At 64.3% G+C, this 56,634-nt stretch carries 62 protein-coding genes and 1 pseudogene (1 of these 63 only partly in view); 9 read left to right on the top strand and 54 right to left on the bottom strand.

The window, feature by feature from the left end; translation table 11 throughout:
- Positions 1 to 919: hypothetical protein (locus VGH98_16255; GenBank protein ID HEY2377533.1), on the top strand; the 919-nt coding region annotated here is incomplete at its 5' end.
- Positions 920 to 2,296 carry a trypsin-like peptidase domain-containing protein gene (locus VGH98_16260; protein ID HEY2377534.1) on the top strand — a complete coding sequence of 459 codons (1,377 nt, stop codon included), beginning with the start codon at positions 920 to 922 and terminating at the stop codon, positions 2,294 to 2,296.
- Between the two features lie 35 nt (positions 2,297 to 2,331).
- Here VGH98_16260 and VGH98_16265 read toward each other — a convergent pair whose 3' ends face one another.
- Together VGH98_16265 and murQ are read right to left on the bottom strand one after the other, a co-directional pair.
- A complete protein-coding gene (locus VGH98_16265; GenBank protein HEY2377535.1) occupies positions 2,332 to 3,498 on the bottom strand; it encodes an anhydro-N-acetylmuramic acid kinase in 1,167 nt (388 codons plus the stop codon).
- Positions 3,495 to 4,445 carry an N-acetylmuramic acid 6-phosphate etherase gene (gene murQ / locus VGH98_16270; GenBank protein ID HEY2377536.1) on the bottom strand — a complete coding sequence of 317 codons (951 nt, stop codon included), beginning with the start codon at positions 4,443 to 4,445 and terminating at the stop codon, positions 3,495 to 3,497. Before murQ ends, VGH98_16265 begins: the two co-directional genes overlap by 4 nt.
- A 133-nt stretch (positions 4,446 to 4,578) precedes the next feature.
- On the opposite strand from murQ, the gene ggt reads away from it, so the two are divergent.
- A complete protein-coding gene (gene ggt / locus VGH98_16275) occupies positions 4,579 to 6,405 on the top strand; it encodes a gamma-glutamyltransferase (protein ID HEY2377537.1) in 1,827 nt (608 codons plus the stop codon).
- Positions 6,406 to 6,553: 148 nt separating this feature from the next.
- Here ggt and VGH98_16280 read toward each other — a convergent pair whose 3' ends face one another.
- A complete protein-coding gene (locus VGH98_16280) occupies positions 6,554 to 7,441 on the bottom strand; it encodes a hypothetical protein (GenBank protein ID HEY2377538.1) in 888 nt (295 codons plus the stop codon).
- Positions 7,442 to 7,550: 109 nt separating this feature from the next.
- Here VGH98_16280 and VGH98_16285 point away from each other — a divergent pair, with 109 nt between their 5' ends.
- The 3 genes from VGH98_16285 to VGH98_16295 are packed head-to-tail and all read left to right on the top strand — an operon-like array spanning position 7,551 to position 10,583.
- Positions 7,551 to 9,380: an ABC transporter ATP-binding protein gene (locus VGH98_16285; protein HEY2377539.1), complete on the top strand. Its 1,830-nt coding sequence runs from the start codon at positions 7,551 to 7,553 to the stop codon at positions 9,378 to 9,380.
- Entirely contained in the window at positions 9,377 to 10,216 is an 840-nt protein-coding gene (locus VGH98_16290; GenBank protein HEY2377540.1) for a HAMP domain-containing sensor histidine kinase, read from the top strand. Before VGH98_16285 ends, VGH98_16290 begins: the two co-directional genes overlap by 4 nt.
- Before the next feature lie 16 nt (positions 10,217 to 10,232).
- A complete protein-coding gene (locus VGH98_16295) occupies positions 10,233 to 10,583 on the top strand; it encodes a response regulator (GenBank protein ID HEY2377541.1) in 351 nt (116 codons plus the stop codon).
- A gap of 77 nt (positions 10,584 to 10,660) precedes the next feature.
- Here VGH98_16295 and VGH98_16300 read toward each other — a convergent pair whose 3' ends face one another.
- Positions 10,661 to 11,386 (bottom strand): cytochrome c biogenesis protein CcdA, encoded by a 726-nt coding sequence (locus tag VGH98_16300; protein HEY2377542.1) that lies wholly within the window; start codon positions 11,384 to 11,386, stop codon positions 10,661 to 10,663.
- Between VGH98_16300 and VGH98_16305 the strand changes: the two genes are divergently transcribed.
- On the top strand, positions 11,349 to 13,151 hold the full coding sequence (locus VGH98_16305) for an alkaline phosphatase family protein (GenBank protein ID HEY2377543.1): 1,803 nt from the start codon (positions 11,349 to 11,351) through the stop codon (positions 13,149 to 13,151). The two genes, VGH98_16300 and VGH98_16305, sit on opposite strands and share 38 nt — an antisense overlap.
- Here the strand turns inward: VGH98_16305 and VGH98_16310 are convergent.
- The 24 genes from VGH98_16310 to trpS form a co-directional block, all read right to left on the bottom strand.
- Positions 13,148 to 13,606: a hypothetical protein gene (locus VGH98_16310; GenBank protein ID HEY2377544.1), complete on the bottom strand. Its 459-nt coding sequence runs from the start codon at positions 13,604 to 13,606 to the stop codon at positions 13,148 to 13,150. The two genes, VGH98_16305 and VGH98_16310, sit on opposite strands and share 4 nt — an antisense overlap.
- Complete coding sequence (locus tag VGH98_16315) at positions 13,603 to 14,733, bottom strand: hypothetical protein (protein HEY2377545.1); 1,131 nt, start codon at positions 14,731 to 14,733, stop codon at positions 13,603 to 13,605. Before VGH98_16315 ends, VGH98_16310 begins: the two co-directional genes overlap by 4 nt.
- 38 nt (positions 14,734 to 14,771) lie before the next feature.
- Positions 14,772 to 17,018, bottom strand: coding sequence for a primosomal protein N' (priA, locus tag VGH98_16320; GenBank protein HEY2377546.1), 2,247 nt, complete (start codon positions 17,016 to 17,018; stop codon positions 14,772 to 14,774).
- 61 nt (positions 17,019 to 17,079) lie between these two features.
- Positions 17,080 to 18,132: a dipeptide epimerase gene (locus VGH98_16325; GenBank protein ID HEY2377547.1), complete on the bottom strand. Its 1,053-nt coding sequence runs from the start codon at positions 18,130 to 18,132 to the stop codon at positions 17,080 to 17,082.
- A 148-nt stretch (positions 18,133 to 18,280) separates the two neighbouring features.
- Positions 18,281 to 19,210, bottom strand: coding sequence for a serine/threonine-protein kinase (locus VGH98_16330; GenBank protein HEY2377548.1), 930 nt, complete (start codon positions 19,208 to 19,210; stop codon positions 18,281 to 18,283).
- 87 nt (positions 19,211 to 19,297) lie between these two features.
- On the bottom strand, positions 19,298 to 19,918 hold the full coding sequence (locus VGH98_16335; GenBank protein HEY2377549.1) for a GvpL/GvpF family gas vesicle protein: 621 nt from the start codon (positions 19,916 to 19,918) through the stop codon (positions 19,298 to 19,300).
- Positions 19,919 to 20,040: 122 nt separating this feature from the next.
- A complete protein-coding gene (locus VGH98_16340) occupies positions 20,041 to 20,976 on the bottom strand; it encodes a histone deacetylase (protein HEY2377550.1) in 936 nt (311 codons plus the stop codon).
- A gap of 57 nt (positions 20,977 to 21,033) precedes the next feature.
- Positions 21,034 to 21,360, bottom strand: a complete 327-nt coding sequence (locus VGH98_16345; protein HEY2377551.1) for a hypothetical protein — start codon at positions 21,358 to 21,360, stop codon at positions 21,034 to 21,036.
- On the bottom strand, positions 21,357 to 21,638 hold the full coding sequence (locus VGH98_16350; GenBank protein ID HEY2377552.1) for a hypothetical protein: 282 nt from the start codon (positions 21,636 to 21,638) through the stop codon (positions 21,357 to 21,359). The genes VGH98_16345 and VGH98_16350 overlap by 4 nt, the downstream gene beginning before the upstream one ends.
- 23 nt (positions 21,639 to 21,661) lie before the next feature.
- The gene (locus VGH98_16355; GenBank protein ID HEY2377553.1) at positions 21,662 to 23,035 is read right to left on the bottom strand and encodes a GAF domain-containing sensor histidine kinase; all 1,374 of its coding nucleotides are present in this window, start codon (positions 23,033 to 23,035) and stop codon (positions 21,662 to 21,664) included.
- Positions 23,036 to 23,131: 96 nt separating this feature from the next.
- Positions 23,132 to 24,154: an HD domain-containing phosphohydrolase gene (locus VGH98_16360; protein HEY2377554.1), complete on the bottom strand. Its 1,023-nt coding sequence runs from the start codon at positions 24,152 to 24,154 to the stop codon at positions 23,132 to 23,134.
- A 24-nt stretch (positions 24,155 to 24,178) separates the two neighbouring features.
- Complete coding sequence (locus tag VGH98_16365) at positions 24,179 to 25,633, bottom strand: sigma-54 dependent transcriptional regulator (GenBank protein ID HEY2377555.1); 1,455 nt, start codon at positions 25,631 to 25,633, stop codon at positions 24,179 to 24,181.
- 241 nt (positions 25,634 to 25,874) lie between these two features.
- On the bottom strand, positions 25,875 to 27,407 hold the full coding sequence (locus VGH98_16370) for a hypothetical protein (GenBank protein HEY2377556.1): 1,533 nt from the start codon (positions 27,405 to 27,407) through the stop codon (positions 25,875 to 25,877).
- A gap of 27 nt (positions 27,408 to 27,434) precedes the next feature.
- On the bottom strand, positions 27,435 to 28,793 hold the full coding sequence (locus VGH98_16375) for a glycine--tRNA ligase (GenBank protein HEY2377557.1): 1,359 nt from the start codon (positions 28,791 to 28,793) through the stop codon (positions 27,435 to 27,437).
- A gap of 137 nt (positions 28,794 to 28,930) precedes the next feature.
- The gene (locus VGH98_16380; protein HEY2377558.1) at positions 28,931 to 29,956 is read right to left on the bottom strand and encodes a YpdA family putative bacillithiol disulfide reductase; all 1,026 of its coding nucleotides are present in this window, start codon (positions 29,954 to 29,956) and stop codon (positions 28,931 to 28,933) included.
- Positions 29,957 to 30,073: 117 nt separating this feature from the next.
- Positions 30,074 to 31,360 carry an adenylosuccinate synthase gene (locus tag VGH98_16385; GenBank protein HEY2377559.1) on the bottom strand — a complete coding sequence of 429 codons (1,287 nt, stop codon included), beginning with the start codon at positions 31,358 to 31,360 and terminating at the stop codon, positions 30,074 to 30,076.
- Between the two features lie 10 nt (positions 31,361 to 31,370).
- Positions 31,371 to 31,871, bottom strand: coding sequence for a DUF456 domain-containing protein (locus VGH98_16390; protein HEY2377560.1), 501 nt, complete (start codon positions 31,869 to 31,871; stop codon positions 31,371 to 31,373).
- Positions 31,871 to 32,923, bottom strand: coding sequence for a M28 family peptidase (locus tag VGH98_16395; protein HEY2377561.1), 1,053 nt, complete (start codon positions 32,921 to 32,923; stop codon positions 31,871 to 31,873). The genes VGH98_16390 and VGH98_16395 overlap by 1 nt, the downstream gene beginning before the upstream one ends.
- A 24-nt stretch (positions 32,924 to 32,947) precedes the next feature.
- Positions 32,948 to 33,820 carry a dihydrodipicolinate synthase family protein gene (locus VGH98_16400; GenBank protein ID HEY2377562.1) on the bottom strand — a complete coding sequence of 291 codons (873 nt, stop codon included), beginning with the start codon at positions 33,818 to 33,820 and terminating at the stop codon, positions 32,948 to 32,950.
- Between the two features lies 1 nt (position 33,821).
- The gene (locus VGH98_16405) at positions 33,822 to 34,853 is read right to left on the bottom strand and encodes a D-2-hydroxyacid dehydrogenase (protein HEY2377563.1); all 1,032 of its coding nucleotides are present in this window, start codon (positions 34,851 to 34,853) and stop codon (positions 33,822 to 33,824) included.
- 4 nt (positions 34,854 to 34,857) lie between these two features.
- Positions 34,858 to 35,604: an MgtC/SapB family protein gene (locus tag VGH98_16410; GenBank protein ID HEY2377564.1), complete on the bottom strand. Its 747-nt coding sequence runs from the start codon at positions 35,602 to 35,604 to the stop codon at positions 34,858 to 34,860.
- Between the two features lie 24 nt (positions 35,605 to 35,628).
- The gene (locus VGH98_16415) at positions 35,629 to 35,889 is read right to left on the bottom strand and encodes a hypothetical protein (protein HEY2377565.1); all 261 of its coding nucleotides are present in this window, start codon (positions 35,887 to 35,889) and stop codon (positions 35,629 to 35,631) included.
- Positions 35,890 to 35,995: 106 nt separating this feature from the next.
- Positions 35,996 to 36,265: a hypothetical protein gene (locus VGH98_16420; GenBank protein HEY2377566.1), complete on the bottom strand. Its 270-nt coding sequence runs from the start codon at positions 36,263 to 36,265 to the stop codon at positions 35,996 to 35,998.
- Between the two features lie 88 nt (positions 36,266 to 36,353).
- Positions 36,354 to 37,334 carry a tryptophan--tRNA ligase gene (trpS, locus tag VGH98_16425; GenBank protein ID HEY2377567.1) on the bottom strand — a complete coding sequence of 327 codons (981 nt, stop codon included), beginning with the start codon at positions 37,332 to 37,334 and terminating at the stop codon, positions 36,354 to 36,356.
- Between the two features lie 11 nt (positions 37,335 to 37,345).
- Here trpS and VGH98_16430 point away from each other — a divergent pair, with 11 nt between their 5' ends.
- Both VGH98_16430 and ftcD read left to right on the top strand, forming a co-directional pair.
- Positions 37,346 to 38,158 carry an inositol monophosphatase family protein gene (locus VGH98_16430; protein HEY2377568.1) on the top strand — a complete coding sequence of 271 codons (813 nt, stop codon included), beginning with the start codon at positions 37,346 to 37,348 and terminating at the stop codon, positions 38,156 to 38,158.
- Between the two features lie 64 nt (positions 38,159 to 38,222).
- On the top strand, positions 38,223 to 39,743 hold the full coding sequence (ftcD, locus tag VGH98_16435; protein ID HEY2377569.1) for a glutamate formimidoyltransferase: 1,521 nt from the start codon (positions 38,223 to 38,225) through the stop codon (positions 39,741 to 39,743).
- A gap of 198 nt (positions 39,744 to 39,941) precedes the next feature.
- Here the strand turns inward: ftcD and VGH98_16440 are convergent, their stop codons facing one another.
- From VGH98_16440 to tuf, 26 genes and pseudogenes are all read right to left on the bottom strand, one after another.
- Entirely contained in the window at positions 39,942 to 42,836 is a 2,895-nt protein-coding gene (locus tag VGH98_16440; GenBank protein HEY2377570.1) for a M14 metallopeptidase family protein, read from the bottom strand.
- Between the two features lie 140 nt (positions 42,837 to 42,976).
- Positions 42,977 to 43,729: a type I methionyl aminopeptidase gene (gene map, locus VGH98_16445; protein ID HEY2377571.1), complete on the bottom strand. Its 753-nt coding sequence runs from the start codon at positions 43,727 to 43,729 to the stop codon at positions 42,977 to 42,979.
- On the bottom strand, positions 43,726 to 44,361 hold the full coding sequence (locus tag VGH98_16450) for an adenylate kinase (GenBank protein HEY2377572.1): 636 nt from the start codon (positions 44,359 to 44,361) through the stop codon (positions 43,726 to 43,728). The genes map and VGH98_16450 overlap by 4 nt, the downstream gene beginning before the upstream one ends.
- Positions 44,362 to 44,445: 84 nt before the next feature.
- Positions 44,446 to 45,786: a preprotein translocase subunit SecY gene (secY, locus tag VGH98_16455; protein HEY2377573.1), complete on the bottom strand. Its 1,341-nt coding sequence runs from the start codon at positions 45,784 to 45,786 to the stop codon at positions 44,446 to 44,448.
- 86 nt (positions 45,787 to 45,872) lie between these two features.
- The gene (rplO, locus tag VGH98_16460; GenBank protein ID HEY2377574.1) at positions 45,873 to 46,316 is read right to left on the bottom strand and encodes a 50S ribosomal protein L15; all 444 of its coding nucleotides are present in this window, start codon (positions 46,314 to 46,316) and stop codon (positions 45,873 to 45,875) included.
- A 47-nt stretch (positions 46,317 to 46,363) separates the two neighbouring features.
- Positions 46,364 to 46,618 carry a 50S ribosomal protein L30 gene (gene rpmD / locus VGH98_16465; GenBank protein HEY2377575.1) on the bottom strand — a complete coding sequence of 85 codons (255 nt, stop codon included), beginning with the start codon at positions 46,616 to 46,618 and terminating at the stop codon, positions 46,364 to 46,366.
- Entirely contained in the window at positions 46,618 to 47,115 is a 498-nt protein-coding gene (gene rpsE, locus VGH98_16470) for a 30S ribosomal protein S5 (protein ID HEY2377576.1), read from the bottom strand. Before rpsE ends, rpmD begins: the two co-directional genes overlap by 1 nt.
- 346 nt (positions 47,116 to 47,461) lie before the next feature.
- On the bottom strand, positions 47,462 to 47,818 hold the full coding sequence (gene rplR / locus VGH98_16475; protein HEY2377577.1) for a 50S ribosomal protein L18: 357 nt from the start codon (positions 47,816 to 47,818) through the stop codon (positions 47,462 to 47,464).
- Positions 47,818 to 48,357: a 50S ribosomal protein L6 gene (gene rplF, locus VGH98_16480; GenBank protein ID HEY2377578.1), complete on the bottom strand. Its 540-nt coding sequence runs from the start codon at positions 48,355 to 48,357 to the stop codon at positions 47,818 to 47,820. The genes rplR and rplF overlap by 1 nt, the downstream gene beginning before the upstream one ends.
- Positions 48,358 to 48,369: 12 nt before the next feature.
- The gene (rpsH, locus tag VGH98_16485) at positions 48,370 to 48,771 is read right to left on the bottom strand and encodes a 30S ribosomal protein S8 (protein HEY2377579.1); all 402 of its coding nucleotides are present in this window, start codon (positions 48,769 to 48,771) and stop codon (positions 48,370 to 48,372) included.
- Between the two features lie 146 nt (positions 48,772 to 48,917).
- A complete protein-coding gene (locus VGH98_16490) occupies positions 48,918 to 49,103 on the bottom strand; it encodes a type Z 30S ribosomal protein S14 (GenBank protein HEY2377580.1) in 186 nt (61 codons plus the stop codon).
- Between the two features lie 35 nt (positions 49,104 to 49,138).
- Positions 49,139 to 49,696, bottom strand: a complete 558-nt coding sequence (rplE, locus tag VGH98_16495; protein HEY2377581.1) for a 50S ribosomal protein L5 — start codon at positions 49,694 to 49,696, stop codon at positions 49,139 to 49,141.
- Between the two features lie 199 nt (positions 49,697 to 49,895).
- Positions 49,896 to 50,303: a 50S ribosomal protein L24 gene (gene rplX / locus VGH98_16500; GenBank protein HEY2377582.1), complete on the bottom strand. Its 408-nt coding sequence runs from the start codon at positions 50,301 to 50,303 to the stop codon at positions 49,896 to 49,898.
- A gap of 1 nt (position 50,304) precedes the next feature.
- Positions 50,305 to 50,673 carry a 50S ribosomal protein L14 gene (rplN, locus tag VGH98_16505; GenBank protein HEY2377583.1) on the bottom strand — a complete coding sequence of 123 codons (369 nt, stop codon included), beginning with the start codon at positions 50,671 to 50,673 and terminating at the stop codon, positions 50,305 to 50,307.
- 14 nt (positions 50,674 to 50,687) lie between these two features.
- Entirely contained in the window at positions 50,688 to 50,972 is a 285-nt protein-coding gene (gene rpsQ, locus VGH98_16510; GenBank protein HEY2377584.1) for a 30S ribosomal protein S17, read from the bottom strand.
- Between the two features lie 21 nt (positions 50,973 to 50,993).
- Positions 50,994 to 51,296 (bottom strand): 50S ribosomal protein L29, encoded by a 303-nt coding sequence (gene rpmC / locus VGH98_16515; GenBank protein HEY2377585.1) that lies wholly within the window; start codon positions 51,294 to 51,296, stop codon positions 50,994 to 50,996.
- Entirely contained in the window at positions 51,286 to 51,714 is a 429-nt protein-coding gene (gene rplP, locus VGH98_16520; protein HEY2377586.1) for a 50S ribosomal protein L16, read from the bottom strand. Before rplP ends, rpmC begins: the two co-directional genes overlap by 11 nt.
- A 13-nt stretch (positions 51,715 to 51,727) precedes the next feature.
- Positions 51,728 to 52,387 carry a 30S ribosomal protein S3 gene (gene rpsC, locus VGH98_16525; GenBank protein HEY2377587.1) on the bottom strand — a complete coding sequence of 220 codons (660 nt, stop codon included), beginning with the start codon at positions 52,385 to 52,387 and terminating at the stop codon, positions 51,728 to 51,730.
- Entirely contained in the window at positions 52,387 to 52,734 is a 348-nt protein-coding gene (rplV, locus tag VGH98_16530) for a 50S ribosomal protein L22 (GenBank protein ID HEY2377588.1), read from the bottom strand. The genes rpsC and rplV overlap by 1 nt, the downstream gene beginning before the upstream one ends.
- A gap of 306 nt (positions 52,735 to 53,040) precedes the next feature.
- A pseudogene (gene rpsS / locus VGH98_16535) lies at positions 53,041 to 53,295 on the bottom strand (30S ribosomal protein S19).
- An 81-nt stretch (positions 53,296 to 53,376) separates the two neighbouring features.
- A complete protein-coding gene (gene rplB, locus VGH98_16540; GenBank protein ID HEY2377589.1) occupies positions 53,377 to 54,207 on the bottom strand; it encodes a 50S ribosomal protein L2 in 831 nt (276 codons plus the stop codon).
- Between the two features lie 10 nt (positions 54,208 to 54,217).
- A complete protein-coding gene (locus VGH98_16545; protein HEY2377590.1) occupies positions 54,218 to 54,505 on the bottom strand; it encodes a 50S ribosomal protein L23 in 288 nt (95 codons plus the stop codon).
- Positions 54,506 to 54,508: 3 nt separating this feature from the next.
- The gene (rplD, locus tag VGH98_16550; protein ID HEY2377591.1) at positions 54,509 to 55,327 is read right to left on the bottom strand and encodes a 50S ribosomal protein L4; all 819 of its coding nucleotides are present in this window, start codon (positions 55,325 to 55,327) and stop codon (positions 54,509 to 54,511) included.
- Between the two features lie 12 nt (positions 55,328 to 55,339).
- On the bottom strand, positions 55,340 to 56,020 hold the full coding sequence (rplC, locus tag VGH98_16555; GenBank protein ID HEY2377592.1) for a 50S ribosomal protein L3: 681 nt from the start codon (positions 56,018 to 56,020) through the stop codon (positions 55,340 to 55,342).
- 93 nt (positions 56,021 to 56,113) lie between these two features.
- Positions 56,114 to 56,422, bottom strand: coding sequence for a 30S ribosomal protein S10 (rpsJ, locus tag VGH98_16560; GenBank protein ID HEY2377593.1), 309 nt, complete (start codon positions 56,420 to 56,422; stop codon positions 56,114 to 56,116).
- A 93-nt stretch (positions 56,423 to 56,515) separates the two neighbouring features.
- On the bottom strand, positions 56,516 to 56,634 hold the 3' portion of the coding sequence (gene tuf, locus VGH98_16565; protein ID HEY2377594.1) for an elongation factor Tu. The gene runs 1,084 nt beyond the window's last position; only the last 119 of its 1,203 coding nucleotides appear in the window; the start codon falls outside the window, past its right edge; the stop codon is at positions 56,516 to 56,518.

Raw genomic sequence — 56,634 nt, forward strand, 5'->3', positions numbered from 1 at the left:
CGCCTACGCGGTGGAGCACCCGGAATCGCGCGGGCTCGGCACGACCGCCACGATCGCCGGTCTGCTCGGCGACACACTGTATCTCGCGCAGGTGGGCGACAGTCGCGCGTATCTCGTGCGCAAGGGCGTGGCGCTGCAGATCACGAAGGACCAGTCGCTCATGCAGCGACTGATCGAGGCTGGCGAGCTCACCCCGGAGGAGGCGGAGCGCAGCGAGCGTCGCAACATCATTCTCCAGGCCCTCGGCCCCGAGCCCTCGGTGAAGATCGATCTCACCTACCAGAAAGTGCGGAAGGGCGACACGCTGGTGTTGTGCACGGACGGTCTCTCGGGACTCGTCCGAAAGGATGAAATCGCGGAGATTCTCCAGGAGAGCAACGATGACTTGCTCACGGCGTGCAGGGAGCTCATCGATCGCGCTAACGAGAACGGCGGGCCGGACAACATCACCGTGATCGCGGCGCGATTCGATGGTTCGCGCCTCAATCCACCGGGGACGGCGGACGAAGTCGGGCATCGTGTGTTCCCGCTGCCGGAGACGGGTCAAACCGCGGCGGTCACCGCGGAGGCCGTCTCTTCCGAACCGCCGCTGCGGCGCCTAACGGATGTGCCTTCGCTGGACGTCGAACCGGAAGTCCTGGAGCCCGTGCTCGCGCCGCCGATGGATGCGTTAGGCAGCCGATCGACGCCGAGCGAGGCGTACGATTTCTCGACGGCGACGACGCCAGTCGCGGGGTCGCCGACGGTGTCGCCGACGCGTCGTCAGACGGGCATGCTCATCGCCGTCGCGTTACTCGTGGCCCTCGTCGCAACGGCCGTCTGGTTCGTCGTCCGGACGGCGGAGCGCGTTTCGCCGGCCGCCGACAGTGGCCGGAGCATAACAACGCAGCCTGCTCCGGCGCCGACGCCGAGGGGTTAAATGTCCATCGAGCTGCGCATCCTCACCGGGGCGCGCGGCGGACACCGCGAGCGCTTCGACAAGCGCGTGATCGCGCTGGGCCGCCACCTGGACTCGGATCTTCGCTTCGATCCGAACGACGATCTCGACGTCTCGGCGCGACACGCCGAGATCAGCGCCAATGCTACGAGTGGCTATCGAATTCGGGACGTCCAAAGTACAAACGGCACATTCGTGAACGGCCGCCGCATCAGTGGCGAGGAGCTACTGCAGAGCGGCGACGTGATATGGCTTGGCGCCGAGGGGCCGCACGTCGAGTTCCACCTCGTCGGCGCGCCTGCCCCTGCCGTCGGCCGCGATGGCGTCAAGGAGACAGTCGTTAGGCCGTCGAAGCAGCGCGTCTCGACGGGCGAGCGCGTGAAGGTAGCGGTGCGACGTGAGACCGCAGGTATGCGTCGCCTGCTCTTGTTCGCTGTCGTGCTCCTCGTTGGCGGCACGGGCGCGGCCTACTGGGTGGGGCACCGTGAATCGCGATCGCAGGTGACGGAGCTCATGCAGCTCCTCGCGCAAAGCGACTCGACCGCCGGCCGGCTGCAGATCCAGCTGCGCGCCATCGGCGACACGACGTTCGCGAGCGCCGTGCGCCAGCAGAATGCGGCGCTTGCGGAGCGCGTTCGGTCCGCGGGGCCGACCGCGTCGCCGACGCAAATCGATTCCTTGAAGGACGAGCTGCGCAGACAACAAGCGATCCAGCAAGGCGTCGCGTTGCTGGATCTTTCAAAGATCAGTATCAGCAACGATGCGGCGGTCGCCTTCCTCGTCTCCGAGCTCGATGGCAAGCCCTACGGCGGCACTGCGTTTGGCGTCACGACGAGCGGTCTGCTCGTCACGAACAAGCACAATGTCCGCTCCCCGGTCACCGGCCGCACAGCGACGCGCCTCGGAGTGAAGTACGCGAACACCGACATCCTGCTGCACGCACACGTCGTCGCGGTTGCGCCAGACTCGGACGTCGATCTCGCGCTCGTCCAGGTGGAGGAGCCCGGGCACTACGCCATTGTCGCAGGCGTTGCGCGTACGCTGGCCGATCTGCACGCCGGCTCGCCGGTGATCGCCATCGGCTTCCCGCACGCACTCGACGTGCCGATGGAGGGGAATTTTGTGAAGACGAGTCTCACGGCCGGTACGGTGAGCAAACTCTTACCCGATCTCCTGCAGATCGATGCGTACGCGAGCCATGGCTCGAGCGGCAGCCCGATCTTCGATGCGAATGGCTGGGTGATCGGCGTGGTCTTTGGGGGCGATCCGCAGAGTCAGGGTAGGCTCACGTACGCGGTGCCGGCGTCGAAGCTCGAGGGAATGTTGAAAGGGGAAGCGCGTGCCGTGCTTCGGCCGTAGGGGGCGTTGGGAACGGCTCGAGAAGGGCGGACTCACTACGCGGGCGTGTATTTACCCAGAATCCGAGCCCCTCGCGCTCCCGTTGCCCTCGGCACATTGCCGGTTCGCCTCGTGACATGGAGATAGGCGAGTAGCGCGAACGCGACCGATTCCTTCGCCTCACCGTCGAAGAACTCGTCCGCGAACGCTCGCACGCGGACCGGAGCGATGAGCGTCCCGATCATGCCGACCAGTGTGGGATTTCGTGCGCCGCCGCCGGAGATGAGGACTTCCGTAATTGGCTCGGGAAGAAATCGGCGATACGCGTCAGCGATGCTGCGCGCCGTGAGCGCGGTCGCGGTCGCGACGACGTCCTCGGTCTTCGCGTCGGGACGCGCCGCGCGGCATCGCTCGATGAGCGTTTGCACATAACGGGCATCGAAGAGCTCCGGGCCCGTCGACTTGGGCGGAGGACTCGCGAAGTAAGGCGCGGCGAGCAGCTCGGTTGCGACGTCGTCGATTGGAGTGCCCGCGGCAGCGAGCCGGCCGTCCACGTCATACGGAAGGCCGGGCACGAGCGAGCGAACGACGCGGTCGATCACACTCGCGCCCGGTCCCGTGTCGAAGGCACGCACACCGTCGAATGCGCCGTCAGGCGGAACGACGGTCACGTTGCCGATGCCGCCGATATTCTGGAGCGCGCGCCAGCCCGGACCGGAGAAGATCAACGCGTCCGCCATCGAGACGAGCGGCGCCCCATGACCGCCGGCGGCGACGTCGCGCACACGGAAGTCGCTCACGACGTCGATGCCCGTGCGCTCGGCGATCACCGCCGCCTCACCGAATTGCCACGTCGAGTGTTGCGGCTCGTGCCAGAGCGACTGGCCGTGGGAGCCGATCGCGCGCACTTCGTTGCGGGCGACGCCCGCGTCGGCGAGCACGCCGACGACTGCCTCCGCGAGCCAGCCGCCGAGGTCGAAATTGAGGCGACAGTATTCCTGTGCCGTGCCGGCGCTCAACGCTTTCCGGAGTCGCGCGTGTTGCTCTTCGCTGTAGGGCGTCACGCGAAAGGCGAGCAACGTCGCCCGGCGTTCGTCGCTTGGCTTTGCCGTGCCGAGATTATCGGCGAAGCGCACGACCGCCGCCGAGATGCCGTCGAGCGAAGTGCCACTCATGACTCCGACGTAAACGCGCCCCTCGCTGCCGATGCCTAACGAGCTCATTGCCGGTGTCTCACGGCCGCGTCGTCACCAACGGGGGGCGGCTCCCGGCCAATCGCGCGACGAATCAGGCCGCCGGTTTGCGCAAGCGCCTGGTCGGCGTCCTCGAGCGACGAGTCGAGGAAGTGCATAACGATTGCCGTCTTCACCGTGCCGCCGGCGCGCTCGAGCAACGCCCGCGCGTCCTCGCGCGAAAGGTCGCAGACTTCGGCGATGATGCGCTCGCTCCGATCCTCGAGCTTCTTGTTGGTCGCCCGCAGGTCGACCATGAGATTGCCGAACGTCTTGCCGAGCCGGATCATCGCGCCGGTGGTGATGGTATTGAGGACCAGTTTCGTTGCGGTGCCGGCCTTCATGCGCGTCGAGCCGGTGACGACCTCCTCGCCGGTGATCGGCAGAATGAGAATGTCGACCAGCTGCCTCGTCTCGTCAGGCGGCGGCGAGCAGGCGACGAGCGCTGTCCGCGCACCGAGCTCGCGCGCACGGACGAGCGCGCGCCGAACATACGGTGTCGTGCCCGAGGCAGCGATGCCGATGACGAAGTCGCCGCTGCGCACGCCGTGCGCGGTCAGGTCTTCGACGGCCGACTCGAGTCGATCCTCGGCTCCTTCCTGCGATCGCGTGAGGGCTTTCTGACCGCCGGCGATGATCCCCTGGACCATCTCCGGATCGGTGCCATATGTCGGGGGCATTTCCGATGCGTCGAGCACGCCGAGTCGGCCCGACGTGCCAGCGCCGACATAGAAGAGGCGTCCGCCGCCGCGAAATGTTGCTTCCGCGGCCTCGATGGCGTGGGCAATTGGCTCGCGCTGAGAGCGCACCGCGTCAGGGACGCGCGCGTCCTCGGCGGCAATCAGATCGACGATCTCGATTGGCGACGCGAGATCGATGTTGGCCGTGCGCGGATTGCGCTTTTCAGTGATGCGAGGGTCGACGATGCGTGGCGGCACGGAGGAAAGATAAGGGAGAGGTGTGAGGGGCTAGGGGCTAAGGCTAGGCGCTGGGGACTAGGGACTAGGGACTAGTGGTGCTGACGCTAACTTTCTCAACGATTGGATTCGGAGAGGCTGAACCGTGATTGCGATGAAACGAACTGTTGTTCTTGTCGCCGCGACGACGGCGCTCCTGGTCGCGTGTCGTACGGCGCAGACGCCGCCGCGTTCCGCGACCGACATCGGCTCACCGAGTCGCGCGCCGGATCTCGGTCCGGCGATGTACTCGGGCGACCGACGGCCAGCGATTTTCCCGTCGGCCTGGCCGTACAAAGCGGGGCGTCGCTCGGTGTTCGGCGCGCACGCGATGGTGGCGAGCGACGCACCGCTGGCTGGACAAGCCGGGATCGAGATCATGCGCGCAGGGGGAAACGCCGTGGATGCGGCCGTCGCCGTCGGCTTCGCCCTCGCCGTGGTTTATCCGGAGGCCGGTAACATCGGCGGTGGTGGATACATGGTGATCCACATGGTCGATGGGCGCGCCGCGGCGCTCGATTATCGAGAGATCGCGCCACTCGCGGCGAACAGGAACATGTATCTCGACGCGCAGGGCAATCTCACCGACAAGAGCATCATTGGGCCATTGGCGTCGGGCGTGCCTGGTGCCGTTGCAGGCCTAACGAGCGCACTGGCCAAGTACGGTACGATGCCGCTTGCCACGGTGATGGCACCGGCAATTCGTTATGCGGAGCAGGGGTTCATCGTCGACAGCGCGTTCAGCCGGTCGTTGTCGTCCAACGGCAGGCTGATCGGGCAGTTCGCGGGCCAGAGTGCCTTCCTGGTTGACGGGAATGCTGTCGCGCCGGGAACGCGGCTGCGTCAGCCGGTTCTCGCGCGAACACTTCACCGCATCGCCGAGCAGGGCGCGCCGGGATTCTATCAGGGTGCGACGGCGCAGGCGATCGCCGACGAGATGCGGCGCGACAGTGGCATCATCACGACCGAAGACCTCGCCCGGTACCACGCCGTGTGGCGCGATCCCGTTGTCTCCTCGTATCGGGGCTACAAACTCTTCACGATGCCGCCGTCGTCGTCGGGCGGGGTCACGATTACGGAAACGCTGAACATCCTCGAAGGCTACGACTCGTTGTCGCCCTTTGGCAGCGCGCGTTATGTACATCTCCTCGGCTCCGCCTATCAGCGCGCGTTCGTCGATCGAAACTCGCAGCTCGCCGATCCGGCGTTCTATCAGGTGCCGATCGCGAAGTTGACGGACAAGCAGTACGCCGCGAGGCTGCGCGATGGCATCCCGCCCATGCACGCGACGCCGACGGCGGAGGTCGAGCGCGACATGGCGGCGCTGCGTCCCGTCGAGCCGGTGAAATCGGGACACGAAGGCACGGAGACGACTCACTATTCGGTCGTCGATCAAGCGGGTAACGCGGTCGCGACGACGACGACGCTCAACGCGCTGTTCGGCTCCGGTGTATACGTCCGCGACGCGGGGTTCTTCCTCAACGACGAGATGGACGACTTCGCAGCACAGCCGGGCAAGCCGAACATGTTCGGCCTCGTTCAGGGCGAGGCGAATGCCATTCAGCCAGGGAAGCGCATGCTGAGCGCGATGTCACCGACGATCGTGCTCGATCGCGATGGCTCTCTGTTGCTGGTGGTCGGGAGCCGCGGTGGGCCACGCATCATCACGAGCACGTCGCAGGTAATTCTGAATGTGCTCGATCATCACATGATTCTGTCCGACGCGATGGCCGCGCCGCGCCTGCATCATCAAGCGCTCCCAGACACGTTGCGTGTCGAGCGCAATGGACTCGAGCCGGCGGTGATGGATTCGCTCAGAGCGATGGGCTACGCGGTGGGCTGGACCGGCGGCATCGGCCTCGTGAATGCGATCATGAAGGTAAAGGGCGGGTACGAGGGGATGAGCGATCCACGATCGTCGGGAGAGCCGGTGGCGTGGTAGCTGAGGGTTGGGGCAGAGGGTGCTTGTCATCCTTGAGGAGCGAAGCGACGAAGGATCTACTTTCACGACCCCGAAAGTAGATCCTTCGCTTCGCTCAGGATGACAAGCACCCTCAACCCTCTGCGCTCAACCCTCCGCCCTCGACCCTCTAGGTCGCAACGCGGACTTGTGTCGGCGAGTTGAGCTTCACGACCATCGTGCTCGTGTTGTTGATGCAGCCCTCGTAATTCGCCGTCGCGGCAGCCGTGGCGGCGCCTGCTGCTGCACCGACTGCACCGCCGATCACGGTCGACTTCGTGTTCTTGCCAAGGATCTGACCGGCGATCGCTCCGATACCGGCGCCGATCGCCACCTTCTGGGCATCCTTGCTCTTCGGCTCGTTGCGAACCCGCGTGATGTTCGCGCTCTGGACACTCGCGTCGAGCGGATAGGTCTTGCCGCCGAAGGTGACCGAATTCACCGCGAACTCCATGATGATCTGGTCGTTGGCGTTCTCGCTGCGCTTGAGGTTCGTCACCGTTAGGCTGACGGTCGAGCCAGCAGGAATCGTCGCGCCATTCGAGCCGGTGACGGCGTTCTGCGTCGTCGCGGTGATACGGTCGCCGACCTTGTTCGTGTTTGTGCAAATGTTCGCGGTCGGCGTCAACGAGAGCGTCGTGCCCGCGGCGATCGAACCGACGGCACCCCCGCTGTTCGATGCACCCGAGGCCGGATGCGTGACGGTGTTGCCGCTCGGCGTCGTGTGCGCCGTCTCGCGCGGCGTCTCACGCGGTGTCTCGCGCGACGGACGCGACGTCGATCGCGGGGTGGTTCGCGCCGGTGCGGAAGTCGCCGGCGGACTCGCCGGAACGTCCTTCAGTTGTGGCTGAGCGGTGCTGTCGCTCCCGGCCAGCGCCAGGTCACGACCCAACGCGGATGTGTCGCGATTGAGAGCACTCGCGGTGTCTTGTTTCCCGCTGTCAGCCTTGCATGCGCCGAGCAAAACCAGCGCGCCGAGCGCGAGCGGCGCCATATTGCGGCCGATATATTTCGCCATCGATCCCCCCTCCTGGTACGAGTGCGACCTAACGTCGACAAAAAGGTTTCCAACTGTCGCAAGAACAACGACTTAGTCCTAGCGTATCTGGCTCCGGAATTCAAGCGGTATGCCTTCACTGAAGGCTCTCGTTAGACTGCTCCCCTATTACCGCCCTTACCGGTCGAATGTTGCCATAGGGCTGGGGCTGGTAATTGTCTCGTCCGCTCTGGCGAGTGTGGTGCCTCTGTTTCTGAGGCGCGCGCTCGATGGAATACGCGCCGAGGTCGCGCTCCGTAACATCTGGCTGCTCGCGCTGGCGATGGTCGCGATCTCGCTCTTTGCCGGCGCGCTGCGCTATTGGATGCGTGATCTGCTCAATGGCGTGAGCCGGTGGATCGAGTACGATTTACGAAACGCGCTCTACGCCGCGCTCGAGCTGCTCGATCCATCGTACTATGCGCGCACGCGGACTGGCGACATCATGGCGCGCCTGACGAATGATCTGAGCGCCGTGCGCATGGCCGTTGGGCCGGCGATCATGTACCTCACCAATACCGTTGCCGGCGGAGCGTTCGCGCTCTTCTTCATGCTACGCATCGACGCGCGCCTAACGGCCATCGCCGTCCTGCCGATGTTGCTGCTCCCCGTCATCGGCATCTGGATGGGGAAGCGCATTCACGAACGATTCGAGGCTGTCCAGGAGCACTTCGGCGAGCTGACGATCCTCGCGCAGGAGAATCTCGCGGGCGTACGCGTCGTTAGGGCCTACCGCCAGGAAGCCGCCGAGATACGCCGTTTCGATGCGATGAACGAGGAGTATCTCGTCAAGAACATGGGTCTCGCGCGACTCTATGGCGCGATGCATCCCGCCTTCGTCCTCCTCGCCGGCGCCGGTATGGTCGCAGTGCTCTGGATCGGGGGCGCGTTGACGATTCGCGGTACCATCAGCGTCGGGTCCTTCGTCGCCTTCGGTCTCTATCTCGGAATGTTGACCTGGCCGCTCATAGCGCTCGGATGGGTAATCAACCTGTTCCAGCGTGGGGCCGCCTCGATGGCACGTCTTCTCGATATCCTCGACGCGCGCTCGATGCTCGTCGAGCCCGCAACGTCCCGATCGCTGGGACCGCGAGGCAAAGGCACCGGCCGAACGATCGAGTTCCGGAACGTCGGCTTCTACTACCCGGGCACCGAGGCCAGCCACCACGGCCAGCCCCGCTGGGTGCTGAGGCATGTGTCTTTCACGGCGCCGGCCGGCGCCACGATCGGTATAGTGGGCTCAACGGGCAGCGGCAAGAGTGCGTTGATGGATCTGGTACCACGCTTCCATGATCCGCAGGAAGGAGAGATACTCATCGACGGTGTTCCGATTCGTGAGCTGGACCTGGTGACTTTGCGCACGGAAATCGGATATGTACCACAAGAAAGTTTTCTCTTCAGCGAAACCATTGCGAGCAACCTTGCCTATGGTGCATCGTCAGCCGATGCAGGACGCTGGGCGGCGGATGTGGCGCAGTTAACTCAGACAATTGAACAATTTCCCGGCGGGTTCGATACCATGTTGGGAGAGAGGGGTATCAACCTATCCGGCGGCCAGAAGCAACGGGCTGCGCTCGCTCGTGCGCTCGCACGCCGGCCGGGGATCGTCCTCCTCGACGATGCCTTGTCGGCGGTCGATACGCACACCGAAGCCGAGATTCTGCACGCGCTTCGGACGACGTTGGCAGGACGCACGGCACTCATCGCATCGCATCGCATCAGCGCGATACGTGACGCGAGCTGGATTGTCGTGCTCGAAGGTGGAGAAATTGTCGAGCAAGGGCAGCACGAGGAACTGCTCGCTGCCGGCGGACGGTACTGGGCGCTCCTCAACAGGCAGCAACTCGAGGACGCAATCGAGGACGACGACGAGGAGATCGAGTTGGCGCAGCCTGTGGCGGACGGCGGATCGAATCAATGACGCGCGTGGAAGCGAAGACACATCCGCTGTCTTCGACCGCGGGGGGAACCGCGTCGATGGGTGACGAACGCCTCTCCGCGCTGGAGCAGCAGCTGCGTGCGGCGCTCGAGGAGGTCGCCGACCTCCGGGCTCGCGACCAGCTCAAGACGCAGTTCCTCGCCAACATCTCGCATGATCTCCGCACGCCGCTCACCGCGGTCATCACGCATGCGGAAATTCTGCGCGATGGACTTCTTGGTCCGCTGTCCGATCGTCAGATGGAGAGCATCAACGGTATCATCAGCGGCGGCCGCCAATTGCTGTCGCAAGTGGGTGAGATTCTCACGTACGCCAAAGGGGCCGCGAATCAACTCACACTGATACCGGCCAGCTTCTCGATCGCTGACGTGTTACAGCAGGTGTATTCGCTCAACGAGTCGCTGCTCGCGCGCAAGAAAATTCAGTTCGAGTTCGACGTCGATCCGAGTACGCCGGTGATCGTCGCCGACCGCGAGAAGGTGACACACATCGTCGGCAACTTGTTCGGTAACGCCATCGACTTCACGCCCGCCGGTGGCAGCGTATGGCTCAAGGCGCAGCAACGACGTCGCGCCGAGGTGATTGAATTGCTCGTCGAAGTCGGCGACACGGGCGTTGGCATCGCGCCCGAACATCACGATCTGATCTTCCGTGAATTTGCCCAGGTCGATGCGACGCCCTCGCGTCCCCATCATGGCACGGGACTTGGATTAACGATCGCGAGAAAGCTCGTGGAGCTACATGGTGGACAGATCTGGGTCGAGAGCACCGTTGGGACAGGGAGCCGATTCTTCTTCACGATCCCCTATTCGGGGTGATGAGCACGCTGCACACGTGCTCATCGTCGAAGACAACGACCTCGTGAGTGGCGCGCTGCGCGTCCTGTTCGAACAGACGGGACGGCGCGTCTCGATTGCCGCGACCGTCGCCGACGCGGTGTCCATCGCGAGCGCGGATCAACCCGATCTGATGCTGATCGACCTCACGCTGCCGGATGGCAACGGGCTCGCCATCCTCGAGCAATTGCGAGGCATCAACCGTTCTCCCCGAGTCGCGGTCGCGCTCACCGGACACGACGAGCCAGGGATCGCCGAGCGATGCGCGGAGCTGGGATGCGCCGACGTGCTCCTGAAGCCGGTGCCGACTCGCGAGCTCCTGAAGCGAGCGGAGGCGTGGCTCGCCTAACGCGGCAGAGGATTGAGGGTCGAGGGTTGAGGACGGAGGGTAAAGAGCTGAGGGTAGAGGGGAGAGCGTGCTCGCCGTCAGAGCCGGTTTCGCAGGGCGGCTGGCGTTAGGCTTTGCAAGTAGCTTGTGAGCACAGACATGTAGTTCGTCATCATCAGAATGCCGACGATGATCAGCAATGCGCCGGCAATGCGATCCACCCAGACCAGCTTCGATCGGTACCGCTGAAAAACGGCGATGAAGCGCTCGACCGCCACCGCCGCGATGAGGAACGGGATCGCCAGACCCAGCGAGTACGCACCGAGCAGAAGAATGCCCCGCCGCAACTCGGCTTGCGTCGCGGTGTAGGTGAGGATGCCGCCGAGGATCGGACCGATGCAAGGACTCCAGCCGGCACCAAACGCAATGCCGACTAGCACCGAGCCGAGGTACCCGAGCGGCTTGTCGGCGATATGAATTCGGCGCTCTCGCGCAAGGAAGCGCATATTGAAGGCGCCGAGCAGATACAGGCCGAGCAGCACGACGAGGACACCGCCGATACGGCTGATCCAGCGGCGATTGAGCAACAAGAGACGGCCGACCGCGGTCGCGGTGGCTCCGAGCGCGAGGAAAATGAGAGAGAAACCGATGACGAACAACAGTGCGTGGACGAGCGCCGTCTTTCGCGAATGCTGAACATCCTCCAGACTCAGCCCGGTCACGAAGGTGACGTAGCTCGGAATAAGGGGCAACACGCAGGGTGACAGGAAGCTGAGCAGGCCGGCGGTGAACGCGATCAGCACACCTAACGAAACGGATTCCATTCCCCCTCTCGCGACGGATGGCGGCGCGGCAACGGCGGACGCGGGCAGCACGTCCAGGCGTCTTCGATTGCTCCGGTGGTATTACGGACTGAAATATCGCGTCTTTCGACGAGAGCGGCGACCGCGCGATGGACGGCGCGGGCTGATTGCGTTGCAGATCGACGCGCTTGCGTACGAAGAGCTGCGCCGCGCGATCGAGCTGGGATACTGTCCGGAGCTCACCACGATGGTTCGTGAGGAGGGCTATGTCCTGCGTCGCTGGTTCTGCGGCCTGCCATCAGCTACACCCTACTGTCAGGCAGGCATCTTCTACGGAGCGAACGACGGCATTCCCGCCTTTCGATTTTACGACAAAGCATCACGCTTCGTCGTCACGTGCAACAGTCCGCGCGGCGTCCAATACATTCGCGATCGCATTCACACGCCGGGTGCGCTCGCCGGTGGTTCCAGCTATGTGAATCTGCTCGACGGCGATGCGCAGACAGTCGCTTTCACGGTCGCAACCCGCCGACGGATGTCGGTCTATCGCCGACTCGGCGGTACGCGCATGGCGCTGCTCATCGCGCTTCATCCGATTCGCTCGGCGATCATCGTCGTGTACTCGGTGATCGAATGGCTGCGTGAAGAGTGGGAACGGACCGTCGGCGAGCTGTCGCGGCAACGGACGCATAGCGAGGGATTGTTTCCGTTCATTCGCATCCTGAGCAACGTCGTCGTACGGGAGCTGCAGACGATGGCGATCCTGCTCGACATCCATCTCGGTGTCCCGGTGATCTACAGCACGTACATGCAGTACGACGAGCTCGGACATCATTTCGGACCGGCGAGCTGGCAGGCGCTTCGCGACCTTCGCCGCACCGACTCACGCATCCGAAGCATTCGACGCATGATTCGCAGCGCCGCCGGACGTGAGTACGATCTGGTGATTCTCTCGGACCATGGGATGGCTCCCTCGGCGAGCTATCGTGTCCGATACGGTGAGTCGTTAGGTAGCACGGTCCAGCGGATTCTCGATGGCGACGCCGCGCGCCGTGGACGAATGAGCCTCAGCACGCACACGAGCGAAAATCCGATCAGCGAGTACGGCGACGTCGGCGCGAATCTGCTTGAGTCGATCGCGATGGAGACGCCGCCGCGGCGGCGTGCCGTGCGCCGCGTGCTTCGCCGGGTTGGCAATTGGATGCGTCGCCATTACGGCGTCCGGGAGCTCATTCTTCCGGAGAAGTACCGCGTCGACGATCGCCACGACGTCGTCGTGACGTACAGTTCGTCGCTCGCGCTCGTGTATTTTGCGGACGTCGCGGAGCGTCTCTCGTACGACGCCATCGCCCGGGACCGCCGTCGCGCGCAGCTGTACGCCCAGCTGCTCGCCCATCCTGGGATTGGCCTCATCGGCACGCTGGACGACGACTCCGTTCGCGTGGAGAACGCGAAGGGACGCGCTTTGATCCGCGACGGCGCGCTCGTCGACGTGCGTGGTGCCAACCCTCTCGAGCCGTACGGCACGGAGCCGCTTCTCGCGCGGGCCGTCGAGCGGCTCGTCAGGCAGGCGAACGCCGGCGATCTGGTGCTCTTCGGCGCATTCGACGGCTATGAGATCGTCTGCTTCGACGACCAGATCGGGGCGCACGGCTCGGCCGGCGGAAGCCAGCTCCATCCGTTCCTGATCGCGCCGCGATCGTTAGGTCTGGAGAGCGCCGTGCTCGAGGACGCGCGCGATCTGCACGGGGCCCTCATGACCAAGTACGCGGTCGAGACTGCCTAACGCGTGGCGGCGAGCAGATAGTCGCGGGCGTCGTCGCCGGACATGCGCTCCGGCTCTTCGGCATCGCCCGCGCGTCGCTGAACGCCGCGGACGACGGTCTCCACGGTCACGAGCGGCGCGTCCGCTTCCGCGACGACGCGACACTCCCACTTGCCGCGGTCGGGTCCTTTGAGCGCGAGCTTGTACTTGGCCGTGTAGACGGTGTAGCGCGCCGGCTTGGCTCCCTCTGCCTCTGGCATCCCGAGCAGTGGCACCGATGAAGGTTCAGGTGGCGCGTCGGCCATGATAACAGGCTCGACGCGTTCGGGATGCGCGGCGATCACGGCGACACCGCTCTCGACACCGCCCTGGCGAATTGGGGAGAAGAAATGCAGCTCGATGAATCGTTCGGCCGGAAGGTTCGCAGCGATGGCGACGAGAAAGCGCTCGCGCGTCGCTTCGAGAAATCGCGTCACGGCGTGCCCACCGCCGTCCGCGTGTCGCCCGCGCGGACGTTCGCGATGCCACGCGCCTCGAGCTCGCGCTCGACGTACAATCGCAAAATGTGCATGAAGTCCTGAGCGTTTGTCACGACGCCGAACGCCTGGTGGGTGCCACGATCCTTCAGCTTGGAGACAACGAACTCGGACGAGTCGACGCAAATCGTGGGCAGCTCGCGCATCGCGCCGTTAGGCTCGGTGACGAACGCCGGCAGCATGTTGCCGGTCGCGATCGCATGCAGTGCCGTCGCGATCAGTATCGCCATCGTCGCCTTCGTCGTGTGGCGCTTCATCGCGTCCTGGCCAGCGATCGAATCGGTGATGACGTCCGGCAACGGACCGTCGTCCCGGATCGATCCCGTGAGAACGTATGGCACGTCGTGAACGACACACGAATACATGATGCCGTCCTTGATGATGCCCTGCTTCACGGCGTTTGCAATGGAGCCCGCCGCGCGCACTTTGTTGATTGCCCGCATGTGCAGGCCATGGCCGCCCGTTGTCGCCTCACCAGTGTGCGTCATGCCGAGCGTCGTTCCGAAGATCGACGCCTCGATGTCGTGCACGGCGACGGCGTTCCCGGCGAGCAACGCGCCGACGAAGCCGTTCGCGATGAACCAGCTCATGTCGTTGCGCGCACGCGAATGCACGAGCGCGGGACCCGTTACCCAGATCGGATAGCCGTGGCGCTCGCGCTCGACGACGAGCAATTGTGCCATCAGCGCGTAATCGATCGGCTTCTCGCGCGAGACCTCGGAGGTCATGAACTTGAACTCGTCGGTGCCTTCGGCACCGACGAGTTCAGTTTGCACGTAGATTCCTTCCGATCCGTCCTCGGCCATGCCGACCGCGACGAGCTCACCCTTACGAATGCGCCGCGCCTCCTTCACCCACAGCGTTCCGTCTCGATCGAGGACGAGTGACGCGTCCATGCGGGGCTCGCGCGGCGTGCGCCACTCACCTTTGACGCGAGCGTAGGTCGGGAGATTCGTTGTCGAGAAGAACCCCTCGGGGAGCACGCCGTCCGCGGTCGCGGCGACGAACTTGGCGTCGGGAGCCGAGGCGAGCTCGGGGCGTTTGAAGTCCGGTTGGGAGAAAGGCACGGTCGAAAGATAAATCCTCGTGTCATGCCAGGCAGAGCTCAGAGCAGCGCGACCGGGTCCCGATCTATCGTCACCCGGAGATCCCCGCCCTTGGGCACTGGAAAGCGTTCCGCGAAGTACCGGGATACCTTCGTGAGCTCGCCGGGATTGTTGGCCTTGAGCAGGAGATGCCACCGCCAACGCCGCTTGATGCGATCGACCGCGCACGGAGCGGGGCCGACGATCTGCATCTCGCCGCCGGATTGCCTAACGAGCCTCTGCAACCAGGCAGCGGCGTTGAGCGCCAGCTGCGCCGTCGCTCCCTCCGTCGTTCCGCTGAAGACGACGTTGGCGAGACGAATGTATGGCGGATACACCGGACGCTCGCGTCCCCGCAACTCCTCGCGCACGAACGACGCGTAGTCATGAGCAACTGCGAATCGTACCGCGTGGTGCGCGGGCACGCGCGTCTGGATGATCACCTCTCCGCCCTTGGGCCCGCGCCCCGCGCGGCCCGCCACCTGACTCAAGAGCTGGAACGATCGCTCCGAGGCGCGGAAATCCGGCAGATTGATGCCGACATCTGCGTCGACGACGCCGACCAGCGTCACATTCGGAAAGTCGAGTCCCTTCGCGATCATCTGCGTGCCGAGAAGCACATCGACTTCGCGGCGCGCGACGCGATCGAGGATCTCCGCGTGTGCCCACTTGCCGCTGGTCGTGTCGACGTCCATGCGCGCGACACGCGCCGCGGGAAAGCGTTCGGCGATCAGCCGCTCGACCTGCTGGGTGCCGAGACCACGCTGCCGCAGCATGCTGCCGCCGCAGCGCGCGCACTTCGTTCGTGGCGGTTCGGCGTGTTGGCAGTAGTGACAGACGAGTCGTTCCGGCGTGCGATGGTACGTCAGGCTGATCGAGCAGTGGGGACAGGCGGCGACATCGCCGCAGTCGCCGCACTGGATGAACGCCGCATACCCGCGGCGATTGAGCAGGAGAATGCTCTGTTCGTGACGCTGGAGGCGGGTCGAGAGCGCGAGCTCGAGCAGCTCGCCGATGACGCGCCGAAAAGGATCGTTAGGCCCGGCACGATCCGTGACGGTTTTCTGGGTTTCGCGGATGTCGACGACGTCGATCGTCGGCAGCCGACCGCCGCCGACACGATCGGGAAGCGAGAGCAGCCTGTGCTTCCCCGCCGACGCGTTCACCCAGCTCTCGAGACTCGGTGTCGCGCTCCCAAGGACGACGACGGCGCCCTCGGTGCGGGCGCGCATGATCGCGACCTCGCGCGCGTGATAGCGCGGCGCCTCGCCCTGCTTGTAGCTCGACTCGTGCTCCTCGTCGACGATGATCGCGCCAAGGTTGGCGAGTGGCGCGAAGATCGCCGAGCGCGCGCCGACCGCGATTCGCTTCTCGCCGCGCCGCAGCGCAAGCCATGCGTCGTAGCGCTCGCCGTCGCTCAGCGCGCTGTGGAGGACGGCGACGCGATTGCCAAATGCCGCGCGAAAGCGATCTACGGTCTGGGGCGTGAGTGCGATCTCGGGCACGAGAACGATCGCGCTCTGGCCACGCTCGTCGACGATCGTGCGCAGCAGCTCGATGTACACGAGCGTCTTGCCGCTCCCGGTTATGCCGTGCAACAGGAACGTTTCGCCCTGACGGCCGGCACGTAAGGCCTGGATTGCTTGTTCCTGAGCAGGCGACGGCACGAGCGCGCGCGCTTCCGTGGGCCGGTCGGCAAACGGATCTCGCGCAACGACGTCCTCCTCGATTTCCACAACGCCGCGAGCAACGAGTCGCTTGAGCACGGATGGCGAGAAGGTCAGCCGCTCGACGAGATGCTCCACCGCAACGCGTCCGCCTAACGACTCGATGAGCTCGAACAGCGCGCGCTGCTGCGGCGCGCGCGCGAAGACGTTGTCTCGATGAAGCAGCGACGGCAGGTCACGGACGATCCGCGCCATGCGGCGACGCTTCTGCGAGGGCACCGGGTCATCGGCGCCGCTCAGGGCAGCGGGCAGCGCACAGCGTAATGCGACGCCGAGGGGAACGACGTAGTACTGCGAGATCCACCGGCACAGCGCGAGCATCGACGCATCGAGCACCGGTGCATCGTCCGGGATCGCAGCGACAGGCTTCGGCGTTATACCGTCGCGCGCGCTGCCCTCGCCAACGACGATCCCGATCTCCTTCCGATTACGAAAAGGAACGAGCACGCGCGTGCCCGCGTCGAGCGGCGTACCTCGGCCCTCTACCGCGTACGTGAACGTCCGAAAGAGCGGAAGCGGCAGGGCGACGTCGACGAGCATTGCCTAAGATAGCGTCCCTGTCATCCCGAGCGCAGCGACGGTAGATCCTTCGTCGCTGCGCTCAGGATGACAGGGATGCCATGGCTCGACGCGTCACACCAAGCCCCGGCGCATCAGGCACGCGAATCTCGCCGCGCTCGATCGTCGCGCCCTCGTACGGATCGTCAGCGAGGAGTGCAGCGCCGTCGAAGTCCGCGTGATCGAGCAGCGACGCGAAGTGCGCTGCCGCCGAGATGCCAAGGCTCGACTCGATCATGCAACCACACATCACGATCATGCCGTGCGCGCGCGCCGTCGCGATCATGCGCATCGCCTCACGAAGGCCGCCGCACTTCGAGAGCTTGATGTTGATCCCGTCGACGATGCCGGCGAGCTTCGCGACGTCGGTCGCGACGACGCACGACTCGTCGGCGATGACCGGGAGCGCGGAGCGCTCGCGCACGAAACGAAGCCCCTCAAGGTCGTGCGACGGAAGCGGCTGCTCGACGAATTCGACTCCCAGCTCGGCGAGGAGATCGATCATTCGAAGGGCGTACTTTGCCGTCCATGCCGCGTTCGCGTCGACTCGCAGAGTCTTCGTTGGCGCGGCACGACGAACGGCGCGAATGATCTCCTCGTCGCGATCGCTCCCGAGCTTGATCTTGAGCACGGGATATTGAATCGCTTCGTCGACGCGCGCCTCGAGCTCCTTCTCCGTCGCCGGAATTCCAATCGTGAAGCTCGATCGCGGCGCCTTCGATGGGTCGAGACCCCAGAGCTTGTACACCGGTATGTCGAGCTTCTTGCCGACGAGATCATGCGCGCCGGCGCTGATCGCCGACTTCATCGAACCGTTCAGTCGGATCGCCGCGTTCATTTCAGTCTCGAGGGTCTCGAGAGCGAAGGGGTCTTCCGAGAGAACGCGCTCGGCAATCGGAGCGAGCCTCCCGTATGCGGCAATCGCGCTTTCGGTTGTTTCGCCGTAAAAGCGATTCGGTGCAGCCTCGCCCCACCCCTCGGCGCCGTCTCGATCGACGAGACGAACGCGAATCAGCTTCCACTCGCTCGAGCCGCCTCGTGCGATGACAAATGGATGCTTCGTGTGAACGGTGTGGGTGTCGTAGGAGAGCTTCATTGGGCGAATTATAGAAGGTTGGGGGTAGAGGGTAGAGGGTAGAGGGTAGAGCGTAGGGCGTAGAGGGCGGAGGTTGAGCTATGCTCGACTCTCCGCCCTCCACAACCCACTGCCCTCTGCCCCAACCGTCTGCCCTCTGCGCTCTGCCCTATGCTCCCTTCGCCAATCTCGCCACGCGCGCGAGGCGAGTGTACTCCTTGGCATTCGGCGACGACGCGAGAAATGCGATGAGCGCATCCGCCAGCTCATACCCGCGCGCATAGCGATCTGCGGGATTCTTCTCGAGGCATCGCATCACGACCGAGGAGAGGACCGCCGGGACGCGCTTGTTCGCTTCGTCGAGGGGAACCGGTTTCTCGTGCACCTGCTTGTAGCCGACGGAGAACGAATCCGCGCCGTCGAAGGGCGGATATCCCGCGAGGGATTCGTAAAGCATGATGCCCATCGCGTAGACGTCGCTCCGGCCATCGATGAGCTTTCCCATCGCCTGTTCTGGCGACATGTAGTGTGGGGTCCCCATCGCACGTCCGCTCGCGGTCAGTCGCCCGTGAAAGCGCGCAGTGGCGATGCCGAAATCGGTGATGATCGCGTTGCCGTCCTCGTCGAAGAGCACGTTGTCCGGCTTCACGTCGCGATGAACGATGCCGTGACGATGCGCGTAGTCGAGGCCTGACGCGACCTGCGCCGACGCCGCGGCGACGAGAAGCGCGTCGACATTGCCCTGCTTTTGCACCTTGTCGGCGAGAGAGCCGCCATCGTAGTACGGCATCACCGTGAAAACGATGCCGTCGACTTCACCGTAGTCGAGGATCGGACAGATGTGCGGATGGCAGAGCTGGGCCGCGGATTCCGCCTCACGACGGAAGCGCTCGGCGATCTCCGGATCCTTCCCGAGGTGCGCGTGGAGTACCTTGATGACGACGCGTCGAGCGAGGAGCGCCTGTTCGGCAAAGTAGACGTCGGCCATGCCGCCGCCGCCGAGCCGGCGAATGACACGATAACGGCTCCCGGTTGCGCGACGAAGCTTCGAGATCTCCGCGTCCGGCTGCTCGAACGGCGCTGCGATGACCTCTGGCAAGGGGTCATTACATCGGGTACACGCCGCGGCCGACGCGCGGTTCCACGTCCCGCACTCAGGACAGAACATGCATCACCGGCATTCGCGTCAGCCCCCGAATTGCATGCGTACGAAATCGAACGGCGGCCACGGACCACTGAGGTCGAGAGCGAGGCGGGGGTTGCGGCGTCGCTGGTCGTCGACCGCGGCAATAAAATCATCCCAGAGCTCTCTGTCCACCAGGAACGCAGAGCTGAGAACGATGCCGGTGAGCTGCTCCGATTTGAGTGGAACGGCAACAACCGCGTGACGCCGCAGCAAGCGCAGCGACTCCGCTGCCGCTGCAGCGACGTCCGATCCCGTCTCCCGCTCGGCAGCTTTGCCGTCGACGCGACCGACATGAACTCGCGCAACCGCTCGGTCCTCGACAAACGACAGCGCTTCGGTGAGCGTGATGTAGTGCAGTTCGAGCCATCGAGTGAGCGTCTCGCGGGACCGGAATACCGTTCCCACGGGCGCGGGCAGAACGGGCGCTTTTCCGAAGACGTCGTCCACCACGCGCCGATATTGATCGATCATCTCACCGGTCGGTGGCGCCGAGGCATACTCCGCCGGACTGACGATGGCCGCGAGGTCGCGAAAGTGCAGCAGCTCGATATTCTCGGGCGGTTTCGCCTGCGCGTGATGCTCCACATCGGTAATGCCGAACAACCGAAGCGCGTTAGGCATTTGAACCGACTCTTATTGAGAGTCCCGAAGGGTTGGTTTTCATCGAATGCCTTAGCGCCAATTCCAAAATGGGAGCCTGCAAATAGGACGACCGCCGGGCCTGAAAATCAACAACCCTGGCCCTATTCCCCAGCCACCAACGCCGCCATCATGGTGACGCACGCCTCACCCAGCCGCTCCGGCACGTAGCCGCCCTCCAGGGCGCTCACGAGTCGCCCCTGGCACCAGCTTTCCGCCCGGGCTACCATCTCCCGTGTGAGCCGGTCGACGTCCGACATCTCGAGCGTAAATCCGCCTAACGGGTCACCGGCGAGCGAGTCGAAGCCTGCCGAGATGAAAACAAGATCGGGAATCCAACCGCGCGTCGCGTCGTCCACCGCGGCGAGAAAGGCCGAAACGTAGCGATCCGCGGGGAGACCAGGAGGCAGTGGCACATTCCAGACCGTTTCGTGAGGTCCGCGGTCTGCCGCGGCGCCTGTCCCCGGATACCAAGGCCACTGGTGCATCGACACGAAATGGACGTTCGGCTCCTCTTCGACGAGCGCCTGGGTTCCGTTTCCGTGATGTACGTCCCAATCCACGATCAACACGCGCTCGACGGCATGCCTGGACCGGGCATATCGCGCGCCGATGGCTACGTTGCCAAAGAGACAGAAGCCCATGGCCCGCGCGCGAAGCGCGTGGTGTCCCGGCGGCCGGACCGCGCAGAAGCTCCGCGAGGCGCGGCCGTCCATCGCCATGTCGACCCCATCGAGGACGCAACCTGCGGCCGCCGTTGCAGCGTCCCAGGATCCGGGGCTTGCGACCGTGTCGGGGTCGAGAGGCCCACCGCCCGCGTCGACGATTGCGTGCACGCGATCGACGTAGAGTGCGTCGTGCGCGAGCGACAGTTCGTCCCGTGTCGCGTGCCGTCCCTCGACGTGCATGAGAGCGTGGAAAAGCTCGGGGCGCTCTCGGAGCGCACGCGGGATCGCGCGCAGCCGGCCGACGTGCTCGGGATGGCCCCAGCCGGTGTCGTGCCGGCCGCAGTCTGCGTTGGAAATGAACGCGACCGGCACCAAGAGAAAGGGGCTAGGGGCTCGGGGCTAGGCGGTAGACTACGCCTAACGAGTCAATCACCGCACCGGTCGCCGTCGGCGGTGCGTGAGGAGCAGAATCGCACCGTCGCCGATTCCCAGATCCGAGAGCGGAGCTGCCTCGTCGAGAATGTCCCAGCCTCGGAACTTCATCACGAAGTCTCCGTGCATCTCCGCTTCTGGAAAGAGCGCCTCGAGTGCGCGCACCTTGAGCGTGAGCAGGGGCTCGCGCGGCGTCGCCACGATGCGCACCGCGTCCCACACCTCCGGCATCTCGACACGAATGGTGAGGCTCGTTGCGCTCGCCTGCGTCAGCTTGATCGTCGACGGCCGCGCGCGCAGCTGTGACACGAAGAGATCGGTCATGATGGTATCGCCGGCAGGGTCGAGAAGAAGCGCGCGAGCTGCATATCGAAGAGATACGTCGAGCCGGTGACGCGGGTCGCGCCGTCCGATGGCTCGACGCCAATGACGACCTCTTCCCCGCCCTGTCCGCGAAAGCTGCAGAAGGTCGGGCCTTCCTTGTCGAGGAAAGCGGCATAGAGCGGGTTGCGGTTGGCGAAAAAATCCTTCGCGCGCGCCAACACCTCGTTGGGCTGGAGCGTCGTTTGAAATTCCTGCAGCGTGCGTTGTGAAGGCGCCATTTCAAAAGTTCTAATTGCGGAGTTCAGTGGATATCGGGCGACGGCTCTTCGTTCGGCTCGTAGGCGAGCGGAATCTCGACGCGAAAGGTCGAACCGAACGCGGGCGTGGAAACCAGCACGATGTCGCCGCCCAGTAATCTCGCCAGGCGGCGAGCCAACGCGAGTCCCAGGCCAGAGCCGCCGTAGCGGCGCGTCATGGACCCGTCGACCTGGCGGAACTCGTCGAAGACAACGCGCTGTGCCTCGGGTGGGATCCCGATCCCGCTGTCCTGCACGCTGTAGATGACTCGATCCTCGAGCACCTCGAGCTCGACGCGCACCTCCCCTTCGTGCGTGAACTTGTACGCATTGCCGAGGAGACTCGCGAGGATCTTCGCGATCTTTTTCCGGTCGCTCCACATCACGCGAGCGGGGGGCGCGTGCTCTCCGTCGCCGGAGTCATCCCGCCGAGCCTCGATGACCCGCAGCTCCACGGACTCCGGCCGTCCGTGGGAGCTCGCGATTGCCATCTGTATCGGCTCTCTCGGATCGAAGCCGCTGACGATCACCTCGAGCCCACCACGCTTGAGCGTCGTCAGCTCGAGGAGGTCGCCGATGAGACCGAGGAGCTGCTCGCTCGCCGTCTTGACCTGACCGAGTGTTTTCTGCTGCTCGTCGTTGATAGGGCCTGCCAGCCCTTCCTGCATCAGAGATATGTAGCCGATCACGGCCGTCAGCGGAGTTCTCAGTTCATGCGAGATATTCGACAAAAACTCGTCCTTGATACGGCGCGCCTCGAGGAGTGCGACGTATTGCCGCTCGAGCTCCGAGTTGGACTCGATGAGCGCTCCATTCGCGCGCCGCAGTTCTTCGATGAGGCGTGCCTTCTCCGCGGTCGCCGCCATCTGGTCGGCCACCATCCGAAGGAGGCTGCGAGTCTCCGTCGTGAGCGCGTGCGGGTCGGCGAAGTAGAACGTGACGGCTCCGAGCACTGCCTGGCCGGTTTGCAGTGGAAGCGCGACGAGCGACCGAAAGCCAAGCTCCGCGGCGACCTCCTGCCAATCTTCGAGCGACGGATCGGCGAAGACGTCGGCCACCTCGATTGCGCGTCGCTCACTGGCCGCCTCGCCGCTCGGGCCGAAGCCGAGGCGGACACGCATCTCACCGAGGAAGGGTGAGAACTGCGCCGGCCAGTTGTGGACTGCACCGAGTCGCATCAACTCGGACGCGCCGTCGATGAGGTAGACGCACGCGAACGATGCGCCCACGAGGGGGCTCACGCGGTCGAGTGCGAATTGAAAGACGTCCTCAGGGCGGTCGGCGGTGAGAAAGGCGTGAACGATCTCACGGACAGCGATGAGCTCGCGGATCCCGAGGTCGACGTTCGCGCTGGTTTCGACGCGCTCGGACGTCGTCACGCCCCCACCATTTGCTCTGGACACGCGGGGCAATGTATAGCGGGCACGGGCGTCGGTCTAGGAATTAAACGCTTGTGTCGGCGCGGGTTGCGGGTCTCACTTCCGCATGACTCGCTCGAGTGCCTTGAACACGTCGGGGTCGATCAGCGTCCCGGAAAGCGCCGTCATGAACGTCGCGGCGCGCTCTGGAGTCAGGCGCTCGCGATACGGACGCTCCGACGTCAGCGCATTGAAGGCATCGGCCGCGGCGAGAATGCGGCCGCCGATCGAGATCTCGGGGCCGCGGAGGCCGCGCGGATAGCCCGCGCCATCCCAGCGCTCGTGGTGATCCCGCACGAACGTGATCACCGGCCCGAGGTGTGTCAACGGGGCGAGCATCTCGACGCTGATGAGTAAATGCTCACGAATGTGCTCGATCTCTGCGTCGGTGAGCGTGCCCACCTTGTTGAGCACGGCCTCGCGCACGCCGATGCGTCCCACGTCGCGGAGCCGGCCGGCGAGGCGCACCTGCTCGACGACATCGCCAGGCAGCACCATCTCGCGCGCGATCGCGGCCGCCAACTCGGCGACACGCGCCGACTGCCCGCGGTAGAAGGGCTCCTTCGCTTCCATGGCGGTGACGAGAGAGTCGACGATGCCCACCGACAGCTCCCGGAGCAGCGCCTTCTCCCGCTCGATCTCGATGGCCCGCTGCTCGACTTCGTCGCGGATCAATCGCTCCGTGCGGCGACGGTCGATCAGCAGATCGCGCTTGTGGAGTGCCCGATCGATGGCGCGTCCGAGCTCATCGAGCTCCATTGGCTTGAGCAAATACTCACTCGCTCCGGAGTGCAGCGCTCTCTTCGCGCTCGCCGCGTCGTTCACCGCCGTGAGCATCACGATCGCGAGATCGGCGTCGGCCGCCGCCGCGCGCCGGGCGACCTCGAACCCGTCGACGCCGGGCATGAGGATGTCACAGATGACGGCCGCAAATTGCCGTCCGTCGAGGGCGGCGAGCGCCTCGGCGCCGTCCGCGGCTTCATCGACGACGAAGCCGCGCCGGCGCAGATAGCGTGCAACGCTCTCACGCAGCGGACGTTCGTCGTCGACGACGAGGAGGTGTGCGGCGGGCGCCGTCACCGGTCGTGCGCCGACCGGATGGCGCTACGCAACCCGTCCACGGATTTCCGAGTCGCCGGCGTCGCCGCCGCCGCCATTCAGCTTGCGCCGCAAGGTGCGCACGTTGATGCCGAGCATCTGCGCGGCGCGCGTGCGGTTGCCCTTCGTCAGCGCCAGTGCCTGCTCGATCACGCGACGCTCCACTTCCATGAGATCCAGCGAAGGAAGGGCGAGGACGTGCGCGCCGTTGCTCGCAGGCGGAGCCTTCGCGCCATCGCCGTGCATCGAGGAGCTCGGGGCCGCCTCCTCGGTCGGCGCAGTCGCCTGGAGCGACGCGAAGAGATGGACGCGGAGCGTTTCGTCCGTGCTGAGAATGACCGCGCGCTCGACGGTGTTCTGGAGCTGCCTAACGTTGCCCGGCCACTCGTGGCCGCAGAGCAGCTCGAGCGCTTCCGCCTCGAACCCTTGAACTTCCTTCCCGGCTTCCGCGGCTGCGCGCGCGGCGAACCGCTGCGCGAGCACGGGTATGTCCTCACGGCGATCGCGCAGTGCCGGGATCGAAATCGGAAAGACGTTGAGGCGATAGTAGAGATCCTGACGGAACTGGCCCGCGCTCACCTCGGCCTCGAGGTCACGCGTCGTCGTCGCGATGATGCGGACATCGGCTTTGACCGGACCAGAACCGCCAATCCGTTCGAATTCGCGCTCCTGGAGAACGCGGAGCAGCTTTGGCTGAAGGTCCGCCGGCAGCTCGGCGATCTCGTCGAGCAGCAACGTACCGCCGCCCGCGCGCTCGAGCGCGCCAAGCGAGCGCTTGGGTGAACCCGTGAGCGCTCCCTTCTCGTGGCCAAAGAGTGTGCTCTCGATCTGGCCTTCCGGAAGCGCCGCACAGTTCATTCGAATGAACGGCCCTTCACGCCGATCGCTCTGCGCGTGAATCGCGCGAGCGAGAAGCTCCTTGCCCGTGCCCGGCTCGCCCTGGAGCAGCACGGTCGCGCGACTCGACGCCGCGGACGCAACACTGTCGAGCAGCTGGCGAATCGCTCGGCCGTCTCCGATGATCTCGTGCTCGCTGCGACGTCCCTGCAGCTCTCGCAACAGCGCGCGGTTCTCGTCTCGAAGCCGTGCCACCGCCAGCGCCTGCTCGACGGTGAGCTGGAGCTGTTCGTTCTGGAAGGGCTTCGCGAGATAATGCGTCGCGCCCGCGCGCATCGCCGACACCGCGTGCTCGATGGTGCCGAATTCGGTGAGCATGATGACGGGGACGTCACGATCCTCTTCGCGCAGGAGTCGCAGCAACTCGAGACCATCGAGCTGTCCCGCACTCGCCGCGGACATGTTCCAATCACATATGACGAGATCAATGTGATTGGCACCGAGCGCCTGCAATGCTTCGGCAGCATTGCTCGCGGTCAGTGCGTCGTGGCCGAAGCGGGCGAGCGCCTTGGTGAGCACGCCGCGAACGGACGGATCCTGGTCGACAAGAAGGACGGTGGCCATAGTCGTCGGTTTGACGATCGAGCTGGACCGTAGTTACGCGAGTCGACGATTCGCATTTCGCAAGGCGAGGAGAAGAGCGCGATGTTCGCTTTTCGGGCAGTGGGGAAGGAGGCGGACATTAGGCAGAGCGGTAAGAGCGGTACGGCTCTAAAAGTACGGCTCTAGAAGAGCGGCTCTAGAGACCGTCCTCTTAGATCCGGTCCTCTAGAGCCGCTCTTCTGCCTTTCGCCGAGTCACGCGCTCACTGCAGAAGCTTCGTGACTGCCCTCACGAGCGGATCGAACGTGAGCTTCTTGCCGGCCACTCGCTGCGCCTGTTCATCCGCGAGCTCGCGCTGGCCTTCGCTGAACAGTGCGGAGCAAATCCATGGGCCGGCGCGTGGATTCCTCCACCAATCGGCATCGAAGTGGTCGACCAGTGTCTCGGCGATCAGCGCCTGGAGCTGCCAGGCGCGGAGATACCGTGCCGCATAGAAGCGCGGGTCGACGTCGACGAATGCGTCGGCGGGGCTGTAGCGGAAGCTCGTCGCCCCCGTTAGGCGGTCCGTGTACAGCTCGGGAAGCGCGTCCCACGGCACCGAGCCTCCATAGAGCTCGATCTCGTAGCCCAGCTTGGCCGCGTAGCGTCGCAGGAAATGAAGCTCCTCGAAGCCGACGGCGCGCAGGAATTCGCGGACGTTCGCGGGACCGACTTCCGTATATCGCCTGAGCCACCCGGCATCCTGCATCAGGTGGTCGAAGAGCATCGCGTAGCCTTCGGTGATCGAATTGTCCCCCAGCCAGCGATACTCGTAGGACAGGTCGGGACGCATGTAGGCGAAGTGCAGCGCGTGCCCGAGCTCGTGGAGGAAGGTGTTCCAGTCCGTCTGTCCGCCGTGCGGGCGCATCACGAGATACACCTCGTTAGGCACACGAACGGGCGCGCAGAAGGCACGCGACCGCTTCCCCTCCCGGTCGCCGGTATCGAAGAGAACGCGTCCGCCCGCTGCCGGGTCGACCCCCATCTCGCGGACCTGTTTCCGGATCGATGATTCCATCGATGCCGGTGGGAAGAAGCGATCGAATTCCTTGGCGCGGAAAAGGGCCAACGCGTCGGCACGGGTCACCTCGGAGCGTGTCATGCCTAACCGGGAACGCAGAAATTGGGGGAGGACGTCGTCCCAAATCGCCTGCGTATCGCGGAGAAAGACATTGCACTGCTCGCTCAGAGCGGCGAGATCGAGGCCGCTCAGCAGCTCAAATGAGGCGTTGTATCCACTCGCGAGACCGATGTCTTCGGTGATGTCGCGCTCACGTTGAAAGCGCTCGCGACGCATCGGTGCCAGATCGCGTTCGACCAACCTCGCGCGCGCCTCGTCGATGGAGTGCCGCTCGCGGACATCGGAGGTGTTCGCGAGCTCGATCGCGACGCGCTGATATTCGATCTCGCGGTCGTCAGCGAGACGAACGATCGCTGTGGCTTCCCACGCAATGTCGCGCTCGTCGAGCGTCGCGAGTGCCCGCGCGCTCTGTGCTTCCACCAACCAGTCGGTGAGCAGCCGGAGCCCGCGCTGCTCCTCACTCCCGGGCGGCGCCGATCGAAACATCTCCAGTACCATCGCCAGCGCATCGGGACCGAGGATCGCTGCATGTTTTTCGTAGATCGGTTGCAGTTCCGCCGCCGCCTTCTGTCCCGAATGCGCCAGGTAGTACTCGCGAGACAACTCCTCCATGAACGCATCGCCCTCGCGACGCAGCCGATCTATCGAGAGCGAAGTTGTGTTCAGCAAAGGCATCTCACCCCCCTCCCCATGCCTAACGTCTTACGCGGTCAGTCGCTCGACGATCACATCGCGAACCTGGTCGGCGGCAACGCGCTCCTGCTGTAGCGTGTCGCGGTCACGAATCGTCACCGTGCCGTCCTGGATCGTCTGGCCGTCGACCGTGATGCAATACGGCGTTCCAATCTCATCCTGACGCCGATACCGCCGGCCGATCGCGCCGGATTCGTCGTAGAACACCGGGAACGCGCGCCGCAACTCTTTCGCCAGCTTCACAGCAAACTCCGGCATACCGTCCTTCTTCACGAGCGGAAAAACACCCGCCTTCACGGGGGCCAACGACGGCGTCAGACCAAGCACGGTTCGTCCCTCGTCCTCACCGGGCACCTGCTCCTCGCGATACGCGTTGACGAGTAGAGCCAGCGCCGTGCGGTCGGCTCCGACGGACGTCTCGACGACGTTGGGGACATATCGGCGATTGTTCGGCTGATCGAAGTACTCGAGCTTCTTGCCCGAGTGCTTCTGATGTTGTGTGAGATCGAAATCGCCACGGTTGTGCACGCCCTCGATCTCCTGGAAGCCGAGCGTTCCGCCGAAGTCGAACTGGATGTCGAACGCCGCGCGCGCGTAGTGCGCCAGCTCCTCCTTCGTGTGCTGATGGAACTGCAGCCGGTCCTCGGCGAGTCCGAGGCTGCGGTGCCATGTCATGCGCTGCTCTTTCCAATACTCGAACCATTGCATGTCGGTGCCCGGCTCGACGAAAAACTGCATCTCCATCTGCTCGAATTCACGAGTTCTAAAGATGAAATTGCCCGGTGTGATCTCGTTTCGGAAGGCCTTGCCGATCTGTGCGATGCCGAAGGGAACCTTCTGGCGCATCGCCTGCTGGACGTTGAGAAAGTTCACATAAATGCCCTGCGCCGTCTCCGGGCGCAGGAAGATCTCGGCCGCGGAGTCTTCCACTGGTCCCATGAACGTACGGAACATGAGATTGAAGAGTCGCGGCTCCGACAGTGTGCCCTTCATGCCGCAGACCGGGCACTGGGCGTCCGGCGTTCCTGGCGTTCCTTTGATTTTCGGATCGTCGGCCCGAAATCGCTTGCGGCAATTGCGACAGTCGACGAGTGGATCGGTGAAACCGGCGACGTGGCCGCTCGCCACCCAGACCTCGCGATTCATCAGGATGGCCGCGTCGAGGCCTTCGATGTCGTCCCGAGCCCGCACCATCGAGTACCACCAGCGGTCCTTGAGATTCTTCTTCAGCTCGACGCCGAGTGGACCATAGTCCCACACCGAGCCGGTGCCGCCATAGATCTCGGAAGACTGGAAGATGAATCCGCGCCGCTTGCACAGCGACACGAGGCGTTCGAAGACGTCGGGGCGGGCGGTTACGGTAGACACGGCATCAATCAGGTGCTAGGTGGTGGGTGCTACGAGGGGCTAGGGGCTCGGCGCTAGGCGCTAGGCGCTAGGCGCTAGACGAAAAGCTAATTCGCCATGGGGCGCTAAAGTGCAGAGCCCTAGCACCTAGCCCCTCTTCAGGTATCGAGTTCGGCGCTCAGCTTCGGCGGTGGCGGCGCTGCTGTTCCCAGGAGTCTCGCGACGATTCGGTCGCCATGATAGCGGCCGTTCTCGATGAAGACTTTGTTCGCGTCATAGCCAGCGATCACCACACCGGCGATGAAGAGCCCGGGGATCGTCGTCTCCAGCGTCTCCGGATCGTGTTCGGGGATTCCCGTCGTCGGATCGATGGGCACGCCGACCTGCTTCAACAGATCCGTGTTCGGCGCGAATCCGGTCATGATGTAGACGAGGCTGGCGGGCAACCGCTCGCTTCGCGATCCGTCGTCGATCGCATGGATACATACAGAATCGGGCTCGATAGTCGCGACACGGCTGTTCCAGCGAACGTGGATGCTTCCCTCCTTCACCCGATTCTGAAAATCAGGCAGCACCCACGGCTTGATTCGCTTGTCAAAGGTCGGCCCGAAATGCACGAGGGTGACGTGTGCTCCGGAGCGCCAGAGATCGAGTGAGGCTTCGGCGGCAGAGTTGCCGCCGCCCACGACGACGACACGCTGCTGAAATGCCTCGTGACCTTCGCGATAGACGTGAGTGACGTGTGGCAGATTTTCACCTGGCACGCCGAGGCGGTTGGGCGAGCCGAAGTAGCCCGTCGCAACGATTACCGCACCGGCATTCGTGCGACGTACATCTCCTCCGCGCGTCCGCGAGTGCACAATCAGCTCATCGTGACCACGTTCGATGGACGTGACGCGCTCGTACTGGCGCACGGGAATGCCGAAGTGCGTTACCGCCGCGCGATAGTACGCGAGCGCATCGCGACGCGTCGGCTTCTCGGTGGCGATGACGAATGGAAGATCACCGATCCCGAGCTTCTCCGCCGTCGAGAAGAATCGCACGTACGTCGGATAGTGCGCGATCGTGCCGACGACGACCTCGGACTCGAGAACGACCGTCCGCAGTCCGGCACGCTGCGCCGAGATCGACGCCGCCAACCCGCACGGCCCAGCGCCGACGATGAGCACATCTACGTCTGACAATCCGAACTCCCAGGTGCTAGGGCTAGGGGCTAGGGGCTAGAGGCTAGGTAGGGGGTAGCGGACGAGGGCCCTATAGCCCTAGCCCCTGTCACACCTAGCCCCTCTCACCTCTCCCTCTCACTTCTCACCTTCGATGATTTGGTCTCGCTTCGTCCCCACGCTCACGTACGTAATCGGCGTCTCGACCAACTCCTGCATGCGATCGAGATACCGCCGAGCAGCGTTGGGAAGCTCCTCGATGCGCCGGTAGTCTGCCGTGGACTCTCGCCAGCCATCCATCCATTCGTAGCGCGGAACCACGCGCTCCTGCGCGGTGAGGTCGGCTGGAAACTCCTCGTGAAGCTCCCCTTCGTACTCGTAGCCGACGCAAATGCCGATCTTCTCGAGCGTGTCGAGCACGTCGAGCTTCGTCACCGCAAGGTCGGTGAGGCCGTTGATGCGCGCCGCATAACGGACGACGACGGCGTCGAACCATCCGCAGCGCCGCGGCCGGCCAGTGGTCGCGCCGAACTCGTTGCCTAACGTGCGAACGTTGGTCGCGAGCGGCTCGTCCATCTCGGTCGGGAGCGGCCCTGCGCCCACGCGCGTCGTGTACGCCTTCACGACACCCAGCACGGCATCGATCTCCGTCGGCGCAATACCAGAGCCGACGGCAGCGCCGCCCGACGTCGTGTTGCTCGACGTCACGAACGGATACGTCCCGTGATCGATGTCGAGGAGCGAGCCCTGCGCTCCCTCGAGCAGAACTGCCGCGCCACTCCGCACCGCGCGATGCATTGCCAGTCCGACGTCTTCGGCGAGTGGCAGCAGTCGCTCGGCGAGACGCTCGAGCATCGCGATCGTCTCGCCACAATTGACGCGCTTGGAAGTGCCGAAGCGCGCGAGCTGTGCATCGGCGTGTGCTGCTCCTTGTTCGACGAGCTGACGCAAGCGCGCGCCGTGGCGGAGATCGAGCACTCGCACACCGCGCCGCGCTACCTTGTCTTCGTATGCGGGGCCGATACCGCGACCCGTCGTGCCAATCGCCTTGCTCGCCTCGCTCTCGGAATCGAGGAGTTTGTGATACGGGAGGACGAGGTGGGCCCGATCGCTGACGTACAATCGGCCTTCGACATCGACTCCATCGCGGACCAGGCCGTCGATCTCCGTGAAGAGCGTGTCGGGATCGAGCACGACGCCGTTGCCGATGGCGCAGCGCACGCCAGGGTGCAGGATGCCGCTCGGAATCTGGTGCAGTACGAACGACGTATCGCCGATGTGCACGGTGTGGCCGGCATTGGCGCCACCCTGATAGCGGACGACCCAGTCTGCGCGCTCGGCGAGGACGTCCACGAGCTTGCCCTTCCCCTCGTCGCCCCACTGTGCCCCGACCACGACGAGTGTCCGTGTGTTAGTGCTGAACATGCTTCACAATCTAGAGCACCTTGCTCAGCGCCGCGAAGAAGAGCCACACCGCCATCACGAGCCCGATCGCGACCTTGATCGCCGCCGCGGTCACGCGCCCGATGAGAGCGCCCCAGGCAACGCGCGTCGAGACTCCGCCACCGCTGCCGCGGCTCATCTCGAAAAGGAAAGCGCCAACGAATGCTCCGAGGAACGCTCCCACGATGGAGCCAACGATCGGGACCGGGACTCCCATGAAGGCGCCGACCATCCCGCCAATCACCGCGCCCCAGCCAGCGCGACGGGAACCGCCGTATTTCTTCGCGAAACGCGACGCCAACGTCCACTCGAGTCCTTCGGCGATGAGCATCAGGATGCCAACGACGACGACGGATGCCCAGCCGATCCCTCCGTTCGGGACGAGCAGCTTGTAGCAGAGCGCGGCGGCGAACATGACGAGCGTGCCCGGCATGCCGAATGGAATCATCAGCAGCGACAGCACCAGCACTGCCGTCAGAATGAGAACTTCCATCAACGTCGCTCAGTGAGGGTGACGACCGCCCGCGCCAACTCACGCGCGGCATGCGCGACGCCGATTCCTTTCATGTGTTCGAGGTCGTCCTCGCGAGTGTGAATCCGTCGAAGCGTGCCGAGTGTACCGCGACTCAAGGTGATTGCCTCCCAGCCAGCATCGGAGAAAGCCAAGCCATCGACGAGAACTCCCGGGACGAGCGGTATGACGCGCACTCCCGCTCCAAACGCCGACTCGAGCCGACGTGCGCGCGGTCGCGTCCACATGAGAGTAAGCGGTCCGGTATCGTCGACGCCATCGCAGTTCAGTACGACGCCAGGTACACGATTGCTGCACCAGGCGCGCGCTCCCGCGAGGCCGAGCTCCTCGGCGTCGGTGATGAGCACGCCAACCGGCAATTCGGACGGCAACAGTGACGCCGCGGTGAGGACCGTCGCGACGCCCGAGGCATTGTCTACCGCACCCGCCGAGCGGCGGCCTACAGTCGATGCGATTATCGGCAGGGAGCCAATGAGGCCAACGTAAAGCCACTCGGTGGTCCAGAGCAGCGCGCCAATCCACGCGACAGCCACGAGGAGGATTCCAGCCGCGCGCAGCAGTAGTGGAATCGGCTGCGACTTGGAGTCGATATGCGCGACGAGCCAGAGCGACGGATCAGAGGCCCCACGACGAGCCTCCAGGTTGACACCCTTCCGTCGGCGGAGCGGAAGACCGAGCACGCCGCGTTGGGCGAGCCACCGGCCGCCGATCGCGAGGAGCAATGCGCCACCAATCAGTACGAGCCGGCTCTGCGTGCCTAACGCGACGAGGCTCACGCAGAACGCGAGCACTCCCGCCACCGGCGTTCCATACTCGCCGACGGCGGCGCTATACTCGAAGTCTCGCTCGAGCATCTCGAATCCGAGCGCGGCGAGTACCCGTGCACAGTATTGCCGGCCCTGGGCCGCCTCTGGTCCGCCAGCCGGCCGCGGTTGTCGGGCGAGCCGTTGCAGGTGTTCGGCGGCGTGCGTCTCGACGCTTATGTCGTTAGGCGCCGAGCTCGAGCCAGTCACGCGCCGGGCTCTGTGGTCGCTATGTCACGCCGCGAGCGACAGCTCTGCCACACGCAGCAGCTCGGTCACCTGCGCCAGCTCGGCGGCGGCGAGCGGAGCGAGGGGTGGGCGCACCGGACCGCCAACCAGACCAACGCGATCGAGCGCTGCCTTGACACCGGCCACGCCCAACTCGCCAACGATCCGCGCCGAGAGCGGCGTTAGGCGGTCCTGGGCCGGCTCCGAACGCGTCTCGAAGACTTCGACCGACAGATTCGCCGCAATGAGCGCTACGGCGAGAATTCCACCGCGCGCGCCGAGCTCCAGCGCGCGCCTGAATGTCGAGCCGTTACCCGTGAGCACCGTGAACCCGTCGCTCTGCGCCTTGAGGTATCCCGCCAGCAGGTCGAGATCGCCAGAGCTGTCTTTGATTCCGATGATGTTCTCGTGCCGCGCGAGCTCGGCGACGAGCTGCGGCGAGAGAGCGAAGTGCATGTACTTCGGAATGCTGTAGAGGATGACGGGAACGGGACTCGCGTCGGCGATCGCGGTGTAGTGATCGCGTAGTGACACGGCCTTCTGCCCATAGTAATGCGGTCCGACGACGAGCACCGCGTCTGCGCCGCGCTCGGCGGCGAGGCGCGTCAGGCGCTGTGTCACGCGCGTCGACTCCGCGCCGGTGCCGACGAGGAGCCGGCGGTCGCTCGGAACGGCGTGGCGGGCAACCTCCACCAACCAAGACCGCTCCTTCTCGTCGAGAAGCGCTGCTTCGCCTGTTGAGCCGGTGACGACGATTCCACTCATCCCCGCGTCGAGGTGCGCGCGAATGTTCTCCGCGAATCCCGTCCGATTCAGCTCGCCGGATGACTCGAACGTCGTGACCACCGGTCCCAAAACACCCTGCAGCGTTAGGCTCACGTCAGTACCCTGCGCGCTTGTCGACGAGATTCCGCAGCGGCTCGCCGCGCGTGAATCGCCGCCAGTTGTCGAGAAAGAGATCGAGCTCGCGTGCCCAGAAGCGACCGGGCGACACGGGCGAGATGTGCGGCGTTACGAGCACCGATCGAAGCTGCCATAGGGGGCTGCCCGACGCCAGTGGTTCCTCCTGAAAGACGTCGAGCGCCGCGCCGCGAATGCGTCCGTCCGTCAAGTGGTCGATGAGCGCCGCCTCGTCGACGAGCGCTCCTCGCGCAACGTTGACGATGACAGCCGCCGGCCGCAGCATGTCGAGCCGCTGTGCGTTCAGAATGCCGCGTGTTTGCTCGGTGAGCGGCGCCGCGAGAACGACGACATCCGCCTTCTGCAGCTCGCCATCGATCGCCTCGAAGCCGATGACGCGCGCAAAACCGTCCGGCGTTCCGAGTGAGGCTCGTCTTCGCACACCAACGCAGTTCGCGCCGAGTGCGGTGAGCCGGCGCGCCGCTTCGGAGCCGATGCCGCCCGTTCCGACGACGAGCACGCACGCATGGCCAATTTCACGCAGTGGTGACTGCTCGCCGACAAATGGCGCCTTGTCCCACTCGCCGTGTCGTTGCTGCTTCACGGCGATGTCGAGACCGCGAAAAAAATAGAGCACGCCGGCGACGATGTACTCCGCGATTGGTATCGCGTGCACGCCGGCGGAATTCGTGAGGACGACGTCACCGTCGAGCATCTCGGGATACAGCGCGTTGCCGACGCCGGCTGCTGCGGAGTGCACCCAGCGCAATCGCTTGGCGGCGAGATAGAGCGGGCGCGGTATTCCGAATCCGAGGTAAACGTCGGCCTTGGGAATCTCGCGCATGACCTCCTCGCTCGAGCCGCGAGGTCCGTCGCCGTCGGAGCTCGTTTGCGCTTCCACGAAATAGACGTCCCAGCCCGGTGGCGCCTCGGCGCGAAGGCGTTGCTCCGCGGCTTTGGTCATGGTCCACGTGCGCGACACGGCGTTGCCATCGACAACGAGCAACGGCATTCGGTCAGTCCATCGAAAGGCTGATGACGTCCTCGCGCCGTTGCATCTCGTCGATCGCGGTGTCGATCTGCTTGGAGGTGCCGATGAGCTCGAGCTCGAAGGCGCGATCGGATTCGTGCTCGAACGTGCGACGCGAAACGATGTGCAGGCCGTTGCCGCGCAGAATGTCCTCGATGGTGTCGAAGCGGAGATCGCGACGGACGCGGATGGTCGCACTGATTTTGCGCCGGCGGAGAAGCATCCGCCGCTCGACAGGGCGTAGCCCAACGAGCACGAGGATGATGAGCACGGAGGTGCCGACGCCCTCAACGTACGCGCCGGCGCCGACCGCCGCGCCCACCGCGGCAACGACCCAGATCGTCGCCGCGGTCGTTAGGCCCACGACCGCGCCGTGCGCATGGAGAATCGCGCCCGCGCCGAGAAAGCCAATGCCCGACACGATCTGCGCCGCGATGCGCGTGGTGTCGCCGTATGGCCTTCCGTCAGGCGTGAAGCCGATCTCGGCGATGTGAATCGAGAGATGCGTGAAGAGCGCCGCGCCCACACAGATGAGGATGTTCGTACGCAAGCCGGCTGGCTTACCAGCGATCTCGCGCTCCATACCGATCGCGCCGCCAAGAGCGGAAGCGAGCAGGAGTTTTAGCAGCAGCGTAAAGCGCAGGGCGTCGAACCATGCATCGATCGACGACCCGGGCGCAGCGGCTTGTAACAGCAGAGGGAGCGAGTGCAGGGACAGGGGGACGAGAGAAATTACCGGGCTCCTTGCCGCGGGTGGTTAGCGCGAGTCGAGATCGCGCAGGTCGCCGGATGTCGTGTCGGGCGAGGAATCGCCATAGGAGATGCTGCGCGCTTGGTCCTCGAGTTGTGCGATCGAGGCCTCGTCGGGCTCCGTCGGTGTCGCGAAGTTCCGGAAAACTGTTCCGCCGCAGCGCTCACACGTTACCGTCGCAGGAACGGATTGCTCGTAAAACTTCTCGTTCCCACAGGTCAAGCAGACGAGAGTGAGAAGACCGCGAGGGCCGGTTTGGTCTGCCATTGGTCGTGGTGGGTTGGTGGTTGGTGGTGGTGGTTTCGTACGTGGTTGGTGGTGGGTGACTGCAGTGGTTTTTCACCAACAACCAGTGACCAACAACCAACCACCACTAAGAGAGGCGACTGCGTCGCTGTGCGCAATCCTCGCAGAGCGTCGCGCTGAACTCGAGGCGAGCACCGCAGCTTCCGCACAGACTGTAGACGCGAACGCCCGAAGCGGTCACCTCGCGGTGAATCGCGCTGTGGAGTGCTATCAGCGGGAGAACATCCGTCGACTTGATGCGCAGCGCGCGCCGCGCGGCGAACCATGCCTGGATCCGGGCGATGAACTGGCGGAATAGCTGCATCGGTCGCTTGGTTCCAGCCGCGCTCTTTGCCACGACCGCTCCGGCATGCGCGGCAATAGTAAAATACCGGTGCGATAACTGATGTTGTGGCAAGTAGCACGACACATGCCCAGCGGGGCGACTAGTCGAAACCCATCCGCTCGCGCACGCCACGCATTGTCTCCGACGCCAACTTACGGCAGTGCTCAGCGCCGGCGGCGAGCGCCGCGTCGACCTGCCCGCGATCCTCTCGCAGCTCCGCGGCACGCGTGCGAATCGGAACCAGCTCGCGCTCCATGTTCTCGAACAACACTCGCTTGCAGTCGATGCATCCCCACCCTGCCGTGGTGCACTGTGTCGCGACGTGCTCCACAGTAGCCGGAGGACTGAACGCTTTGTGAAGGTGGTAGATGTTACAAACCTCGGGCGTCCCGGGATCGGTTCGCTTGATTCGCTTGGGGTCGGTTACGGCCGGACGCAGCTTGTTCCAGACCTCGTCAGGCTTGTGGAGCAGGCCGACGGTGTTGTTCATCGACTTCGACATCTTGGCCTGTCCATCGAGACCCATGATGCGCCGTGAGGGAGTGAGCGCGGGTTGCGGCTCGGGGAAGAAATCCTCCCCGCCGCCGAACTGCGAGTTCCACCGGCGCGCAACGACGCGCGAGAGCTCGAGATGCTGCACCTGGTCCTCCCCCACAGGAACCAGATTCGCCTTGTAGAGCAGAATGTCCGCCGCCTGCAGAACGGGATAGTTGAGCAGCCCCGCGACGACGCTCTCCTGGCGCTGCGACTTGTCCTTGAACTGTGTCTGTCGCTCCAGCTCACCGAGGGGCGTGAGCGTGTTCAGAATCCATGCGAGCTCGGTGTGTTGCGGAACGTGCGATTGCACGAAGAGCGTGGCGACGTTCGGATCGATGCCCGACGCGAGGAGCGAGACCGCCATGTCGTAGCGCCGCGCGCGCAACAGCGCGGGATCGTACGCGCCAATGATCGCGTGATAGTCCACGATGCAGATGATCGTCTCATGCTCGTGCTGGAGCTTCACCCAATTCTTCACCGCCCCGAGATAGTTTCCGATATGCAACTCTCCGGACGGCTGTATCCCACTGAATATTCGAGACATTCGCGCAAGGTATGAACGACGATCGCCGCGCGCTACTCGCGACGTGCGTCGCCGCCGCCGTGAAGGGCGCGGACGCGGTTCGCTCGCACTCGCAGCATCTCGACACGCTCGCCTGGGAGGAGAAATCCCGCGCCGATTATGTGAGCGCCGCCGACCGGGATTCCGAGCATGCGATCCACGACATCATCTCGGCGCGCCATCGCGATGCGACGATCCTCGGTGAGGAGCTGTCGCCCGAGACGGCAGCCGCGACGTTGAAGACCGGCCTGTCGTTCGTCGTCGATCCACTCGACGGGACGACCAATTTCCTGCACGGATTCCCCTGGTACGCGGTGTCGATCGCGGCGATGGTCGACGGCGCGCTCGCAGCCGCCGCGATCCTGAACGCCGCGAATGGCGATCTATTCACGGCGGTCGCGGGCGGCGGCGCGAGACGCAACGGCCAGCCGATTCACATCTCGAAGATCACCGAGCCGATTCGCTCGCTGGTCGCGACGGGCTTTCCATTCAAGTTCACCGATCAGGTCGAGGCGTACCTTCGCGGGTTCGGCGAGGCGATGAAACAGACCGCCGGCGTGAGGCGCGTCGGCGCCGCGTCGCTCGATCTCGCCGACGTCGCCTGCGGACGCTATGAAGCGTTCTGGGAGCTGATGCTCGCGCCGTGGGACATTGCTGCCGGGATTCTCCTTGTGCGCGAGGCGGGCGGCGTCGTGACGGATCTCGATGGTTCACCAGCGAAGGTTGCGCACACGGGGATTGTGGCGGGGAATCCGGAGATGCAGGAATGGCTGATGGCGCTGTTGGGGCTAGGGTCCAGGGGGTAGGGCGTGTCGCGGGGCTATTTAGTATTCCCTAGCCCCTACGCCCAAGACCCTAGCCCCGTCGCTCGTGCGTCTCGTCGAGTGCGTCCCAAACTTCTCCGAAGGCCGCCGGCCAGAGATCATCTCCGCCATTCGGGATGCGATCGCTGCCGTCGCAGGTGTCGCGATTCTGGACTCATCCTCGGATCTCTCGCATAACCGCACCGTCGTCACCTTCGTCGCACCCGTCGAGCAAGCGGTCGACGCGGCCTTCGCGGGGATTCGCAAGGCGCGGGAGCTCATCGACCTGAATCATCACACGGGCGAGCATCCACGGATGGGAGCCGCCGACGTGGTGCCGTTCATTCCGCTCGAAGGGACGACGATGGAGGACTGCATCGTGCTCGCGCGCTCGTTAGGTGACCGCGTCGGGCGCGAGCTGCAGATTCCCGTGTTTCTCTACGAGCGCGCGGCGACCCGTCCCGATCGCGAGAATCTGGCGGACGTCCGCCGCGGCGAGTTCGAGGGACTTCGAGAGCAGATCGGCAAAGATCCTGCGCGCACGCCGGACTTCGGACCAGCTCATACCCACCCCACCGCGGGCGCGGTGGCAATCGGCGCCCGGCCCTTTCTCGTCGCATACAACGTCTACCTCGGCCCGGCGACGAATCTCCAGGTCGCGAAAGACGTCGCGAAGGCACTGCGCCATTCCACTGGCGGACTGCGCTACGTCAAGGCGTTGGGCCTCGAGGTGGATGGGCAAGCGCAGGTTTCGATGAACCTCGTCGACACGGAAAAGACGCCACTCTTCCGCGCTTTCGAGATGGTGAAACTGGAAGCTGCGACACAGGGTGTTTTGACGACATGGTCCGAGATCGTCGGCCTCGTACCGGAACGCGCGCTCCTCGAGACTGCGGCGCGGCACATCCAGTTGCGAAACTTCTCACCGGAGATGGTGCTCGAGCGCCGCGTCCGGGACGCGGTGCAGGGCGGGCAGTCGCTCAGCGGCTTCGTGAGCAGCGTTGCGTCGTCAGCGCCTGTTCCCGGTGGGGGAAGTGTCGCCGCCCACGTCGGCGCGTTGGCGGCGGCGCTCGTTCAGATGGTCGCCGGCCTGACCGCTGGAAAGAAGAAGTACGCGTCGGTGGACGCCGAGATGCGCGCGCTCTCCCTCGACGCGGCCGGCTTGGTGACGCAGCTCTCGGCGCTCGTGTCGCGCGACGCCGCGGCGTTCGCCGAGGTTGCCGCCGCGTATAAGATGCCTAACGAACCAGCCGATGCCGCGGCGCGGCGCGGCGAAGCCCTCACGAAGGCCCTCCTCGGCGCAGCTCAAGTGCCCCTCGAGACGGCGCGCGCGTGCGCCAAAGCCGCGGAGCTCGCCGTCGTCGTGGCAAGGAAGGGAAATACGAATGCCGCGTCCGACGCCGGCGTCGCCGCGCTCCTCGCCGAAGCGGGGTGCCGCGGCGCGGTGCTCAACGTGCGAATCAACGTCGTGTCGCTCGAGGACAAGTCGCTCGGCGCGGGCCTGTTAGAAGAGGCTAAACAACTGATCGCGCAGACGTCCGAAAGGGCGCGCGCGGCGATGAACGCGGTGGAAGAGGCAATAGCGTGAGGACACGGCAAAAAGAGCGCGTCGAGAGGGGCGCGTCGATAAGGGCGCGTCGAAAAGGGCGCGTCGAAAAATGAAACGGGCGCAGCGCCGCAGGCGCGCGCCCGATTTCCTTATTAACGCAGGTCTGGCGCCGTTCTCGACGCGCTCCTTTCGGCGCGCCCCTTTCGACGCGCCCTTTTCGACGCGCTCTTCTAAGCCTTACGGTGTTAAGCCCTGCTTGTCCCCGCCGCCATAAATCCCATTGAAGAGGAACTTGAACGTCCCATGCGGCTGCGCCCGGAACGTGATCTCGGGACCGAACAGATACAGATGCCCGCGGCCCACATTCGCTTCCGCGATCGCGACCGCGCCCTCGAGATAGTTCTGCCCCCACGCCCATCCGCTGCGCAGCGGATGGTCCGAGTCGAACCACGCGACCGGCCGCACACCCTTCAGTGCCGCATCGGGGCCGAGCCTGAAAGCCGGGCTGTTGTCGTAAAACACATCGAGACGCGCCGGCATACCAGCCGCCACGCCAGTGCTATTATCGACGGCGACGCTGAGAATCGAGCCCGGCACGTAGAACTTCTCCGCCGGAAGCGCGCGTTCCTCGCCCGTCGGTGAACGCTCGACGAGCGCGTTGTACACGGGCAGGCCGAGCATATCGCCTAACCGCGCCGACGTCCCGATGCTGACGACGTTGCCGCCCTGATCGAGGAAATCCTTGATCGCGGGAATCGAGCGCTGCTCGCTGAGACTGCCGAGCATGTGCTGGAATTCCGCGGGCACACTCGGACGACCGTTGCCCTCGCCGCCACGACCGCCGCCGCGGCTGCTCTGGCCTAACAATCCAGAAGGGATCACCAACGCGTCGAATTTGGTCTTCAAATTACCGGCATCGATGTCTTGCGGATAAACCAGGGTATACGGGAACTCGAACTGCTCGAGCAGCCATCGAATCTGGCCCGAGGGCATCGAGCCGCCATAGATGTCGGCCAGCGCGAGGCGCGGGGCGGCGAGCTTCGTCGCATCACCAGCAGGTCGCATCGCCGTCCCGTCGAAGCTGACACCGAGATCGGTCGCTGCCTTCTGGAGAATCGGCAAGGTGGTAGACTTTGCCGTGACATAGAATGAACCGCCGGGATACGACTTTCCATTCGCCGTCACCGGGCTCTTGAGCCAGTACACATCCTCGCCCGCCTTGAGCAGACGATTGATCGCCGTGAATGCGTCGTTCTGTTGATGAGAGAATACATAACCGGCGGCACCACTCGTCCCGGCAACCATGCCGGCCGGCACGGCGGCGAGTCCCTCCACCTTCTCGAAGGGGCCGTCGAATGCATCCAGCACGCGGTCGAATTGCACGCCCATCTGATACGCCAGTGTCCAGCCGGCGTTGTCGTACGGACGCTTCGGCGGGCCGCCCGGATAGGCGAAATCGTTCGGGTGGTCCTGCGGCTCGAACATGTCGAGCACATATGGACGGAACGCCTGCGCGGTCTTCACGACGAATGAGCCGGCGGGATACGACTTGCCGTTCACCGTGAATGGGCTCGTCGCGCGCATCACGGTGATGCCGACGTGACGCAGCGTATTGATGAACTTCGTAGCCGTTGGGAAATCCGGCTGGTTCGACGGCACGATGTAGCCGCGGGCATCACGCTTCGCCGGATCGCGGAGCACCGTGTTGAAGAACTTTATATCGGTCCCGCTGCCAAACGGTGCAACGGGATTGCCCACGGCGCCGGCGCCGGCCGGTGCCGTCGCGCGCGTCCGACCGCCTCGTCCGCCACGGCCGCCCGCGCCGCCTGACACGGCTTCGTCCCCACTCGCCTGCTCACCGGCGAGCTGCGCGCCGTTCGACTCCGCGATCTTGTTCTCGACGGCGACGATGTCGCTCGGCGTCGTCGTCCAGTTGTCGTGACTACCCTTCTCGATCGAGTTCTTGCCCATCCGGTAGATGTCGAACAAGAGCTCATCACGCTGTCGCGACGCGTAGTCGAGCACCGCGTAATTCGCCGTGACCGAGTAATCCACCGACTGACGGAAGTGCCACACCGGCTGCGGATCGATCGGATACATGAGATCCGCGCGGGGCAACTCCATCGTCGGAATGAAGGGAATGCGCTGCGGCGTCGGATTGCCGATCGTCTCGGTGAGGAGACCGATCATGTTGTGGAAGTACACCGTCGTGCGCAGACCGCCGTTCCACCACGTCGAATAGCTCGAGCCGGAGCGTATCGTCACGCCCGGCTTGTGCTCCATCGCGAATCGCGTCTGCATCGCCGCGCCGACCGCGTCGATCCCCATCGGGATTCCCGGGTCGAAGTTGTAGTTGAATGGATCGCGGAAGGGCGGCGCGAACATCACCGCGCCCGCGGGACCGGTCTGGTGGTGATTGTAGACGATCTGCGGGAACCACTCCCAGTACATCACATGATTGTCATTCTTCGTCTCGGCCTGATTCGACATGTAGAAATCGCGGTTGTCGTCGTGGCCCACGTACTTCTGGTAGAGACGCGGAATGCTCATGTTCCGCTTGAGCGAGTCCGCGTCCTTCATGTACCAGCTCGAGACGAGCTGCATCCCGTCCGGATTCACCTGCACGGCGAGAACGATGTCGTCGTTGAGGATCCGTTTCGTCTCCTCGTCGTTGCGACTCAAGAGTTGATAGACGGTCTCCATGAGCTGGGCAGGGCCTAACACTTCGGTGGCGTGCAAGCCGCCGTCGATCCAGACAACCGCCTTGCCATCCTTGGCGAGCGTATGCGCCTGATCGTCGGTCAGTCCCTCGGCGAGCGCGAGCCGGCGTGAGATGTCCTTGTAGCGATCGAGCTTCTTCATGTTCTCAGGCGACGAAATGATCGCCATGAGTTGCGGCCGCCCCTCGGCCGACTTGCCGATCTCGACCAGCTTCATGCGGTCAGATTCTTTGGAGAGCTTTTGCCAGTACGCCTGGAATTGATCGTAGGTCGCGAGCCAGTAGTCGTCGCCGATGTTATGGCCGAACTGCTCCTTTGGACTCGTGATGTGACTCTGGGCCTGCACGACCGTCGCCGAAAAGACGAGCGGAAGCGCAGCAGCTCGCCAGAGGCGGTGACTGCACGTACGCATCGAGAAACCTCCAGGTGGGACGCGGACGCAGCAAAGTGCCGCGATCGCGCTGGTTGAGCATATCAGCCAGTTTTACGCGTCGATAGGTCCTAGTGCTGAGAGGCACTTGCCCTAGCCCCTAACCTCTAGCCCTTTGCACGTCAGAGCGAGGTCAGCACTCGCGGCCCGGACTCTGTGATCGCCACCGTGTGCTCGAAGTGCGCCGAGCGAGATCCATCTATCGTCACGATGGTCCATTTGTCCGAGAGCGTTTTCGTCGCTGGCCCGCCCGCGTTCACCATCGGCTCGATCGCGATCGTGAGACCCGGAACGAGCTTCTCACGACGCTTCGGCTTTCCGTAATTCGGCACCTGCGGCTCCTCGTGGAAATCCGTCCCAATGCCGTGCCCAACGAGATCACGGACGATGCTGAACTTGGCCCGCTCGACAACGCCCTGTACGGCGGCGCCGATATCCCCAACGTGGTTGCCCGGCTGCGCAGCCGAAATCCCCGCCGCTAGCGCATCCTGAGTAACCGCGAGCAGACGTTTTGTCTCGGCGTCGACGTCGCCGACGGGAACGGTCACCGCGCTATCGGTGAAGTAGCCCTTGTAGCCGACGCCGACGTCGATGGACAAGACATCGCCGTCCTTCAGAACACGCTTGCGGGAAGGAATCCCGTGCACGACCTCGCTGTTGATGGACGTGCAGATGCTCCCCGGAAATCCATACAATCCCTTGAACGCGGGCGTCGCGCCGTCATGGCCGCGAATGAAATCTTCGGCGATCTGATCAAGCTCCCCGGTCGAGATCCCGGCGCGCACGGCGCCGCGAAGGTGCTCCACGGTCGCAGCGAGAATCTTCCCTCCCTGCGCCATGAGCTCGATCTCGCGGTTCGACTTGAGCTGGATCACCTGCCGAGCGCGTGCATAACGCGTTGAGTGACTTCGCCGACGGTACCATTGGCGTCGACGACGGCGATCCGCGCGCCGTTGCGCTTGTACCAATCGAACACGGGCGCCGTTTGCGCCGTGAAAACGCTGAGACGATTTCGCACCGCTTCCGGCTCATCGTCGCTGCGGCGCACAACGACGCCGCCGCAGTTAGGACATTTGGAGCCCGGCGGCAGATCGCTGTATGGCGTCTGACAGGTGGAACACACCGTTCGGGTCCCCATGCGGCGCACGATCTCCTCGTCAGGCACCTCGAGCGAGACGACGGCGTCCACTTTGCGGCCGAGCGTCTTGAACATCGCTGCGAGACCCTCTGCCTGTGGAACGGTGCGTACGACGCCGTCGAGAACGACGCCGCGCGCGTATTCCGGCTTCGTCAATTCCTCTCGCACGATGCCGAGAATCACCGAATCTGGCACGAGATCGCCGCGATCCATGAATCCCCTTGCCTCGCGGCCGAGCGCGGTGCCTTGCTTCACCGCTGCGCGAAGCACATTCCCCGTCGCCAGAGTCGGCACGCCGAGGGACTCCGCGATCTTTGGAGCTTGAGTGCCCTTTCCAGCGCCAGGCTTGCCGAACAGAACGATGTTCATGGAGAAGTACAGAAGGGACTAGGGGCTAGGTCTAAGGGGCCAGGGTTTGATAGCCCTAGCCCCCAAGACCCTAGCCCCTCTCTGTCAATATCCGCCGGTCGCTCCCTGACGGCCTCTGAATCGAACACGGCCCTTCTTCATGAAACCGTCGTACTTCCGGAGCAGGAGGTGCTGCTGCATCTGCGTCAGCGTGTCGAGCGCGACCCCGACGACGATGAGAAGCGACGTGCCGCCAAACGAGAACGGAACGTTGATGAGGCGGCTGATCCAGATCGGCAACAGCGCGATGATCGTCAGGAAGATCGCGCCAGGAAGTGTGATCTTCGAGACGACGTCTTCGATGTACTCCGCCGTCTTCGCGCCAGGCTTCACGCCCGGGACGAACCCGCCCTGCTTCTTCAGGTTCTCGGCGACGTCGATCGGGTTGAAGATGATCGCCGTGTAGAAGTACGTGAAGAAGAGGATCAGGACAGCCATCAACGCGTAGTACCAGAATGCGCCGGGCTGGAAGAATTCGGCGAGGTCTCGAAGCTTCTGAACGCTCGAGAATTGGGCCGCGGTGCCCGGGATGACGATCACCGATTGCGCAAAGACGATCGGCATCACGCCTGCGGCGTTTATGCGAAGCGGTATGAAGCTCCGCGAAGCCTCGCGCATTCGTCCCCGCGCCATGGTCCGCTGTGGGATCTGAATCAGGACGCGGCGCGCCGCTATGGTCACCGCAACGACAGACGCGACGACCGCCACCATCAACACGATGAGAACGAGCAGGTTGAAGGTCGGGATCGCGCCCGAGCCGATGAACTTGAAGGTCTCACTGATGCCGGGCCAGATGCGGTCGACGATCGAGAAGAAGATCATCAAGCTCGCGCCATTGCCCAGTCCGCGCTCGGTGATTTGCTCACCGAGCCACATCACGAACATCGCTCCCGTGGTGAGGAAGAAGGCCGTCTGGAGGCGGAAGGCGAAGCCTGGCGAGTCGACGACACCGGGCAGTGACTCGGTGAAGAGGGCGAAGCCCCAAGCCTGCACCCACGCGAGACCGATCGTCGCGTAACGCGTCCACTGGTTGACGCGTTTTCGGCCTTCCTCGTCCTTTTGCATCTTCTCAACTTGCGGAATGATCGCGCCGGCGATCTGCTGGAAGATGCTCGCCGAGATGTACGGCATGATCCCGAGCGCGAACACGGTCGCGCGCGAGAGCTGGCCGCCGGTGAAGAGGTCGTAGAGGCCGAGCAGCCCGCCACCATTGCTCTGAGTTTTGAAGAAGTCGATGAGCGCGGCGGGATTCACGCCGGGCGCGGTGACGTGCGCGCCGATGCGATAGATCACCAGGCACAGGAGCGTGAAGAGGATCTTCTCCTTCAGCTCGGTGGTGTTCCAGATGTTGCGCATCGCCGTCGCGGCGGCATTGCTCTGAGCCATAAGACGCTACCGGAAAAACGTAGTTGGTCGCTGGTGGCTGGTTATCGGTATTTCCGAAGAACCAACCACCAATCACCAATCACCAATCACTCTTCCACACTGCCCCCGGCCGCCACGATCTTCTCGCGCGCCGATGCACTCATTTTCACGCCGCGCACGGTGACGGGCTTCGGCACCTTGCCGTTCGCGAGCAGCTTGATCTTGCCGTGATTGCGCCTAACGAGTCCGGCCTCGGCAAGCGACTCCGGCGTCACGTCGCCACTCACCTTCGCGAGATCGTCGAGGCGGATCACCTCGGCATCCTCGCGGAAGGGATTGGTGAAGCCGCGCTTCGGCAAGCGACGCGTGATCGGCATCTGGCCGCCCTCGAAGGCCGGCTTTCCGCCGCCCGGACCGTGATGTCCCGAACGCGCCTTGATGCCCTTGTTGCCCTTGCCGGACGTCTTGCCCTTTCCGGAGCCCGGACCGCGACCGATGCGCTTCCGCTCGCGATGCGACCGGGGAGCCGCCACCAGATTGTGCAGCCCGATCTTCTCGACCTTCTCCGCCTTTTCTACAGTCTTAGCCACAGTTGCCCTCACTCTTCGACGACGGTCACCTGCACGAGGTGCCGCACTTGCTTGAGCTGCCCCACGAGTGCGGGGTGAATGTCCTTCACGACCTCATGCTGATGATGACGCAGCCCGATCGCCTCGAGCGTCGCGCGCATCCGCCAGGAATGACCGATGCCGCTGCGGACCTGCTTGACGCGAACCTGGCCCTTCTCCGGCAACCGAAGGCTCGGTGTCTTTTTTGGACCGCGCGTCCGGTGCCAAACGAATGTGCGCGGCATTAGACCGCCTCCTTTGACTTCGCACGCGAACGGTACTGAATACTCGACACCTCGATACCGCGCTCACGGGCCACCTGTTCCACCGTCGTCAGTTGACGAAGGCCGTCCATCGCCGCTCGTACCATGTTGTGCGGATTCGTGGAGCCCAGACTCTTGGTCAGAATGTCGGAGATCCCTGCGCACTCCATAATGGCGCGAACGGCGCCGCCGGCGATCACACCGGCACCTGGCGCCGCGGGCTTCATAAGGACGCGCCCCGCGCCATGCTGACCAATAATCTCGTGCGGGATCGTGTTCCCGGTGAGGGGAACCTCCGTGAGCTTCCGGCGCGCTGCCTCCACTGCCTTGCGGACGGCTTCGGAGACTTCGTTCGCCTTGCCTGACGCGAATCCGACGCGACCCTGACCGTCGCCGACGGCCACGAGGGCGTTGAAGGAGAAACGCCGGCCGCCCTTCACGACCTTCGCGACGCGGTTGATGGCGATGACGTTCTCGATGAGATCTCCACCCTCGCGCGAACGTTCCTCGCCACCGCGCCCGCCACGTCCTTCGCGACCACCGTGACCACCACGATCGCTGCCGCCCCGATCACCGCCGCCACCACCCGGGCCGCCGCGACCGCGACCGCCACCACCACCGGGACCACCACGGCCGCCACCGCCGCCGCCACGTCCGCCGCCTGGTCCGCCGCGTCCGCCGCCTGGCCCGCCGCGTCCGCGACCGCCACCGCCGCCGCCGCCGCCCCCGCGCCCACCACGGCCGCCACCTGGGCCACCGCCGACGGGGCGTGGACGCTCGGCGCGCTGCGGCTCGCCGCCTGTGCTGTGTGTTTCTGACATGTCTTTAGAACTCCAGCCCGCCCTCGCGGGCACCGTCGGCCAGCGCCTTCACGCGGCCATGATATCGATATCCCGCCCGATCGAACACGACTTTCGTGATACCCGCTTCCTTCGCGCGCGCGGCGATCCGCTTTCCGACTTCCGACGACTTCTCGGTCTTCTTCCCTTCGATGTCCTGGCTCGTGACCGTCATGAGCGTGCGGTTCGCCGCGTCGTCGACCAGCTGCGCGTAGATGTGCTTGAGCGAACGGCGAATGACGAGACGCGGGCGATCCTCGGTACCGCTGACCTTTTTCCGAACACGAAGATGGCGACGATATCGCCGTTCGACCTTCGTCTTCGGGGGACGCATCACCGGCATTACTTACCTCCTGCCTTGCCCGCCTTACGACGGATCTGTTCACCAGCGTACTTGATGCCCTTGCCCTTGTACGGCTCGGGTGGCCGAAGTTGGCGCAGCTCGGCCGCGACCTGTCCGACCATTTCCTTGTCTGCGCCGTCGATAAAGATCTGCGTCGGCTGCGGCGCGGTCAGCTTGATCCCCGACGGCGCCTTGTACTGCACCGGATGGGAGAAGCCCAGGGCGAGCTGCAGCCCGAATGGCCGGACCTCCGCCTTGTACCCAACGCCCGAGATCTCGAGCTGCTTCTGATATCCCTTCGTGACGCCCTCGACCATGTTGGCGATGAGCGTTCTCGTTAGGCCGTGGAGCGCCTTGTGGTTCGGCTCGTCCGACGGACGCGATACCTTGATGGTGTCGTTCTCGACCGCGACCGAAATATCCTGGGCGACCTTGCGCGTCAGCTCGCCTTTCGGACCCTTGACGCGAATCGTGTTCCCGTCAACGGCAACCGTGACCCCTTTGGGTATGCTGACCGGAAGCTTTCCAATACGTGACATCTCAATTCCTCCTTACCAAACGACGGCGACGAGCTCGCCGCCGGTGCGCGCCTGACGAGCTTCTCGATCGGACATCATCCCCTGCGACGTGCTGAGGATGGCGAGCCCGAGTCCGTTGCGGACGCGCGGGATCTGGTTGACGCCGACGTAACGCCGCAGTCCCGGCGTCGAGACGCGCTGGAGCGAACGAATCACCGGCTGGCCGGTGCCCGCGTACTTGAGCCGCACGCGCAGGAGGTGCTTGCCTTCGTCGCTGTCGATCATCTGATAATCCTGAATGAAGTTGTTCTCCTTCAGGATGCGAGCGATCTCGGTTTTCACTCTCGACACCGGGATGTCGACGCGACGATGCCGCGACGCCACCGCGTTGCGGATTCGTGTCAACATGTCGGCGATCGGATCGGTCATGCTCATGAATTCAGAACTCCTCTCGTATCCGGAGACGTGGGGGAGATTGGTGACTGGTGATTGGCGGTTGGTCGTTGGTGGGTTTCGGATTGGCCGGCGAGCTTCGCTCGCGGGCACTCCCTATTCACCAATCACCCGCGACCAGCCACCAATCACCATGAGGCCTTGCGTACGCCCGGGATCATCCCGGAAAGCGCCAGTTCACGGAAGCAGATTCGGCAGAGACCAAAGCGTCGCAGAAATGCGCGCGACCGGCCGCAGCGACTGCACCGGCTGTGTGCGCGCACTTTGAACTTGGGCTTGCGCTTCGACTTCTCGATCCAGGACTTCTTTGCCATGCGTGGTACCCGCTGAGGTGTTGGTGACAGCCGCGCTAGAGGAGCCGGCTGCCCTTCTTGTCGTCACCGCGGAATGGCATGCCTAACTCCTTCAGCAGCGCCAACGCGAGATCGTCGCGCTCGGCGCTCGTCACGAAGGTGATGTCCATGCCGTGGATTTGCTCGATGTCGTCGTAGTTGATCTCGGGGAAGATCATCTGCTCCTTGACGCCAAGCGAATAATTGCCTCTTCCATCGAAAGAGCGCGTGCCCAGCCCGCGAAAGTCGCGAATGCGTGGCACTGCCACCGAGATGAAGCGGTCGAGAAACTCCCACATGCGCGCGCCGCGGAGCGTCACTGCCGCCCCGATCTCTTGTCCTTGCCGGAGACCGAAGTTCGCGATCGACTTCTTTGCCTTTTTTCTCACCGGTTGCTGGCCGGTGATCGTCGCAAGCTCCTCGACGACCTTGTCGAGCGTCTTCGGTTGTTTGATCGCTTCGCCGACGCCGACGTTGAGCACGATCTTTTCGAGCGTCGGGACCTGGTGCGGATTCGTTAGGCCGAACTGCTGCATGAGCTTCGGCCGGACTTCGACCTGATACATCGCGCGCAGGCGCGGCGGTGGCACGGGAATGTGAGCGCCCGCGTGTGGTCCACGCGCATGCGCTTCACCGCCGCGCTTTTCTTTCCCTTTCTTGCCGCTCGGCTTACCGCCGGCCTGTTTTGGTGCGCCCTTCGCCGGCGTGCCGCCCTTTTGGTCTTTCGTTGCCATGAGTCCTTAGTCTCCAATCACCAACCACCAATCACAATCGTCAGCGCACCGGTTTCGGAATCGCGTCACCGCTCTTGACGCTGATGCGCTCCTTCGTGCCGTCCTCGTCGATGCGCATCTTCGTGCGCGTCGGCTTGCCGCTCTTCGGGTCGATGAGCATCACGTTCGACACGTGAATCGGCGCTTCCATCTCGATGATGCCGCTCTGCTCGTCGGCCGTGCGCGCCTTCCGGTGCCGCTTCACGATGTTCACACCCTTCACCGTGATGCGCCCTTTCTTCGGGTAAACGTGAATCACTTCGCCGCGCGCGCCCTTGTCGTTGCCGCGCATGATCAGCACCTGGTCGCCGCGCACGACGGGCATCTTGATGCGTGCCCGGTTGTCGGCGTGTCGCTTGCGATTGACCGCACGCGGCCGATCCGTCTTTCGATACTTGAGAATTCGCATATCAGATGACCTCGGGCGCGAGCGACACGATCTTCATGTACTTCCGGTCGCGCAACTCGCGCGCGACGGGGCCGAAGATGCGCGTCGCGCGCGGCTCGCCCTGCTCGTTGATGATCACGACCGCGTTCTCGTCGAAGCGGATATAGCTGCCATCCTTGCGGCGCGTCTCCTTTGCCGTGCGAACGACGACCGCCCGAGCGACCTCCGACTTCTTCACCGTACCGTTAGGCAAGGCGTCTTTGACCGCCACGATCACGACGTCGCCCAAGCCCGCATAGCGACGGCGCGTGCCGCCGAGCACGCGGATCACGAGCGCGCGTTTCGCGCCCGAATTGTCCGCGACCTTGACCATCGATTCCTGCTGAATCATGGTGACTTCCTCCCTTAGCGCGCGCGCTCGATGATCTCGACCACGCGCCACCGCTTGTCCTTCGACAGCGGGCGGGTCTCCATGATGCGCACGGTGTCACCGCTCTTCGCGGCGTTCTCCTCATCGTGCGCTTTCACGCGCTTCGTGCGCGTCACCATCTTGTTGTAGACGGGGTGCTGGTAGCGACGTTCGATCGCCACCACCACCGTCTTCTGCATCTTGTCGCTCACGACGACGCCGAGCCGCGTCTTGCGCGTGCCGCGCGGCGTGCTCGTCTCGCGTGCGTTCGTTCTCGCCATATCAGCCATGCTCGTCCCCGGTTAGCGCGCTTTCGTCTTCGTCGCGCCCTTCTTCGCCGGGCGACGCGCTGTCTTCGTTGTCTTCTTGCCCTTCTTCGCGGCGGGCGACGACGACGCCGTAGCCTCGCGCACGATGCCTTGCTCGCGCTCGCTCGCGATCGTCTTCAGCCGCGCAATGTCCTTTCGAATCAGTCGCAGACGCAGCGGATCCTCGAGCGGCTCCGTCGCGCTTCGGAACTTGAGTCGGAAACGCTCCTCCTCCAGCTCGAGAACGCGCGCCGTGATGTCCTCCACGCCCAGTTCACGGATTTCGTCAGCTCGCATCGGTGTGCGCCTCCTCACGCGCAACGAACTTCGTACGCACCGGCATCTTGGCGGCCGCGAGCGCCATCGCCTTGTCGGCGATCTCGCGCGTGACACCTTCCAACTCGAACAGCACTCGTCCCGGCTTTACGACTGCGACCCAACCCTCTGGAGATCCCTTTCCCTTCCCCATGCGGGTCTCGGCGGGCTTTTTCGTGATGGGTTTATCCGGAAAGATTCGAATCCACACTTTTCCGCCGCGCTTGATGTGCCTCGTGAGGGCAACGCGCGCCGCCTCGATCTGGCGGTTCGAGATCCAGCCCGGCTCGAGCGCCTGCAAACCATAGCTACCGAAGGCCACCGTGCTGCCACGCTTGGCGTGACCCTTCGTGCGGCCCTTGAACATCTTGCGAAATTTGACACGCTTCGGACTCAGCATCGTTCAGCCCCCCTCACATGCCTGACGAGTAGGTCGTACCGCGACGATCCTCGACCTTCTCGCCCTTGAAGATCCACACCTTGACGCCGATCGTCCCGTAGGTCGTCTTCGCCGTCGATGTTGCGTAGTCGATGTCCGCGCGCAGCGTATGCAGCGGCACGCGTCCCTCGTGATACCCCTCGACGCGCGCGATCTCGGCGCCGCCCAGACGGCCACCACACTTGATCTTGATACCCTGCGCGCCCATGCGCATTGCGCTCTGCACCGCGCGCTTCATGGCGCGACGAAACGAGATGCGCTGGGCGAGCTGGCTTGCGACGTTGTCGGCGACGAGTTGGGCGTCGAGCTCGGGCCGCTTGATCTCCTCGACGTTGATGCCGACTTCCTTGCCAGTGAGATGTGCGAGCTCGTCACGCAGCTTGTCCACTTCCGCGCCTTTCTTGCCAATAACGACTCCTGGTCGCCCCGTGTGTAGGGTGACGACGACCTTGCTCGGCTTACGCTCGATCACGATATCGGAGATCGCTGCGTGTCCGAGGCGCGCCTTGAGATACTTGCGCAGCAGCTCGTCTTCCTTGAGCAGCTTGGGCAGCTCCCGCCCCGCGTAGTATCGCGAGCGCCAGTCCTTCGAGATGCCGAGCCGGAAACCGACTGGATTAACCTTCTGTCCCATTAGCGAGCAACCCCCTGACGCGCCGCGACCACGATCTCGACGTGGCTCGTGCGCTTCTGAATTGGCGTGGCGCGACCCATCGCCGCCGGCGTGAACCGCTTCAGCTTCGGTCCTTCGTTCACAATTGCGTGCTTCACGAACAGCGTATCCACGTCCAAGGGCTCATTCTCGGCACGAGCATGTGATTCAGCATTTGCTACCGCGGAACGCAACGTTTTCTCGATCTGCTTCGCCGCGTGCTTCTTGGAGAAGGCGAGGTAGTTGAGCGCCGCGTTCACGTCCTTGCCGCGGATCTCGTCGATCACCAGGCGCATCTTGTAGGGCGACTGGCGCGTGGTGCGCTGGATCGCGCGTGCCTGACGAGGCGGAGTTGCCGTCGCGGGTTGCGCGGCGCGCGGCGTGCCGCCGCCGGTCCCGGCCCGCTTCGTCCCGCCGCGCTTCGCGCCGGCTTTCTTCGCGGCGCTCTTTTTCGCACCGCGCGTGCCGCGGCTCGCGCCCCGCTTCGCGGTCGTCTTCTTCGCTCCCGACTTACGTGCGGCCATGGCCTACCTACCTCCTCGTGGTGCGGGCGCTGCGGCTGGTGCGGTCGCTGCGGGCGCCGCTGGCGTACCGGCGGCGGGCGTCGGCGCCTTCTTGTCTGCTGCTTTTCCCGCTGCGGTGTGTCCACGGAACAAGCGCGTCGGCGCGAACTCGCCGAGCTTGTGGCCCACCATGTTCTCGGTGACGTACACGGGGATGAACTTGTTCCCGTTATGCACCGCGAACGTGTGACCCACGAACTCCGGCAGCACCGTGCTCGCGCGCGACCACGTCTTGATCACGCGCTTCTCGTTGCGCGTGTTCATCGCTTCGACGCGCTTCGTGAGCGCTTCCTGAACGTAAGGACCCTTTTTTACGCTGCGACCCATGATGTCGATTCCGGGTGGTTGGTGTCTGGTGGCTGGTAGTCGGTGATTCACGAATCACCAACCACCAATCACCAATCACGGTTACTGCGTTGCCTTTCCGCGTTTGCGACCCCTCACAATCAGCTTCTGCGACGCCTTCTTCTTGTTGCGCGTCTTCACGCCTTCCTTCTTGCCCCACGGACTCACGACATTGCGACCGCCGCGCGTGCGGCCACCGTGCGGGTGATCGACGGGGTTCATGACCTCGCCGCGGACCCGCGGACGGCGTCCCTTCCAGCGGGATTTGCCCGCCTTGCCCCACGAGAGCAGCTCGTGCTCCTCGTTGCCGACGACGCCGATCGTCGCCAGGCAGCGGCCGTGGATCATGCGCATCTCCGTCGACGGCATACGCACCGTCACGTACTCGCCCTCTTTCGCGACGACCTGTGCCGCCATTCCCGCCGACCGGCAGAGCTGGCCGCCCTTTGCGATCTTGAGCTCGATGTTGTGGACCGCCGTGCCTAACGGCACTTCCGCCAATGGCATCGTGTTGCCCAAACGGATGTCCGAGCCCGGGCCGCTGACCACCGTATCCCCGACCTTGAGCCCCTTCGGGTGGATGATGTAGCGGAGCTCGCCATCCGCGTACTCGACGAGCGCAATGCGCGCCGAGCGATTCGGATCGTACTCGATCTCCTTCACCGTCGCGGTCACGCCAAACTTGTCACGACGGAAATCGACGATGCGGTACTTCCGCTTGTGGCCACCGCCACGACGGCGCATCGCGATGTGCCCGTGGTTGTCGCGCCCACCGGTCTTCTTCAACGGCTCGACCAGCGACTTCTCCGGCTCCTCGCGCGTGATCTCCGAAAAATCCGCGACGGAACGGAAGCGTGAGCTCGCCGTGATCGGCCTGAACTGACGAATCGGCATTCTATCTACCTCAGCCTTCGAAGATCGGAATCGAGTCGCCCTGAGCGAGCTTGACGACGGCCTTCTTCCAGTTGGGACGGCGACCCGCACTCTTGCCAAGCCGCTTCATCTTGCCGCGATGGTTCGACGTCCACACGCCGACCACACGCACGCCGAACAGCTGCTCGATCGCACCGCGGATCTGCGGCTTCGAGGCCTTCGGGTGCACTTCGAACGTGTACTCGCCGCGATCCTGGTAGGCCGCGGAGCTCTTCTCCGTGATCAGTGGCCTAACGATCATCTCGTGGAGTGTCGGCATCGGTTACTTCCCCTTCTTCTTGGTCGACTTCGACGCGGACTTCTTCGCCGCAGATTTCTTCGCGGCCGGACGTTTGGCGGCCTTCTTGGCCGCGCCGCGCGTCGCCGCCTTCTTCGCGCCTGCCTTCGAGGCTGCCTTGCGCGCGCTCGCCGCCTTCTTTGGACGCGGCGTCTCCTCTTCACCCTCAGCCGGCTCGAGCTGAGAGCCGAGCGCGCCCGACTCGATGAGCACGACGTCGGACCAGAGGATGTGATACGTCGAGACGTCGCCATAGGGCATCACGTGGACCAGCGGCAGGTTGCGGCCGCTGAGGAACACGTTCTCCTTCGCCCCTTCGGTGAGGATGAGCACCTTTCGATCGGCGACTCCGAGACGCGTGATGAGATCCACGAGCTGCTTCGTCTTCGGCGACTCGAACGCGAATCCGTCGACGACGAAGATCGCGTTCTCGCGAGCGCGGGCGTTGAACGCGCTCTTGCGCGCCAACTGCCGCACCTGACGCGGCACGTACTGCGCGTAGCTGCGCGGAACCGGGCCGAACACCGTGCCGCCGCCGACCCACTGCGGCGCGCGAATCGAGCCCTGTCGCGCCCGACCAGTGCCCTTCTGCTTCCACGGTTTCTGATTGCCGCCCGATACGTATTTACGAATCTTCGTCGACGCGTTGCCCTGGCGTTGGTTGGCGAGATACGCCTTCACCGCCTGGTGCATCACCGGCATGTTCACGGTGCCGTCGAACAGCGCCCGTGGCAGCGTCACGCTCTCGCGCTCCGCACCTTGCGCCGTATATGCGGCTGCCTGGAATGTCGTGGTCTCAGCCATGCCTGTATTCCCTTACGCCTGCTTCTCGACGAGGACGATCCCGTTCGTTGGCCCCGCTACGGAGCCTCGGACGTAGATCAGGTTGCGCTCCGCGTCGATCTTCTCGACGCGCAGTCCGATTTGGGTGTGTCGCGCCGCGCCGTAGTGACCCGGCATTTTCTTGCCCTTGATGACGCGCGACGGATCCGTGCCCGGTCCGACCGAGCCGGGCTTCCGGTGCCGCGTGTTGCCGTGCGTGTTTGGTCCACCGTGGAAGCCGTGGCGCTTCACGACGCCCTGGAAACCGCGCCCCTTCGACGTGCCCATGACCTTCACGATCTCGCCGGCGGCGAATACGTCGACCTTCACGGAATCGCCGACGTTGTACGTCGGGATCTCGATCTTGGCGTTGCCTGGCTCGTCGAGGCGGAAGCTGCGCAGAACGCGCGGCGCGTAATCGAGTCCCGCTTTCTTCGCGTGGCCGATTTGCGCGCGTGGCGCGCGACGACCGCGGGGTGTGCGACCCTTGTCGCCTTCGCGCGCGCTCCGCTGCCGCTCGAAGCCGAGCTGCACGGCGGCGAAGCCAGCGGTCGCCTTGTCCGTCACGCCGAGCACCGGATTCGGCTCAGCGGAAATGACGGTGCATGGCACCTGTTCGCCGTTCTCGTTGAAGATCTGGGTCATGCCCAGTTTTCTACCGATTATGCCAATCATGACTAAAAAGGGGCTAGGGGTTAGGGGTTAGGGTCTAGGAGAATTCGGACTTGGGTTTGATCCCTAGCCCCTACTCCCAGAGCCCCTACCCCCTCACTCCACCTTGATTTCCACGTCCACGCCCGCCGGTAGATCCAGCTTCGTGAGGGCGTCGACCGTTTGCGCGCGCGAGTCGAGAATGTCGATCACGCGCTTGTGCGTCTTCAGCTCGAACTGCTCGCGGGATTTCTTGTCGACGTGTGGCGAGCGGAGCACCGTCCACCGCTGCGTCTTCGTCGGCAGCGGAATCGGACCGGAGACTTGCGCTCCCGTCTTTTCCGCCGTTCGCACGATGTCCGCCGATGCCTGATCGATCACCGCGTGATCGAACGCCTTCAAGCGAATCCGGATTCTGCCAGCCATTTGTGTTTCCGAGAAATGTGGTTGGTTGTTGGTGGTTGGTTGTTGGTGGTTGGTTGTTGGTGAAAGCACCAACCACCAACCACCAAGCACCCATCACTTTAGAATCTTCGTAACAACGCCCGCGCCGACCGTTCGTCCACCCTCGCGGATGGCGAAGCGGAGCTGCTCTTCCATGGCGATCGGGATGATCAGCTCGATCGTCATCTGGATGT

Source organism: Gemmatimonadaceae bacterium (assembly GCA_036496605.1).
Classification (GTDB): domain Bacteria; phylum Gemmatimonadota; class Gemmatimonadetes; order Gemmatimonadales; family Gemmatimonadaceae; genus AG2.

Excerpts from the sequence above, each read along its gene's own strand:
- VGH98_16260 (HEY2377534.1), top strand. The coding sequence starts at position 920 with ATGTCCATCGAGCTGCGCATCCTCACCGGGGCGCGCGGCGGACACCGC.
- VGH98_16265 (HEY2377535.1), bottom strand. The coding sequence starts at position 3,498 with ATGAGCTCGTTAGGCATCGGCAGCGAGGGGCGCGTTTACGTCGGAGTC.
- ggt (HEY2377537.1), top strand. The coding sequence starts at position 4,579 with ATGAAACGAACTGTTGTTCTTGTCGCCGCGACGACGGCGCTCCTGGTC.
- VGH98_16280 (HEY2377538.1), bottom strand. The coding sequence starts at position 7,441 with ATGGCGAAATATATCGGCCGCAATATGGCGCCGCTCGCGCTCGGCGCG.
- VGH98_16285 (HEY2377539.1), top strand. The coding sequence starts at position 7,551 with ATGCCTTCACTGAAGGCTCTCGTTAGACTGCTCCCCTATTACCGCCCT.
- VGH98_16290 (HEY2377540.1), top strand. The coding sequence starts at position 9,377 with ATGACGCGCGTGGAAGCGAAGACACATCCGCTGTCTTCGACCGCGGGG.
- VGH98_16300 (HEY2377542.1), bottom strand. The coding sequence starts at position 11,386 with ATGGAATCCGTTTCGTTAGGTGTGCTGATCGCGTTCACCGCCGGCCTG.
- priA (HEY2377546.1), bottom strand. The coding sequence starts at position 17,018 with ATGCTCGTCGACGTCGCCCTGCCGCTTCCGCTCTTTCGGACGTTCACG.
- VGH98_16325 (HEY2377547.1), bottom strand. The coding sequence starts at position 18,132 with ATGAAGCTCTCCTACGACACCCACACCGTTCACACGAAGCATCCATTT.
- VGH98_16335 (HEY2377549.1), bottom strand. The coding sequence starts at position 19,918 with ATGCCTAACGCGCTTCGGTTGTTCGGCATTACCGATGTGGAGCATCAC.
- VGH98_16345 (HEY2377551.1), bottom strand. The coding sequence starts at position 21,360 with ATGACCGATCTCTTCGTGTCACAGCTGCGCGCGCGGCCGTCGACGATC.
- VGH98_16350 (HEY2377552.1), bottom strand. The coding sequence starts at position 21,638 with ATGGCGCCTTCACAACGCACGCTGCAGGAATTTCAAACGACGCTCCAG.
- VGH98_16365 (HEY2377555.1), bottom strand. The coding sequence starts at position 25,633 with ATGGCCACCGTCCTTCTTGTCGACCAGGATCCGTCCGTTCGCGGCGTG.
- VGH98_16370 (HEY2377556.1), bottom strand. The coding sequence starts at position 27,407 with ATGCCTTTGCTGAACACAACTTCGCTCTCGATAGATCGGCTGCGTCGC.
- VGH98_16385 (HEY2377559.1), bottom strand. The coding sequence starts at position 31,360 with ATGTTCAGCACTAACACACGGACACTCGTCGTGGTCGGGGCACAGTGG.
- VGH98_16390 (HEY2377560.1), bottom strand. The coding sequence starts at position 31,871 with ATGGAAGTTCTCATTCTGACGGCAGTGCTGGTGCTGTCGCTGCTGATG.
- VGH98_16405 (HEY2377563.1), bottom strand. The coding sequence starts at position 34,853 with ATGCCGTTGCTCGTTGTCGATGGCAACGCCGTGTCGCGCACGTGGACC.
- VGH98_16415 (HEY2377565.1), bottom strand. The coding sequence starts at position 35,889 with ATGGCAGACCAAACCGGCCCTCGCGGTCTTCTCACTCTCGTCTGCTTG.
- trpS (HEY2377567.1), bottom strand. The coding sequence starts at position 37,334 with ATGTCTCGAATATTCAGTGGGATACAGCCGTCCGGAGAGTTGCATATC.
- VGH98_16430 (HEY2377568.1), top strand. The coding sequence starts at position 37,346 with ATGAACGACGATCGCCGCGCGCTACTCGCGACGTGCGTCGCCGCCGCC.
- VGH98_16440 (HEY2377570.1), bottom strand. The coding sequence starts at position 42,836 with ATGCGTACGTGCAGTCACCGCCTCTGGCGAGCTGCTGCGCTTCCGCTC.
- VGH98_16450 (HEY2377572.1), bottom strand. The coding sequence starts at position 44,361 with ATGAACATCGTTCTGTTCGGCAAGCCTGGCGCTGGAAAGGGCACTCAA.
- secY (HEY2377573.1), bottom strand. The coding sequence starts at position 45,786 with ATGGCTCAGAGCAATGCCGCCGCGACGGCGATGCGCAACATCTGGAAC.
- rpmD (HEY2377575.1), bottom strand. The coding sequence starts at position 46,618 with ATGCCGCGCACATTCGTTTGGCACCGGACGCGCGGTCCAAAAAAGACA.
- rplR (HEY2377577.1), bottom strand. The coding sequence starts at position 47,818 with ATGCCGGTGATGCGTCCCCCGAAGACGAAGGTCGAACGGCGATATCGT.
- rplF (HEY2377578.1), bottom strand. The coding sequence starts at position 48,357 with ATGTCACGTATTGGAAAGCTTCCGGTCAGCATACCCAAAGGGGTCACG.
- rpsH (HEY2377579.1), bottom strand. The coding sequence starts at position 48,771 with ATGAGCATGACCGATCCGATCGCCGACATGTTGACACGAATCCGCAAC.
- VGH98_16490 (HEY2377580.1), bottom strand. The coding sequence starts at position 49,103 with ATGGCAAAGAAGTCCTGGATCGAGAAGTCGAAGCGCAAGCCCAAGTTC.
- rplX (HEY2377582.1), bottom strand. The coding sequence starts at position 50,303 with ATGCGAATTCTCAAGTATCGAAAGACGGATCGGCCGCGTGCGGTCAAT.
- rplN (HEY2377583.1), bottom strand. The coding sequence starts at position 50,673 with ATGATTCAGCAGGAATCGATGGTCAAGGTCGCGGACAATTCGGGCGCG.
- rpsQ (HEY2377584.1), bottom strand. The coding sequence starts at position 50,972 with ATGGCGAGAACGAACGCACGCGAGACGAGCACGCCGCGCGGCACGCGC.
- rpmC (HEY2377585.1), bottom strand. The coding sequence starts at position 51,296 with ATGCGAGCTGACGAAATCCGTGAACTGGGCGTGGAGGACATCACGGCG.
- rplP (HEY2377586.1), bottom strand. The coding sequence starts at position 51,714 with ATGCTGAGTCCGAAGCGTGTCAAATTTCGCAAGATGTTCAAGGGCCGC.
- rpsC (HEY2377587.1), bottom strand. The coding sequence starts at position 52,387 with ATGGGACAGAAGGTTAATCCAGTCGGTTTCCGGCTCGGCATCTCGAAG.
- rplB (HEY2377589.1), bottom strand. The coding sequence starts at position 54,207 with ATGCCGATTCGTCAGTTCAGGCCGATCACGGCGAGCTCACGCTTCCGT.
- VGH98_16545 (HEY2377590.1), bottom strand. The coding sequence starts at position 54,505 with ATGCCGACACTCCACGAGATGATCGTTAGGCCACTGATCACGGAGAAG.
- rplD (HEY2377591.1), bottom strand. The coding sequence starts at position 55,327 with ATGGCTGAGACCACGACATTCCAGGCAGCCGCATATACGGCGCAAGGT.
- rplC (HEY2377592.1), bottom strand. The coding sequence starts at position 56,020 with ATGATTGGCATAATCGGTAGAAAACTGGGCATGACCCAGATCTTCAAC.
- rpsJ (HEY2377593.1), bottom strand. The coding sequence starts at position 56,422 with ATGGCTGGCAGAATCCGGATTCGCTTGAAGGCGTTCGATCACGCGGTG.